Below are 57,671 nucleotides of genomic sequence, written 5' to 3' on the forward strand. Positions count from 1 at the left end.
TTTTTTTATAATATGAAAAAAATCTAAATAGTCTTGCTTATGTTCTCATTCTTTAATTGCAATAAAAAATCAAAGAAAACGTCTAATGCAATAGTAGAAAGTGAAACTTTACGTTTCTTTGGTGCGATTACATTATCAAATGCTCGTGATTACGAAGTAGATAATATTAAAATAAACGATAATATTGTTTCTATAGATATTAATTTTGAAGAGGATAAAATACATCCAAAAACGATAAAGAGTATTCGTAATATTTTAAATAATATTGAAGCAATAGAAAAGGCAATAAAAGAAGAAATACATGCCAAAGTTAACCAAGACGGAATGGTTAAAGAATATTTTGAATTTCATGCTGAAGAAATTGATGCTCAAGACTTAAAAATGTATTTAAAAGATACAGATCAAAATCTAACTACAGAATTACAGTTATTATCAAAACTAAAATTAAAGCGACTTGGCTTTTTTCCTGACGCGACAAATTTTTTTGCGATTTTCGACTATAGAGTTGTGAGTGAATTATCTGATGATATTTTAGTTGTTTGTCTAAACAATAAAGGTGAAATTATAAAATTCACAGTAGAGAGCTAATACTAATCTTGGGATTTAGTTTTTTGGTTATTTAGAATTTAAACCTCGTTTATAGACATTTTTCGCTATCTCTCGTCTGTAACGATTGACCATAAAAGAAGTAATTTAGCTAAATTTTAGTCTGAGCAATTAGTGTTGTAAAACTTGATAATTTCCTCTGTATCTGAATAATTATAAACTTTACTTTTTATTTTTTTAGATAGAGTAGGACAGTCTGAAAAGTATTTTGATAAACGTTTATGAAAAGGAGTAGTTAGACTGTTAGGTAAGTCTTTAAATGCTTTTTTGTCACCTTCTTTATAAATATAGTAAAACGACAAATAACCTTGTCCTCCAGCAACATGCTTATGTATTCTATAATAGGAGGCTTTACCAGAAACTAATTCTCCTGATAAATAAGAACTTAAACCATCTATATCTCTAACTTTATATTCTATTGTATTCTCGTTAACATTATCTATTAGTTTTTCTATTTTTTTATGCCATTTTCTATCTCCTGTATCTGCATCTTCAAAATAAACTTTAGCCTTATTAATGTATAATACCGAACCATATATTTCTGTACCATTTTTTAAAAACAAATAATCTTGAGAGAAACAAAAACTAGAAAAAGTGACACAAAAGATAAAAAGAATAAGTTTCATAATTAATTACACTTATAGTTTACAAAGCCGTTAAACATATTATTTTTTATTAACCAATTTCCATTAGCATCTTTCCAAGCGTAATCTAGGTTCCTTATGTTTTGTTTAATTTGATCAAAAATTTCTGGACAATTAGAAAAGTATTTTTTTATAATTTTATCTAAAGATTTATAATCATCCTTTTTTTTAAGCGAATGGTGTGTTTTTTTCTTAACGATTTTCATATCATTCTTATTAAAAATATAAAAATAGTTACCTAAGGTTGACGAGTAGTTTGTTAAAATGTATTTATCGTTTTCAATAAAAATTTCATGGAGTCTTTTTTGCCCAATCTTTGTTATTGGAAGATTTTTAAAGGTTCTTCCGTCAAAATTAAGCAACTCTACTTTATGTTGTTTTATTTTTTTTACTTTATTAGAGGCATCAAAATAGATTAGTTTTTCTGATGTTAAAATTACATTGCCTTTAATAATCATTCTAGAGGCTAAATCTAAATCTACAATATTATCTTTATTTTCATAAACATCTATTGTTTCTCCTTTATCGGTTGTAAATGAGCCAATTTTATTTTGGGCGTTTATTGTAAAAATAAATAAAGAGGATATTAGCAAAAAAATGATTTTCATGTTTTTTTTACTAAATATATATATATTTTTCGAATTACAGTTGTTTATTTCTAGACTATCTATTTCTGAATCTATTGATTTTTAGATATTAGAGAGTTGTAAGCTGTTTTTTAAGGGCAAAGGTTTAAGTGAAATTTATAATGTAGTTATTTGTAATTTAAAAAATTACAGCCACTTTTTTCTTTTAAAGTAATACAACATTCCTAAGAAAATAACAATCATTACAATCCATAATACTTGATAACTGTATTTATAATGTAGTTCTGGAATGTTATCAAAATTCATCCCATAAATACCAGCAATAAAGGTGAGTGGTATAAAAATGGTAGCAATAATGGTTAATACTTTCATGACTTCGTTCATGCGATTGCTAATGGTGGTCATGTACATATCCATTAATCCCCAAATCATTTCACGATAGATATCTATAGTATCAGACACTTGAATAATATGGTCGTAAACATCACCAAAATAGTGTAGTGTTTTTTCGTTTATAAGTTTACTATCACTTTTATCAATACGATTTATAATTTCTCGTAATGGAAAAATAGCACGTCTAACTTTTAAAACTTCACGCTTAAGACCTTGAATTTCTAAACTAATTTCATCTTTAGTTAACCCTTCGAATAAATTATCTTCAAGATCTTCAATTTTATTACCCATAGTTTCAATAATCGCGTAATAATGATCGACTACAGAATCTATTAATGCATATAATAAGTAGTCTGAACCTAGACTTCTAATTCTACCTTTTGCTTGTCGAATACGATCTCGAAGAGCGTCGAACACATCACCTTCGGCTTCTTGTAAAGAGAGTACATAATTTTCTCCTAAAATAAAACTGACTTGCTCTGAGACTATTTTTTCATCAGCATCATAATACATCATTTTTAAAACAATAAAGATGTAATCTTCATATTCATCAATTTTAGGACGCTGGTTTGTACTTACAATATCTTCTAAAACTAAGGGATGTAAATTATAATGGGCTCCAAGTTTTTCAATTTCTGCTATTTGGTTTAGTCCATTTAGGTTTATCCAAGTAACAGTATTCGAAGCTTTAAACTGAAATGCTTCTTCTACTGTTTTTAACTCTTTCTCTACGAAAGAATCTGTATTATAATCAAACGACTCTATAAATAAATTGGAATGTTCTTTAGTTCCTGTATATATTAAAGTACCAGGAACTTGTCCTACTTGTTTTTTATAATGTTGCGTACGTTTTCTAGATTTTTTTTTAGTCATAACATGTAATTAGTGGAAATCTCCGAAATCTTCAATAGCGTCTTTTTGTACTAAAGTTACAGCTTTTTGAAGAATTAAATTATTTGGGTAAGTTACCAAATCTCCTGAATCTATCCTTAGATGTAATTGGAAGGCTCTAATATCTTCTATTACGGCTTCTATAGGATAATCTTTATCATGAATTTTTATTTTATCTCCTACTTTGTATGGAAATGAAAAGAACATAATCACACCAGAAGTTACATTACTTAATATGGACCAGATGGCAAATAAACCAACGCCTAAAACGGCAAAAACAGAAGAGAATACTAGTGAGATGTCGTCGGTTTGCACACCAAAAACATAAGCTTCTACAAATAAAAAGATAATTAATAAAGTGAAAGTGAAATATCTTGAAATTAAACGGATGCGTGCTTCGTTAATAGCGCTTTTAATGCCAATTTTTCTAATTGTAATCTTACCAATTACTCTAATAAAGAAAAATACAGCTAACACAATTACTGTGTTAATAAGCTCGGGTTCTAGTTTTTGTAAAAACATTTAATAAGTATTATATAAAAATTGGTAATGCTTTATTGTAATAAAAGAGTCTCTCTTAACACTTCGTCTTTCTTACTTTTTTTACTCCAATAAGCAGATTTGATTGTTTTTAATCTTGTTGCTTTAGTAATATCTCCATTGATGTTTTCTTCCCAATTCAAAATTTCATAAGGAAATTCTGGATTAAAATTAATAGTAAGTTTACGCTTTAAACTAGGATAATTAAGCGTGTAGCTTCCTGTGTCTAAAGTTGCTGAAACCTCGTATGCTTTTAAAGGGTCGTGTTTTAAACGAATAAACTCTAAAGATGGAATAATATTAATTTTGCCTGTAGGAAGGCTTTTAGGGTCAATACGTAATTGTGTCCACAACTCATTCTCTAAAATGTTTTTATCAAGTTTGAAATTATTATCTGCCTGATTTTCAAAATAGGAGTGAGAGTCTATTTCAAACTGTTCACGGTTATTTAATTGTGTATAAACATGTCCACACCATTCTTGAATAGAACAACTTACTTTTATTGCATGTTGGTTATTTGCAATTGGATAAAAAGTACTTTGCATAATAGAATAAGGATAAATACCAGTGGTAAAATTCTTGGTTCTATTTAGCTTTAAAACATTAATATTGGTAGGGTTATTATTGTCTGCTTTTACTTGTTTGTTTTCTAAAAAAGGTTCTGTTACATAAATTAAAACAGCAGTTCCGTTCCTTGTTTCTCCGTAACGTGATTGTTCTAAATTATAAGATGAAATTTCTGCTTCACCAGCATACCAATAATCATTAAATTTTTTATTAGGCTGAAAGGCTTGAGTTGTGGAAGCTGTTTTGTTTTCAGTTTTAACAGATGAAATTGCAATATTTTTCGAGTCTTTATTGGAACACGAAGTAAGAATAGAAAAGAAACTAATAATTAAGCAAGCAAGGAGTTTATCTTTTGTTTTCATAAGATTTTATTACAAAATTACAATTCTAATAATCGTCGGCAATAATATTTAACGTTTCGTAAAGTAAGTGTGTTGGTAATCCCATAACATTAAAATAGGAACCTTCAATACTAATAACTCCTATTTGACCAATCCATTCTTGAATACCATATGCACCAGCTTTATCTAAAGGTGAGCAGGTTTTAATGTAATGCCAAAGTTCATCGTCTGTAAATGCTTTAAAAGTAACTTTTGTAACCGCATTTACTGTTCTTTGAAATGCTTTTGTACGTACACAAATAGATGTAATCACTTCGTGGGTATCGTCGCTTAAAGATTTTAACATGGCAAATGCTTCATCGTTATTTCTAGGTTTGCCTAAGGCATTACTTTTATGCCATACAATAGTATCACTTGTTACAAGAATATCTTCTTCTTTTAATTCCTCGACAAACGGTAAAGATTTTAGTTGCGCTAAGTAGTCGCTAATTTCAAAATGCAACAGTTTAGGCGGATATATTTCTTCAATATCTTTCAATCTTATCTCAAAATCTAAACCTAGATTCCTGAAAAATTCCTGACGTCTAGGCGATCCTGAAGCTAGAATGATATGTCGGTTCTTAAGTTTTTCGTTTAACATAATTAAAAAATTAATCGATATAACAACATCGAGAGCATGCCGAAAATCATTACTATTTTAAGCATAAAACTAATGTGTTTAAATTGTGCATTACTCTCTGCAGTAAACATTTTAATAGCAATATATATTAATGGTCCAACAACAGCAATTAAATAATAAGCTATAGCTTCAACATGCATGTATAAAAATGTTGTAACATAGTACACAATTATTATAATGGTGATTAAAGTTAAAGCCATTGTTACTTTAGAAGTTCTTGCTTTTCCAAATAAAATGGGTAAGGTTTGCATGCCTACCTTATGGTCTCCATCTACATCTTGAATATCTTTTACTATTTCTCTGATAAAGTTGATTAGAAAGGCGAAAATGGCATAATCTGTTAATACCTCTAGCATTGTAGATTGTACAGTTTCGTTTTGAATAGTTATAGCTGGAATAAGTTCGAAAATTCCAACAATTAATAAACTGAGTGCTACAAGTATTGAAACTACAATATTACCAGCAACGGCAATTTGTTTTAAATATGAAGCATAGACATATAATGATGCAGCAATAATTACAAATAGACCAAAAAACGGTGGTCTGCCTACTTTGTGTGATAAATAAAAACCTAGGCAAACACCAATAAAAGTGAATAGGATATATAATTTATTTGCAATGCTTTCAGATATTTTTGTGCCAATCGTTACTTTGTTTGGTTTATTTATCGCGTCGGTTTCAATATCATATATGTCATTAATTATATAACCACCTGCAGCAATAGAGAGTGTTGCAAGTATTAATAAAAAGAAATTTAAAGGATTTAGAGTCGTGTCAATTGTAAAAGCAGGAAACAAGGCATATTTAACTAATAGTTGCACAACAGCAATCATTAATAAGTTTTTCCAGCGGATGAGATTTAGTAAATTCAAAGTTTATCTATATTTTGTTAACACACCTTCAATTAAACCTATAATTGCAACAATTATAGGAATTACTATTAAAATTGAAAGTAATAATGTTAGTCTATTTTTTCGTCTGCTTTTTGAACGAATATTGTTTTTAATGTGCTCTCTTTCAGCTTCAGTTAATTTACAATTTGTAAACTCTAATTTGTAATCTTTAAGACTAGAACTATTTAGTTGATCTTTAGCTTTAGAAAACACTTTATTTGGTTTTCTATTAAAAACCGATTTATTATTCCCGGCTCCAATGTAGCTAAATCCTGTTTTATGTCTTCTTTTAGGTCTACTCAAAATGAATACTAGATAGAAGCATCAAAATAGGAATTCCAATCGTTTTTAACTTTTAAAACTTGTTCAATAACATCGCGAACAGAACCTTTTCCACCTTTTTTATGCGAAATGTATTTTGATATTTGTTTCACTTCTTGTACCGCATCTTGTGGACAAGTAGGTAGTCCTACTAATTTCATGACAGGAATATCCGGAATATCGTCTCCCATATATAAAACGTTTTTGGGGTCTATGTTTTTGTCTAAAATGTACTTATTATAGTGTTCTATCTTATTGTGTGCACCTAAAAATACATCTGAAATACCTAAGTTTTCTAAACGCGTTTTAACACCTTCGTTAGTGCCGCCTGAAATAATACAAACGTTATATCCTTTGTTTAAAGCCTGTTTAAGTGCGTAACCATCTTTTACGTTCATGGTTCTTAACATGTCTCCAGTTGCTGTTATTGTTAGAGAACCATCTGTTAATACGCCATCAACATCAAATATAAAGGTGTTAATATTTGCTAAATACTCTTTGTAACTTTTATCGTCTGCCATGTGTCTTTTTTATAGATTTTGTTAACAACTCGTAAACCGCTTTATGCTGGTCGCTTTCCAGTTGTTTTAAATGTCTTTTTATTGTTTTTTTATCGTCTCGCAGTGCTGGTCCAGTTTGTGCGAGGTAAGGAGAAAGAGATTCTATTTTATTAGCAGTCTCTTTTATTAAGGGTTTTAAAATGTCGAATTCTGCACCATTTTGTTCTGTAATTTCATGTGCCATTCTATATAATTGATTCGTGAAATTATTTACAAACACAGCAGCTAAGTGTAAAGCTTGACGTTGGTCGCTATTTACTTTATGGCTTTTACTGCCGATAGCGTTTGCTAATTTTTTAAGAATTGGTAAATCTACCTTTTTTAAGGCTTCAATACATATAGGAACATCTGTAAAATCGAGATCTGCAGCTTTAGAAAACGTTTGTAGCGGGTAAAAAACACCTCGCTTTTGTTTCATATCTACGGCATACAAACTCGTACTGCCAGAAGTATGCACAACCAATCTGTTTTCAAAAGGCAGTTGCTTCGATAGATCTTCTATGGCGTCATCGCTAACGGCTAGAATATAAATATCGGCTTCAACTAACGCTGTTAAATCATCGGTTACCTTAACCTTGTTTTTATATTTGTCAATCGTCTTTAAACTACGATTATACCATTGTTTTATTTCAACTTCTTCCGAAGCATAAAAAGCTTTAAATAGGTGAGTGGCTACATTTCCTGCGCCTAAGAGTACAACTGAAATCATTTGGCTAAAATAAGTAACCAAATGCTTAAAAAAAAGATGATAATAGTATCTTTGTAAACAATGGAGAAAAAAGATATAAATACACGGAAAGATTTAGCTTTATTGGTCGATTCATTTTATATAAAAGTGAGAAATGATGAGACTTTAGGTCCTATTTTTAATAATGCAATTACAGATTGGGATAAACATCTAAATCATTTAACTACTTTTTGGGAATCAAGTTTGTTTTTTTCTAGAAAATTAGATGAGAAATATATAGGTAATCCATTAGAGGTGCATGCAAAAGTAGATGAAGAAAATAACAACACTATTACAGAGCTTCATTTTGGCATTTGGTTGAATTATTGGGCACAAACTTTAGACGAATTGTTTGAAGGCGAAGTAGCAGATAATGCAAAACGTCGAGCACGCAAAATGGGTTCTTTTTTGTACTTAAAAATATTTGAAGCGCGCTCAAAAAAATAAACATAATTTTAACAGTAATTCCTCATTTTTCAGATAACAAAAACAAACAAAAAGGATTATATTTGCACGAGCTAAACAGAGCCTTGATATGATGCAAAATAAACTCGCAAAAATCCTCTTTTCTACACGTTTAACAGCTGTTTTATTTATCCTTTTTGCTGCTGCCATGATAACTGGCACATTTATGGATGCTGGACAAGAAACGTCACCAACACCGTATTCCCGATCTTTAATTTATAATACCTGGTGGTTTGAAGGGATTATGGTATTTTTTGTTATTAATTTTGTAGGGAATATATTTAGATTCCGCTTATACAAAAAAGCAAAATGGGCAACATTAACGCTACATTTAGCATTTATTTTTATTCTTTTAGGTGCATTTATAACACGTTATATTGGATATGAAGGGATGATGCCTATACAAGAAGGAGAAACAGAAAACACGTTTCTTTCTCAAAAAACATTCGTTCAAGTTTTAGTCAATGGAGATTATAAAATTGATAATGTAGCACAACGTTTGCGTATTGAAAAGGAAGTCGATTTTTCTGAAAGGCTAAATAACTCCTTAGATTTTAGTACAACTTATGACACGACACAAGTTTCGGTATCACTAGATAAATTTGTTTCTAATGCTGAAAAAGATATCATTCCAAATGAAAATGGAGAAGAGTATCTAAAAATAGTTGAAGCAGGAGATGGTGCACCTCACAATCACTATTTAAAATCTGGTGAAGATCAACTTATTCATAACATTATTTTTACTTTAAATAATCCTAAAAAAGGAGCGATTAATATTGTTGACGATGAAAACGGAATAACTATAGATTCTCCTTTTGAAGGTGAATATCTGCAAATGGCAACAATGTCTGAAGGCAAATTAATAAAGGATAGTATTCAGCCGTTAATGCTGCGTTCAAGATATGTTATTGGTAAAATGCAAATGGTATTTCCAAAGCCGGTAATAAAAGGAACTTTCGATATTGTAAAAAAATCGAAATTATTAAAAAGTGATGAAGATGGTTTAGTTTTAAACGTCTCTGCAAATGGTGAAACAAAACAAGTGAGATTACTTGGAGGAATGGGTACTACCAACCAATGGGAAAGGCTAGAAATTGGAGGTTTAGATTTAGATTTTAGATTTGGAGCAAAGCTTATAGAGTTGCCTTTTAGTATTAAATTGAATGATTTTGTTGCAGAAAAATATCCTGGAACTAAAAATAGTTATTCGGCTTTTTCGAGTGCTATTACAGTAAATGATACTGAAGAAGGCGATTTTGATTATAAAATTTTCATGAACAACGTTCTCGATCACAGAGGATACCGTTTCTTTCAAGCTGGTTTCGATAATAATGAGACGCTAACGAGGCTCTCTGTAAATCATGACCGTTGGGGTACTTGGGTTACTTATTTTGGCTATATGTTACTCTATTTTGGTATGATGGCTATTCTGTTTGATAGAAAAACACGTTTTGCCGATTTAAAACGCGCACTTGATAAAGTAAAGGATAAAAAATCAGAGCTTATTTCTATTTTATTAATATGCTTTACATTTTCTGGTTTTGCACAAGAACAACATTCTGAACATGACGGGCACGACCACTCTCAAAAGGTTGTAAACGAAGCAGTAGAATCTAAAGTTACCGTACAACAACACGATGATTATACTTACGAAGAAAACAAAGCGGCGGTAGATTCTATTTTGCATGCTAATATGTTGCCAAAAGAACAAGCCGATAAGTTTGGACGTCTGGTAATACAAGACGTTGGAGGGCGTATGATGCCTGTTAATACTTATGCATCAGAGTTTTTAAGAAAATTAAGTAAAAGTGATACTTACGAAGGTTTTACTGCAGATCAAATTTTTCTTTCGGTACAAGAAAGTCCTGCATTTTGGTACAATGTGCCAATTATTTACTTAAAAGCTAAAAAAGACGATTCGTTAAGAAGTATTATTGGAGTAGAAAAGTCTGTTAATTATGCAACTTTAGGTCACTTTTTCACTAGTAACGGAGATTACAAATTAGCACCTTATTTGGAAAATGCATACAAAGCATTAGCTCCAAACGGTTTTCAGAAAGAGTTTATAGAAGCAGATCAGCGCGTTAATTTACTTCATAATACAGTACAAGGTAATTCTCTTAAAATATTTCCTATTCCTGAAGATGAAAATAATAAGTGGATTTCTGCAAATGAATACAGAAAAGAGCATTACAAAGAAAAAATTAAGGACACTATTTATCAAAGTTTCGTAAACCAAAGCTTTAATCTCTATTTATATCGTTTAAATAATGCAAAACAGTCTGGTGATTATTCTGAAGCTGATAAGATTTTAGAGGCTTTTAAAAGAAACCAATTAAAACTAGGTAGCGAAGTCATGCTTAGTGAGGATAAAATTAATACAGAAATTCTATATAACAAATACGATATTTTTAAGAACCTACATTATGCTTACTTGTTATTTGGAGCGATACTGTTTGTATTATTGATTGTTCAAATTTTTAAGGACAAGAGTAAGTTTATAAAAATAGCAATAGTAATATTTAAGTTACTAATATTATTGTCCTTTGTAGCACATACAATCGGTTTAATTTTAAGATGGTACATTTCGGGCCATGCACCTTGGAGTGATGGTTACGAATCGATGATTTATGTAGCTTGGGCAACAATGTTATTTGGTTTAATGCTTTCGAGCACATCTAATAGAAGTTTACTTACAGTCTTTAATAGTCTATTAGCAGGGAAACATAGTTCAAATTTAACAACAGCAGCTGGTGCTTTTGTAACATCAATGCTATTAATGGTTGCGCATTTAAGTTGGATGGATCCGGCAATTGCAAACTTACCACCAGTTCTAGATAGTTATTGGTTAATGATTCATGTTGCAGTAATTGTAGCAAGTTATGGGCCTTTTACTTTATCAATGATTTTAGGAATAACTGTTTTAATTTTAATGATCTTAACAACAAAAGAGAATAAAGATAAAATGCTTTTAAATATTAAAGAGCTTACTATAATTAACGAAATGTCGTTAACAGTTGGTTTAGTTATGCTAACTATAGGTAACTTTCTTGGAGGTATGTGGGCAAACGAAAGTTGGGGACGTTATTGGGGTTGGGACCCAAAAGAAACATGGGCACTAATTAGTATAATGGTTTATGCCTTTGTAATTCATGCACGTTTAGTACCAGGTTTGCGTGGTAGATGGTTTTTTAACTTGATGTCTATTGTAGCATTTGCATTTATAATTTTTACTTATTTTGGTGTAAATTTCTATTTATCTGGATTACATTCTTACCAATCGGGACAGGATTTAAGTTATAAATATATTGCAGTTGCAGTTGGTATTGTGACGGTATTAGCTATATTTTCTAATAGAATGTATTCAAAATACTATAAAAAATAATAATTAAAAACTAAGAATATTTTTTATGATGGGATTTTTAAAAGAATTCAAAGAATTTGCTGTAAAAGGTAATATGATGGATATGGCAATAGGTATTATTATTGGTGCATCATTTAATAAAGTTATTGATGTTCTTGTAAAAAAAGTATTAATGCCGCCTTTGTCTTTAATGACAGACGGTATTAATCTTCAGGATAAAAAAATAATTCTTCGTGAAGGGACTTTTGATGAAGCCGGAAAAGTAATTGCCGATGAAGTAGTTATGCAATATGGTGCTTTAGCTGAAGCTTTTATGGATTTTATAATTATAGGTATTACGGTGTTTCTTGTTGTAAAAGCAATGAATAGGCTGCGTGATAAATCTCATGATGCTAAAGATAAAACGGTAAAAACGCCAAAGGATATTCAATTGCTCACAGATTTAAATGAATTAATGGTAGAGCAAAATAAACTTCTAAAAGCGCAATCTAAAGACGCATAAAAAAACAGGAAGTGATATTTAATATCATTTCCTGTTTCAATTTAATCAATAGTATAGTAATTATAATTTGATTAATGTTTTATGCAAATTCAAGTCGTTTAAAACATCATTTGTAAATTTATAGTGTCCTCGTGTTGTAATAATTCGAAATCTATGGTCATTCATTCTGCTTAGCACATCTAAAAAGCGCCATTTAGATTTTAATAAACGTGGTTTATCACTTTTTAAACCAATTTCAAAATAGTACTTTCTGGTGCGTTTGGTGGCAGTTATATCTGGTGTGATTTTAACGTCTCCATCTTGTTTAATATAGGATTTGGGAGTTTCGTAACCTTCTACATCGGCTTTAATATTTTCGAACCCTAAGTTCTCTAAATAATTAACCGATTCTTTAATAAATGCTGCGTTATCTTTTTTTTCTATCTGTATCATAATACTTCTAATATACAAAGAGAGGTTTCCGTTTTGCGTTAATGCCTTGTTAAACCATTGGTTTTTAACAGATTTTAAGAATAATGCTATTGTTTATAGCTAAGAGCTTAAACTTAAAAGTAACAATTACTATCTTTACATTATGAGTAAAAACAATTTGGGATTAAATACCATTTGCGCCCATGTAGGCGAAATTAAAGACGAACAATTTAAAGGAGCAGTATCTCCAATTTATATGGCGAGCTCTTACGAGTATATAGACGTGGATGTAAAGCGTTATCCGCGTAGCTTTAATACGCCAAATCAAGAATATTTATCAAAAAAAATCGCAGCATTAGAACATAAGGAAGCAGCTATGATATTTGGTTCTGGTATGGCAGCTTTAAGCCATATGTTTCTAGCATTTTTGCAATCTGGAGATCATATTGTAGTCCAGAATACACTGTATGGTGGTACCAGTAATTTTATTCGTGAGGAGTTTCCTAAATATAATATAGACTTTACATTTACAGATGGTTATAATGTTGAAGATTTTGAAGCGGCTATAAAACCGAATACAAAATTAATTCATTTAGAAACACCATCTAATCCTTTGCTAACTATCACAGATATTAAAGCTGTAGCCGATTTGGCAAAAGCAAATAATATAGTTACGAGTATTGACAATACATTTGCGAGCCCTATAAATCAAACGCCAGGAGATTTTGGCATTGATTTAATTATGCATTCAGCTACAAAATATTTTGGTGGTCATAGTGATATCTCTGCAGGTGCTGTAACAGGATCTAAAGAGCATATGGATAAGATCTGGAAAGTATCTATAAATCTTGGAGGTAACTTAAGTGATTTTACTGTTTGGATGTTAGAACGTAGCATGAAAACGTTAGCGCTTCGTGTTAAAAGGCAAACTAAAAATGCAGGTAAAATGGCTAAATGGTTGGAGAAAAATGAAGCGGTTAAAAAAGTTTATTATCCAGGTTTAAAAAGCCATCCAGAACACGAACTAGCTAAAGCGCAAATGCATGGTTTTGGAGCGATGTTGTCTTTTGAGTTAGTAGATGGTTTAGATTCAAATAAGTTTCAAAAGGCAGTAAAATTAATTAAAGCTTCTTTAAGTTTAGCAGGAGTAGAAAGTACTATTGTAAGTCCAACACAAACGTCTCATGCATTGTTAAGTCAAGCGGAGCGAGATGCAGTAGGAATAAGCGATGGTTTAATTAGGTTTTCAGTAGGGATTGAATCGGTAAAAGATTTAAAAAATGATATTCAACAAGCATTAAATACATTATAAAGTTTTGCATAAAAAAAACAAACATAAAGAAGATTATAATTTCGAAAAACTAACAACCGTTTTTCCAGAATTAATACCATACGTTTTCGTTAATAAATACGAAAAACAAACCATAGATTTTGCAGATGCTAAAGCTGTAAAAGCTTTAAATACAGCTTTGTTAAAAGAACATTACGGCATAGATTTTTGGCAATTTCCAGACACCAATTTGTGTCCGCCAATTCCTGGTCGAGTGGATTATATACACCATATTGGCGCTCTTTTAAAAGCTTCTAAACTTAAAGAAAACATCACCGTTTTAGACATTGGAACAGGTGCGTCTTGTATTTATCCTTTACTTGGTAATGCAGAGTATAACTGGAAGTTTGTTGGTTCAGATTGTAATAAAAAGTCTATTGCTTGCGCACAGAAAATAATTATTAAGAATGACTTAAAGAAAGAAATTCAATTAAAGCACCAACCAAATGCTGAGAGTGTTTTTCAAGGTATTATAACTCCAGCAGATAAATTTGCTGTATCTATTTGCAACCCGCCATTCTATAAAGACGAAGCTGAGGCTTTTGAAGCAACAACACGAAAATTGAAAGGTCTTGGTAAGCTTACAGATTCAGTAACAAGAAATTTTGCAGGACAAGCACATGAGTTATGTTTTAAAGGCGGAGAGAAAGCCTTTTTGCATACCTACCTTTACGAAAGTTCTTTATTTAAAAAGCAATGCTTTTGGTATACTAGTTTGGTTTCTAATAAAGAGAATATAAAGTCGATGAAGAAGTCTTTAGCTAAATTGGGAGCAACCACAGTTAAGGTAATAGAAATGACTCAAGGTAATAAGAAAAGTAGAGTAGTGGCTTGGACTTTTTTAACTGAAAAAGAACAACACGAATGGGTTAAATAATTAAGACCCGACAGATATAAATATTAACAACAAGATTTCTAGCTTTACTATATGAAGTTCAGTATAAACTTAGAATCAAAAATAATGAGGTTTTCGCTTAAGCGGAAATAAAAAAAATAGAGTTCAATGAAATTAGATATTTTAGCCTTTGGAGCACATCCAGATGATGTAGAATTAGGTGCAGGAGGAACAATAGCCAAAGCTATAGCTGAAGGAAAAAAGGTAGGCGTAATAGATTTAACAAAAGGAGAATTAGGAACTAGAGGTACGGCCGAAACTAGAAAAACAGAAGCTAGTAATGCCGCTGAAATTTTAGGCTTATCGGTTAGAGAGAATTTAGGTTTTGCTGATGGTTTTTTTGTAAATGATAAAGAGCATCAATTAGAAGTAATTAAAATGCTTAGAAAATACCAACCAGATATTGTACTCTGTAATGCTATTGACGATAGACATATTGATCATGGTAAAGGAAGCAAACTAGTAAGTGATGCTTGTTTTTTAAGTGGTTTAATTAAAATTGAAACAGAACAGGAAGGCATTAATCAAGACAAATGGAGACCAAAACACGTTTACCATTACATACAATGGAAGACTATAGAACCGGATTTTGTGGTGGATATATCTAATTTTATGGATGTAAAACAAAAAGCTGTTGATGCATACCAGACACAATTCTTCAATAGTAAAAGTAATGAGCCCGAAACACCAATTACGAGCAAAAGTTTTATTGATAGTGTTAATTATAGAGCACAAGACTTAGGTCGCTTAGTTGGAGTGGGTTACGCCGAAGGTTTTACTGTGGAACGCTATATAACTGTTGATAGCTTGTTTGATATTAAATAAAAAGGTAAAAAAATAATTAAAATTTTAATAAAAGGCTTTGTAGTAAATAGGAATTAATTTACATTTGCACACGCGTTACAAAAATGCGTATAAATGGTGATTGTAGCTCAGTTGGTTAGAGCATCGGTTTGTGGTACCGAGGGTCGCGGGTTCGAATCCCGTCTTTCACCCAAAAGCAAAAAGCTTCTCAGAAATGAGAAGCTTTTTTTGTGGATATTGTTTTGATGTGTATTTTGAAGCTATATGTTATATAGCCGTTTGTGTTTAGGTTGTTTTTTGAGTAGTTACGGATTTATTTAGGATCAATACCAAAAGTTGTGGGATTTAAAAATTAAGCAAAAATAGTTGTTAGTCTAAATAAGAAGAATTCTACGTTTCTAACACCTCTAAATTGTGCTCTAAAGGCTTTTATTTTAGCATTGAAAGATTCAGCAGAAGCGTTAGTACTTCTGTTATCAAAATAGTTGAGTATATTTTTATAGTGTATTGACATTGTTCTAGCAATGGTATTGAAGCTTTTAAATGCTGCTTGTCTTACTTTTTCATCCCATTTAGCTAAACGTATTAAAGCAGAAGTTTTTCCTTTAGTATTATTAAATATCCAAGATAAGTTTTGACACAGCTTATATGCTTTTTCTAAATCTGGATAATGTTCAAAAAGTATTTTTGCTCTTTTTTGCTGATTTTTAGTCCATTTACTATTTGATTTGTATAGCAAGTAGCGGCTTCTAGCCAATAATTGTTTTAGTGTATCTCCATTACTAAACAGTATCGGAGTATATTTTTCATTATTATTTCTTGCCTTTTCTATAGCACTGTTCTCAGCATCAAGTGCATCCCATCTATGCTTAATTCTAATCTGTTGTAATGCATCTAACGCAAGCTTTTGAACATGAAATCTATCAATAACTAATGTTGCTTCTATAAATGATTTTTTAACTATTAATCCCATGTTTCCAGCCATATCTAAGGTCACTTCTTTTACTTTTCGTCTTTGTTTTAATGGAATTTTACTGAGTATTTCTATAACAGTATCAGCTTTAGTTCCTTTAACCATACACACTATAGCTCCTTTTTTACCTTTTGCTTTTTTATTAGTTAGTATAGTGTATAAATCGCCATTTGAAAAAGCTGTTTCATCTAACGAAAGATAGCTTCCTATATTCTTTGGAAATAGTAGCCATTGCTTTGCATGTACTTTTTGATTCCACTGCTTGAAATCACTTAAATAATCTTTGTATTGCCTTTGTAAATTTCTCGAATTTACACCGTAGAATTTAGCTATAACTGTTGTGTTAGAAGCGTTATTACTAATAGAGTTCTTTTAAAAAAGCAGCAAAATCACTAGTTATTCTAGTTCCTTTTGCTACTAATTGCCAATCTCTTGTAACTACTTTTCCTGTAGCTTTGTTCAGCCATCTACGCCTTGTTATGTGTAGAAATACATTCTTTCCACGTATAGGAAAATCTTGAACAGTGGCTTCGGGAAAGAAGCCTTTAGAATGAAGAGTAATACTTTTAAATTCTTCTGGAGTTTTATTTAATTCGGTAAAGTAAAAATGAATATCTTCACCTTTAGTATAATGTTTAGTCATCTCAAAATACTTTACAAGTACTTCTGGAAGTAATAAATTCGCTATAGCTAAGAATCTTTCTGAGGACATCGAAATTTTTAATCCAAAGTTCACTTATTTTTTGCTATCCCACAACTTTTGGTATTGATCCTTTATTTACAAGTATTTTATAAAGAGAAATAAGACTATACAACCATGCAATTACTTATGATTAAGTACTAAACAGTCATTGTTTTTATATGGTTTTGGGCATGGGCTCTTTATTTTATCAAGCTTTTTATTCGTTTCGGATATTTAGTATTCAAGTAAATTCCAATTGCAAAAATGGTCATTGCTATTAAAAAAGGAAAGAGAAATTTCAATTCAGATTTTACGTCATCCATATCATAAAGGACTTCGTTTTCTCCTGTTGCAATTTGGAAAACTTCAGGCTCCATGTCAGATTGTTCACTTTTCTTAATCCAAACAATAGCTTTTCCAGATTTTTTTAATTCTTTCTCAATTAGTTCGTAGTTTTCGTTATTCCAACGCTGTTCAATATTTTTAGCGAGCTTATAATTCCGTGTGTCATTTTCAAGATTTAATATTAATTCCGATTTTACACTTTTATGTCCTTTGGAGCCAACTCGTGTATAAAACGCTTTTACTTTTTCTACTTTTCCACGTTTTTCGATTAGTGATTTTTCTGACGTAAATAGAGTAGGTGCTAAAAAAAATAAAGCAAATATTAAGCACGTAATTCCAACCACAAGTAAATCTCCAGCGTAATAATCTTTCGTCGATTTCTTTTTACTGTTCATGTGGTTTTTTAGCTAGTGCAGAACTACTTTTGTTACTTAAATATCTTAGCATAATAGAAGCTTTATCTTGTTGTTGTATCGTGAATATAATCTTTTATTTTAATAACAAAAACAGCCTTTCAAATAATTGAAAGGCTGTTGATTAGTTTATTTACATTAGCGCCAGAATAAACAGAACAATGGTTTTTTTTCTAATGTACAGATGTGTTTCTACCTTTCGCTCGGGTCTTTTAAATCTTGTTTTTCTTGAGGATTCTTTACAAAAGGATAAACAAATTGCTTAGCGAAACCTTTAGGGTACTTTACATCTCCTAAACCTGTGCTTTCTGGCCAGGCATCTCCTTCATCGTAATACGTGCCAAATATCATGTCTATAAATGGAAAGTGAATGGCAAAGTTTTTATCGTAAGCCTTTGGGTTGTCTGAGTGATGCCAATGGTGATATTGTGGCGTTACAAATAGGTACTTTAAAAAGCCAAAGTTAATTCTTGTATTAGAATGTGCTAATACGGCTTGAAAAGAAACGATTACTATATATGTGAAAAAGACAGAACTGCTAAAGCCACAAATATAAATAGGTATAAAAGCCATGGCTCTTACCACTACTAAGTCAAAGAAATGCGTTCTAGATCCTGCAAGCCAATCTAAATGTTTTGTAGAGTGGTGTACGGCATGGAAACGCCATAAATATGGAATTTTATGAAAGAAATAGTGTGAAGTATATTGAAATAAATCTGATACAAATAACGCCACAAATAATTGTGGTATAAATGGTATTGATTGTATTGTAGCTTGAAAACCTTCTAAACCAATATTTTTGAACATATTTACTACTGGAAATTGTACAATAACACCAATAATTTGAATTAGTAAATGACTTACTATAAAGTAAACCAAGTCTGTTCTCCATTCGTCATGAAATTTGGATTGATTTAAACGTTTTGGTAAAAACAACTCTATAGGTATAAATACAATTGCAGAAACTAATACATCTATTAATAGCCAATCTAAACCTATGGTTACAGATTGATCTTGAATGCCTGAACCTTCTGGTAAGGCTGTACCTAAAAATATTGTGGCTGCTATAAGTACTGTCGATATAAAACCATAATGCTTTTTCTTACTTAGTATAAAACTAATAAAGGCAAATACAAACGAAAGAATTAAAACAGCAAGAATAGACCATTTTACAATTTGTGGATTATAAATGTCTCTAAAATCCTTTGTTGTAAAGGTGTCTGGAAAGTAGGCGCAAATAACAAAACCTAAAGATATTATGGCAAGAAAAACAGAGAGGTAACCACTTATTTTACCTTCTCCAATTTTTAGTCTTTTATTGTCGGTCATATAAATTTAATTTAAAATTGATTGTAAGAAAAAAGGTTCAAGATAATGAAAATTTATCTTGAACCTTTTTTTATTTCCTTTGCGTTAGGGATTGAGGCTTTGTTGGAGCTCCTCGCAGAGAGCGACTGCCGAAAGCGCGACCTTTAGGTAACGCCCAAAAATGTATTTACTCTGCAGTTTTATCTACTGTAATTCTAGCATCTCTATTAGCTAGTTCCCAAGCAGTATAAAATACAAGACGTGTTCTGTTTTCTAATAAATCGTATTCAATTTTATCTGGTGTATCTCCTGGCTGGTGATAATCGTCATGAGTACCATTGAAATAAAATATTACAGGAATATTATTTTTTGCGAAGTTGTAATGATCACTTCTATAGTAATAGCGGTTTGGATCATTCTCATCGTTAAATGTATAATCTAAATCGATATTCATGTACTTTGTGTTCATAGCTTCAGAAATATCATGTAATTCCTTACTTAATTTGTCACTTCCAATTAAGTATACATAATTTCTGTTTTTCTTCTCACGTTTTGGATCTGTACGACCAATCATGTCTATGTTTAAATCGGCAACAGTATCTGCTAATGGAAATATTGGGTCATTATCTGTATAATGTTTAGAACCTAATAAGCCTTTCTCTTCACCTGTTACGTTTAAGAAAACTATTGAACGTTTTGGACCATTACCTTCTCTTTTTGCTTTAGCAAAAGCTTCAGCTATTTCTAATACAGCTACGGTTCCAGAACCGTCATCATCTGCACCATTATATACTTTACCGTCTTTTATACCTTCGTGATCTAAGTGAGCTGAAAGAATAATATATTCATTAGGCTTTTCACTACCTCTTATAATAGCAGCAACGTTTTTAGAATCTACTTTTTCTGAATTGTTTTTATAAGTAATAGCGACATCAGATTTTATAGACATAGATTTTTCGTTAGTTTCGATGTCACTAACAAAGGCTTTAGCTAAATCAGTATTAATTAGCATATAAATCATCTCCTCTGCTCCATCTGCTAGGTTCATTCGTCCTGTTGAACGACCAAAACGATTAGCTGCCATAGCGTAAACTTCTGGATAGTAAAATAAAAGCGCTTTAGCTCCTTTACTTTTAGCCACTTCTTGTTTTGCAGCAAAGGCTTGACGCATATTAGACCATTTAGAGCTTTTATCTGTTCCTGAAATAACAAAATTCCCTTCTGAATCTTTTGGTTCGCCAGAGCGTATAATTACAACTTTTCCTTTTACATCTAAACCTTCATAGTTTGAGTAGTTCTCGTCTTCAATTCCAAAACCAGCAAAAATAATATCTTTTGTATTTAGAGTACCGTCTTTTGCAGAGCTAACTGATACATAGTCATCTATATTTGTAAAAGATTTTCCATTAACATTTAGAGTTATGTCTGGAGTTGCCATAACTACTAATGGTACATCTTGAAAATAGTTACCATCGCTTTTCGCAGCAGGTATTCCATCTTCGATATAATGTGATTTAATAAATTCTATAGCCATTCTTTCTCCTTCCTTACCAGTTTCACGACCTTCAAAATCGTCTCCTGCATATATGTAAAGCGCCGTTTTTAAGTCTTCGGCAGTTATGGTTTCTGCGTATTTAGTTGGATCTGCAGGTGCTTTGGTTTTTGTTGTAGCATCCTTGCTTTTAGAAGAGCCACATGATGCTAAGACTAAGGTAACAGCAAAAAGTGAAAGTAATTTTTTCATTCTTAATTTAATGTTTGGTTAAGCAGTAAAAATACGAGAAAATAGACGTAAATTCTATTTGTTGTATTTTTTTTAACAAGATTAAATATCTTGATTGTGTGTTAAATATGTAGTCCTATTAGCCAATTGCCAGGCGGTTGCAAAGATAAGTTTTGTACGTTTAGCTAATAATGGATAGTTTATTTTGTCCGGGGTATCTGTTGCTTTGTGATAATCTGGATGCTCTCCATTAAAGTAAAAAATTACAGGGATATTTTGCTTTGCAAAGTTGTAGTGATCGCTTCTATAGTAGTATTGATTCCTATCGTTTTCTGCATTGTATTTGTAGTCTAACTCTAAATTTGTAAAGGCTTCATTTGCTTTTACTGAAGTGTATTGTAACTCTTTACTAATTCTATCTGCGCCAATAATGTAGATGTAGTTTGGGTTCTTTTCGTGTCTAGCGTCCACACGACCAATCATGTCTATATTTAGATTGGCAATGGTTTTGTTTATTTTGAAAATTGGGTTTTCTAAATAATATTTTGAGCCCTGTAGCCCAATTTCTTCTGCAGTAAGATGTAAAAATAGAATACTCCTTTTGGGAGCATGGCCTTGTTGTTCTGCAAGCTTAAAAGCTTCAGCAATTTCTGTTATGGCCACTGAGCCAGATCCATTATCGTCTGCTCCAAAATGAATTGCATCATCTTCGATACCTAAATGATCTAAATGCCCGGAAATGATTAATACTTCTTCAGGCTTTTCACTACCTTTTATATAGGCTAATACGTTTTCTGAAGCACCTATTCCTTCAGGTAAGAAATCTGCAGGAATGGTTTGATAGTATGTAGAGTCGTTAATTACAGGCGCAATATTTTTTGTAGTATAGAAATGTCTTAGATAATCTGCTGCTTTTTTTTGTCCTTCTGTACCTGTTCCACGACCTTGAAATTCTTCCGAAGCAAAAACTGTTAATCTACTTTTTAAATCTTCGGAAGTTATGGATTTTGAATACGTTTTAATAAGCGAGCTATCTGTAATTTCAACACTGTTTTCAAGGTTTTCTATCTTGGTACTGTATTTCTTTTCGGAGCACGAACCAACAATAACGAAGGCAGAAGCAATAAGTAGGGATTTCATCTAATATCTATTTGAATTTCAAATATATATAAATTCTTACAAAAACCTTAAAATTACTCAGAGATATCAATATCTTCTAGTTCTTCTATAGAATCTTCAAGAGAGTTTTCTTCGCGTTGCTCTAATTGTTCTGTATCACCAACCTCGGTAGTTGCAGTAACAGATTTATAAGTTGCTAATGCTAAAGAAATGATGGTTAATAAAAATATAAGCTGAATTGTGTGTTTTGGTTTATTTGTACCTCTAGTTTTTACAAGCGCTAAAATGCCAAAAATTAATGAAGCTATCGCTGGAAAAAAAGCGAAGTTAGATAAAGGTAAAACAGCTAAAATAACTGCAAAAATTGCGCTTATTAATCCTAATATAATAAATAATAATCTCATAATTAATTTAGTTTTTTAAACCGGTTGCACTTTTAATTCTTAACTCTCCGCTACCTATCGCAACTTTAAATTTAGCATAAACAGGAATCTTATTTTCGTCTGCTGTTAGCCATATAAAATTACTATTGCCTTTTAAAGCATTGTTATTATCTAGGTTAATACGCAGTTTGTAACATTCTTTTTTGCCTAAAGCTGTACTAATAGTCTCTTTGGCAACATAAGTAAAACGAAATTTAGTTTCTTTATTATCGAATAAAACGGTAAAAGTATCACTATCGCCAATGCCTGCTTTTTTAATATCTAAAGTTCTTAAATGATAAATAGTAGTTACAATGTCTTTAGTATTACCATTAATTTTTACAGTTTTATTGGTGTCCCAAAAGCCCGATTCGAAGTTTTTACTTTTCTTTCTAACTAAGCTTTTTACAGATCTTGTTTTATGATTGAAGTTGTACTTAACAAATTTATAATGTCCTCCTTCATCAATTTCACGCTTGTATAAATAAGGTGTTAATGTTCTTGGGTTTACATAACTCTCATATAGATCTCTAATTTTAAAAAAATTATCCCATTTTGTATACGTTGTAGCGTTACCCTTTAAACGTAATAATGTTCCTGTTTTAGTGTTTACATTACTGGTTTTCATGGTTACTTCTGCAAAATCTGTCATTAAGCCAGACATATTATAACCTGCAGTAAAAGTTAAGTTTTCACCACCTACAAAGGCGTTGTTTTGTGCACTTGTTAATAAAGTAAAACTAAGAGCAAAGAGTATAAAAAAATGTTTCATAAAAATATTTAAAGTTCAAATATAAATAATGTTAACACTAATTGTGCCTAAATTATTGTGTTTGGCTTTTATTTAATATTTAAAACTGAAATAATAAAAAGTATAGACCAAATACCAACCCGCAACCAATTAAGAATAATTAAGTCGTCTAAGGTATTGTTTGTTGTTTTGTTATTTGAAATTCTTTTGTGCAGAGGAACAAAAATAAGCATAGTCGATAACCATGTTAAACACACAAAAGCAAAGTGAAGAATAGAGTAGAGGCCTCCCGTTTTTACTAGTGTAACAAGAGAAATTAATACCTGAATTGCCATAAGTGGCAACACAATTATAGTCATTAATTTTGTATAGCGTTTGTGCCATAAAAAAAGGTTAATCTCTGTGTAGTATTTAAAAGATGGGTAAATTAGAAATTGTACCATCAAGATTAAAACAAGTAAACCAAAATCTATAATTACGCGAGCGATTTCTAAAGTCATTATTATTTATTTAAAAGTACGTTGCGTAAAATACTTTGGACGTCACTATTATCTTTTTGTTTTATTAAAAAAGTTTCTAACTCGTCTTGGTGTGTAATTTGGATATCTCTATCAATAAAACCATAGCCTAAATAAGCACCATTTTTAACCATTACAAAAGCGTCTTCGTTCTCGTTTCTACCTTTTTCTTTTAAAACAACATCTTGGCTATCGTTAACAATTTGGCAAATGGCATTTGTAACACGTTCGTTATAAACTGTAATATCTTCACTGCCTTTACAAATACCTTTACATGTTTTTAAAATATAGTGAGAGCACTCATCGACACCTTCTTGTAAATGACAAAACTTAGGACACAAATTAAATTGTTCGCAAATTCGTTCTAAAAACAAACGCGCATCTCGTAAGCTATAAAAGGTAATTATAGGATTTGGTGTGGCTTTACTATTATTAATAGCAATATGCATAATATCGTTTCTGTCTTGGTAACTAAAGAGTGAAAAACCTTTTGGAGCGCGTTTAGATACTTTATTATATTCCGGAAAGTGATGTTTAATTGCTGCATCTTCCATTAATAACGCAATAAGTTCACTGCCAGATAACTCGAAATCGATATCTGCAGTCTCCCTAACCATATCTAAGGCCTTTTGTGTTTTACTATGAAAGTGACTAAGGACTCTTTTTTTTATGTCTTTAGATTTACCAACATAAATAATTTCACCTTTCTTATTTTTAAGTTTATAAATACCAGTAGCGTTTGGTAAGGCATTAAATATTTCTTTTGGTAGGTTAGGAGGTAAGGTAGCTTCTTTACTTTTACTATTTAAAAACTCGGTAAAAACGGTGTCTGCATTTTCTTGAGATTGTAAAATTTTAAAAAGAATAACTGTCGCTTCAGCATCTCCTCTTGCTCTGTGCCTTCCGTTTATATTAATATCTAAATCTTTACAAATTTTACCTAAACTATAACTGCGATGGCCTGGAAGTAATTTTCGACTAAGGCGCACAGTGCAAAGTTTTTTCCTTGTAAAGTCTATGTTTATAGCTTTAAACTCGTTTCTAATAACGTTGTAGTCGAAGTTTACATTGTGGGCAACAAAAATAGTATCCTCAGTAATATCTAAAACTTGTTGTGCGACTTCATGAAATTCTGGAGCATTGGCAACAGTACCATTATCAATTCCTGTTAATGCAGTAATATGATCTGGGATAAAACAATTTGGATTAACTAACGAGGTAAACTCGTCTACAATAACGTCGCCATCGTATTTAAATACCGAGATTTCGGTAATTTTATTTGTCCTTCCTGAGGTTTCAACGTCTATTATTGTGTATTGCAATGCGTTATTTTTGAGCTGAAAATTAGTAGCTATTATTGTAGTTTATTCGATGTTGTTTCATCAACTTTCTTCCACATGTGTTCCGATGTTAAATAAAAGCTACCTACAAAATCAAAATTACATTCGTTAGGTGCTATAATAGATAAAAACGGTTCTCCTTTTTTGTCTTTGTATAAATGATAAACCTCACCAAGATCTGGCTGAAAACTAAACTTAGCATTATAGACTAAGTTATTGTATTCCAATTCTTCAATCATTTTGTCGTATTCTGCTTTAAGCTCTAAATATTTAGCTTTAAGTTGTTTGTTGGCTTTATTAACGTTTTTATTTTTCCAAGTAATATTTTCTGTTACTTGAATGGCAGGAGCTCCAACATTGGTTCCGTAAGGTTTTAGAGCCGCATCATATTGCTGGCTTTCTTTATTAAATACAACGTTATCTGGTTTTTTTGCGTCAGACATTTTTTTTCTTTTTTAGCTTTGTAAAGATAACAGTTTAAAGTTTTGTATTAAAACATTTTAAGAGTAGTTACGTGTATTTTTAACACTTCAGTTTTTAATAATTAATTTAATGCAGCTGCCTTTATTCAAGGCGTTAAATTTATTAATTCTTTTTTTTGAAAGTGATTTTTATCATCTTTTAAGCTTTTATTTCAATATAAATTTGCTTTAAAATATTTTTTAAAATGAATACACCTTTAATAGCAAAGTACAATGTAGCAGGACCAAGATATACAAGTTATCCTACGGTTCCTTATTGGGATAACGATTCCTTTTCTTTAAAGTTATGGAAAGCATCGCTTAAAAAAAGTTTTGATGAGAGTAATGCTACAGATGGTGTAAGTTTATATATTCATCTTCCATTTTGCGAGAGCATGTGCACCTTTTGTGGTTGCCATAAACGCATAACCAAAAACCATGAAATAGAAGTTCCATATATAGAATCTTTAATCCAAGAATTTAAACTTTACAGAACGTTTTTAGGAAAAATGCCTAACGTTAAAGAGTTGCACATTGGAGGCGGAACACCAACGTTCTTTAAACCTGAAAACATAAAAACGTTATTAAATTCGTTAAATTCCATTGGGAAATTTAGTGAGGATTGCGAGTTAAGTTTCGAAGGACACCCGAATAACACAACCGAAGAACATTTAAAAATGTTTTCAGACTATAATTTTAAACGTGTAAGTTATGGTGTTCAAGATTATAATTTAAAGGTACAAAAAGCTATAAACAGAATTCAACCTTTCGAGAATGTAAAACAAGTTACGGAAGCTTCAAGAGCAGAGGGATTTACATCTGTTGGACATGATATTATTTTTGGTTTACCGTTTCAAACCGTAGAAGATGTCGAGAATACTATTAATAAAACAATTACCTTAAAACCAGAACGTATTGCATTTTACAGTTATGCACATGTGCCATGGATTAAAGGAAACGGACAACGTGGTTATAACGATAAAGATTTGCCTACTGCAACTCAAAAACGTTTACAATACGAAAAAGGAAAGCAAATGTTACTTGAAGCTGGTTATTTTGAAATAGGAATGGATCATTTTTCATTACCAACAGATTCACTTTACAAGGCACACGAAAACCAAAAACTACATCGTAATTTTATGGGATATACTGTAACTAATACTAAAGTAATGATTGGTTTAGGTGCATCTGCAATTAGCGATAGTTGGTATGGTTTTGCGCAAAATGATAAAGGTATTGAAAGTTACAAATCGCTTGTTAATCAAGGTATAATACCTGTGTTTAGAGGACATATTTTAAATGAAGAAGATTTAATAATACGCAAACACATTCTTAACTTAATGTGTAAGTTCGAAACCTCTTGGGAAACCGAAGCATTAATGTTTAATGAACTTCCAGATGTACTTATTAAGTTAAAAGAACTCGAGAACGATGGTTTAATAGAAATCCATTCTAGAACAATACGCGTTACAGAAAAAGGTAGACCGTTTGTAAGAAACGTTTGCTTACCATTCGATAGACGTTTACAGCGTAACAAACCAGAAACACAAGTCTTTTCTATGACCATTTAAAAGCGCGTAGAAGAATGAAACAAAAAAAGAGAAGCTATAATCGCTTTCCTTTTTTTGTTTTAAACGATTTAGTAATTTTTTAAAATTTCTAAAGCTCAGTAGAAGTCTCGTCGTTTGAGGTTTCGCTTTTCTTTTTACCGCTTTTAGACATGTTGTAGACAATAAGAGATAATACAAGGCATACAAGAAGAAAAAACCAATAAAAACAAGTCCCATTGTCCAATTAACTATAAGTATTATTAAACTTTCCATTAGTGTTATATTTTTAAATTATTAATTTTTAATGACAATTATATTGAGAATCCACCTGTTCCACAGTAACCATATTAGATGGTGATAAATAAGGGATCCCTAAGCCTAAACCTCTTACAATAAAAAGTAAACCAACAATAACTACAAAGGCTGGAATTAGTTTTAAAACACGTTGTTTAACCGTTTTGGTAAGAAAATTACCAAGATAAATAGCAGTCGTCATAAGCGGTACAGTTCCTAAACCAAATAAGGCCATATACAAACTACCTTCCCAGTAACTTCCGGTTGCTAAAGCGCCAAAAATGGCCATATAAACAAGTCCGCAAGGCAATAAACCATTCAGGTATCCAATAGTAAAAAAAGTACTAGGTTTCTTCTTCTTTAAATTAGCTCCCATTTTACTTTTTACTTTACCAACAAGCTTATAAATAGGTTTAGAAAAGTTATATCGGTTAAATAATTTGGTAGGTATTAATATAGTAACAATCATTAAAACACCAATACCAATAGAGAGTTGCTGCTGTAAACCAAATAAATTTAAGCTTTTACCAACAGCACCAAAAATAAGACCTAAAACGCTATACGTTAAAATACGACCAGCATGATAGCTTAGTAATTGTAGAATACGTTTGGTTTTGTTTTCACGATCTAAGGGCAATAAAAAGGCAATAGGTCCACACATGCCAACACAGTGAAAACTTCCTAATAAGCCAAATATAATTGCCGAAATTAACATTAATACGTTATTTGTTCTTTGTATAAATATGGTGTGCCTTCGTACATAAAATCGATAGTAATGTTCCAACGACCGCCTAACATCTTATTGTCAGGTATGAGCAAATGTGAAGATGTTAGATTTAACTCAAGGTTAAAATCCAACGTTTCATTAGACGGTCTGTATAGGAACACTTTTCCTTTAATTTTAGATAGTTCAAGTTCTTTTGGAAACACCAATAACCAACCCTTATCAGTTTTTTTACTTACAAACCTCTCTGTTAAATTGTTTGTATTCGTTTCGGCATCAATTTCATTTTGATATAGCATTTCTTTAGCATAATAATCCTCAGTAACTAAATCATGACTAAAAGATTCTGTTGTACTCATTAGATAAACAAAATATAATATAAAGCACATAAATGCAGCCATAACAACAACTATACTTTTTCCCCAATTCCATTTCATAGTACTTATGTTTTAATTATTTTTGGCGTGACCACAAGGGTCAGGCTGTACGTTTCAATTCCTCGTTCTCCCGATAATTATCGGGATCGCTGTGGGATTTCCACTGCCATCCTTCACGCGGGCATTTTTACTAGAGTAAGAACCTCAACATTATATTTGTTTACTTGTAACTTCTTGGTCCTAAAAAGGCTGTAGTAGTCGTTTCAATTAATTGGTCTCCACTATAAATACCAATTTCTACTCTATCTTTATCGCCTTTTAAAGCACTTGCATTTAACTCTATAAACAATGTACCTTCAGCAAGACCTTGTCCATCAACTTTAAAACCATCGTGAGAAACCAAATTAACAGTTCCTTTATGCGATAATAGTTTAAAAGAAATATCTTCAATATCATTTACCGTTTTGTTTACTAATTTAAAGGTGTAAACATTACTAATAATATTATCGGCTTTGTGTTCGTATAACTGCCCTGGTAATCTTAAAATAGTTGCTTCAACATCATTACGTAAAAAAAGCATTCCAATAAGTACAGCTATTAAAATCCCTAAAACAGCAGTATAACCTTTTAAACGTGGTGTAAACTTGAATTTTTCTTCTTTCTCAATTTCATCTTCGCTGGTGTATCTAATAAGTCCTTTTTGTAAGTTTACGCTTTCCATCATGTGGTCGCAAGCATCAATACAAGCAGTACAGTTTACGCATTCTAGTTGCGTTCCATTTCTTATATCAATTCCTGTTGGACAAACATTTACACATTGAAAACAATCTATACAATCTCCTTTGCCAGTAGTTGGCCTGTCTTCATTTTTCTTAAACTTTGCACGACCAGCTTCTTTTTCTCCGCGTTTATGGTCGTAAGCAACAATAATAGATTTATTATCAAGTAATACACCTTGCAACCTTCCGTAAGGACATGCAATGATACATACTTGCTCTCTAAACCAAGCGAAAATAAAATAGAAAACACTAGTAAAAATTAATAAAGAAATTAGTGTGCTTATGTTATTTAAAGGTCCTTCAGAGATGTAACGTATTAATTGATCGCTACCAATTAAGTAGGCTAAAAACACATTGGCTATAATAAAAGAGATGATAAAAAAGATAATCCATTTAAGTACTCTCTTTTTTATTTTCTCGGCATTCCAAGGCATTTTATCTAAACGAATCTGCTTGCCTCGGTCGCCATCAATCCAATACTCTATGCGTCTAAAAACCATTTCAAGGAAAATAGTTTGCGGACAAATCCACCCGCAAAAAATACGTCCAAAAGCAACGGTAAATAAGATGATAAATACCACACCAATAATCATCATTATTACAAATAGATGGAAATCTTGTGGCCAAAACGGAAATCCGAAAATATTAAAACGACGTTCTAATACATTAAACATTAAAAACTGATTGCCATTAACTTTAATAAATGGAGCAGATAGTAAGAAAGCCAATAAAATGTAGCTTACATATTTTCTATAAGTATACCATTTACCATCCGGCTTCTTAGGAAACACCCAAGCACGCTTGCCTTCTTTGTTAAGCGTACCTATTGTGTCTCTAAAATTTTCTTGACCTTGTTCTGCCATTTCAATGTTGTTTTTTGCTTCCGCGAAAGCGCACTATAAATTATTTAATTATAGTATTTTCTACTGCTGTAGAATCCGAACTTACTTCTTGTATCGTTTCAGTTGTTTCTGTTGTTTGTTCTGGTGCGTTTGGATCGTTCCAAATATCACCTTCAGGAGCTTTAGGCTCAGCAGGTGTTGTACCTTGAAATGATAATACATAACTAGCTACTTGCGCCATTTCTGCTGGTTTAAGATCAGATTTCCAAGAAATCATTCCTTTTCCGGCACGTCCACCTTCAGAAATAGTTCTAAAAACATCTTTAATACCACCACCTAAAATCCAGTGTTTATCTGTTAGGTTTGGACCAATACCACCACCACCATCTGCTTTATGACAAGCAATGCAGTTAGTTGAAAATATTTTTCCACCAGCTTGTAAATCTGAAGCTTCTGTAAGTAATTCAACAGAATTTACATCAACTAAGTCTTTAGCAGTTTTTTTCCATTCTGCAATTTCAATCTTAGCTTCGGCTACAGCCATTTCATATTCTTCAGCTTGAGTATAATCACCTACTATTTCAAAACGTACCCAATACACAACTGCGAAAATAATTGAGATATAGAAAAGGTATTTCCACCAAGGTGGTAAATCGTTATCTAGTTCTTTAATACCATCGTAATCATGATCTAAGATAATTTCATGTTCTTCTTCAATGGCTTTAGAACCTAAAGATTTTGTGTAGGCATCTTGTATCCATTTAAATTGGTTCTCTTTTCTTAAGGCTTCTTTAGCTAGATAATTTGCTTGTTGCTCTTCACTTAATGTTTTAAATAAAACATATCTTAAGCCTTCAACACAAATCTCAAACGCCATAGCAAATAACATTGCTGTGCCTATAATTGCCCAAAATATGGGTTGGGTAAACATTGCCCATTCGTCTCCAGTGTAGACCCATTCCATTAATATTATAGCTAGTATAAAAAAGAATAAGAGTCTTAATAATGATGCTGTACTTCTCATAGTTACTCGTTATTGGTATTAATAGTATCGTCTTCTAAAGGTATATTACTAACCTCTGTAATATGCTCTTTTTTGGCAGTAAAAACCCAAAAGAATAAACCTGCGAAAAAGAGGAAGAATATTAAAAGAGATATAATTGGATATATTTCTACGCCTTCTATTTGTTCTAAATTACCTTTTATAAATTTTAACATGGCTTTAGTTTTTATTTAGGGCAGAGTTGTCTGCATTTTTAATTTTTATATCTGTACCTAAACGTTGTAAGTAAGCTATTACCGCAACAACTTCACGATTACGCATTTCTATAAATGCTTCGCCATTTTCCTTAGCATATTTTTTATCTGCTTCGTAAGTTTTGGCAAAATCTGGATCGTTATATAGGTTTTTTTCAATTTTGGTACCTTGCTTATCCATTGCGTCTTGAGCATTGGCTATTTCTTCATCGGTATAAGGCACACCTAAAGTTGCCATAGCTTCCATTTTAGTTTCGGTTAAACCTTTATCAAGTTCATTTTTAATTAACCATTTGTATGATGGCATAATAGAACCTTCAGATACACTTTGTGGATCGTAGAAGTGACTTAAATGCCAATTATCACTATATTTTCCACCTATTCGATGTAAATCTGGACCTGTACGTTTACTTCCCCAAAGGAATGGGTGATCGTAAACATATTCTCCAGCTTTAGAGTATTCTCCATAACGTTCTACCTCGTGTCTAAATGGACGTATCATTTGAGTGTGACACCCAACACAACCTTCTCTTATGTAAATATCTCTACCTTCTAATTCTAAAGCTGTATAAGGTTTTACACTAGAAATTACGGGTATGTAATCGTCTACCAATAGTGATGGTATAATTTGTACTGCTCCACCAATTAAAATTGCTACTGTAGCGAAGATTGTAAGTTTTACTGGTCTTCTTTCTAACCAAGTATGGTAACCCTCTTTACTAGTACGTTTTTTAGTTACTTTTTGTAATGGTGCAGATTCTGCTAATTCATCTGTTACTTTGCTACCAGAACGCGCAGTCATGATAACATTAAATACACCAATTAAAGCACCTGTAATAAATAAGGTTCCTCCAATAGCACGCATCCAATACATTGGCATAATTTGAGTTACAGTTTCTAAGAAGTTACCGTAAGTTAATGTACCATCTGGATTAAATTGTTGCCACATAGACCATTGTACAAATCCTGCTACGTATAGCGGTAATGCATATAATATAATACCTAAAGTACCAACCCAAAAGTGAACGTTAGCTAATGCTGTAGACCATAGTTTTGTTTTAAATAACTTAGGCACCATCCAATAGATCATACCAAAGGTTAAGAATCCATTCCATGCTAAAGCACCAACGTGAACGTGTGCAATAATCCAATCTGTAAAATGCGCTACGGCATTAACATTTTTTAATGAAAGCATTGGACCTTCAAAAGTTGCCATACCATAACCTGTAATGGCTACAACCATAAATTTAAGAACAGGATCAGTACGTACTTTATCCCACGCACCACGTAAGGTTAGTAAACCATTTATCATTCCTCCCCAAGAAGGCGCTAATAGCATAATAGAAAAAGCAACACCTAAGTTTTGTGCCCAATCTGGAAGTGCAGTATATAATAAGTGGTGTGGTCCTGCCCAAATGTAAATAAAGATTAAAGACCAAAAGTGAACAATAGATAATCTATAAGAGTAAACTGGTCTGTTTGCTGCTTTAGGAACAAAATAATACATTAATCCTAAAAATGGAGTTGTAAGGAAAAACGCTACCGCATTATGTCCGTACCACCATTGTACTAAGGCATCTTGAACTCCTGCGTAAGCCGAGTAACTTTTAAAAGCACTAACAGGTAATTCCATACTGTTTACAATATGAAGTACTGCTACTGTAACAAATGTTCCTAAATAGAACCAAATAGCAACATATAAGTGACGCTGTCTTCTTTTTAAAATTGTACCAATTAAGTTTGCTCCAAAAGCAACCCAAATTAATGCAATAGCAATATCGAAAGGCCACTCTAATTCTGCATATTCTTTAGATGTAGAATATCCTAAAGGTAGTGTTATCGCTGCACCAACAATTATGGCTTGCCATCCCCAGAAATTTAGATTACTTAACCAATCTTTCCACATACGTGCTTTTAATAAACGTTGTGAAGAGTAGTAAACACCTGCAAAAATGGCGTTACCAACAAAGGCGAAAATTACCGCATTGGTATGTAATGGACGTAAACGACCAAAACTTAACCAAGAGATGCCATCTGTAAGGTTAGGAAATAGAAACATAAAGGCTAATAGTAAGCCTACACTCATTCCTACAATACCCCAAAGCAGTGTAGCGATGATAAATTTGCTGACGATCTTATTATCGTAATAAAATTTTTGTAATTCCATAGTTACTTTAGTTGATCTTTAAATATGATTGGTTTTTTTGTTGTTTTTATGTTTGGTTTCGTGCTTTTGCTTTTTATAACTTCATCTTCAAAAAGCATACGAACAGATGGCGTATAAGTGTCGTCAAACTGTCCACTTTTAACAGAGAAAATGAAAGCTGCAAAAAAAACGAGCGCAACAATAACGCTTATTGCTAATAACATGTATATAATACTCATACCTACCTGAATTATTTTGTAAAATTACTGTTGTTGGTCCTTTAAAAAGATGACTTTTATCAGTTTTGAAAAAAATGTTAATTTTTTTAAGAAACTATACTAACACGTATAATCCTAAAATTGAAATTGAACGTTTTATCTCTGCTGTATTATACCCTTTTGGTTGTATAAAATTAGATTTTAATAAGGATTCTACAGACTCATATTTAGTGCGTAAATCGTTATATTCTCTAGTTATATAATTACGCTTTAAAGCGCATCCGTTGCATTCTTGACTTAGTGTAGCAGCTTCTAATTGCGCAATTTTATGTGTTAACTGTAATGTTTCTTTTATCATGATACATTGGTTTTGTTATTCAGTTGTTTGCCAGAAAAATATGTGGCGATAGTTGTAAATACGACAATACTTATAGAACTTAAAGGCATTAAAATGGCTGCAACAACAGGTTTTAAATGACCTGTAACAGCGAAACCGAGTCCTATTAAATTATAGACTAATGAAAAAATAAAGGCATATTTTATTATGGTAACGCCTTTCCGCGAAAGCGATAAAAAAGAAGTGATGTCTTTAAATTTTGAAGCATCTAAAATACCATCGCAAGCAGGAGAGAAGATGTTTACGTTTTCGGATATAGAAATACCAACATTACTTTGTGCTAAAGCTCCAGCATCGTTAAGTCCATCGCCAACCATTAAAACGGTTTTTCCATTTTGTTGCTGCTGTTTAATATAATTTAGTTTGTCTTCTGGTTTTTGATTAAAAAGTAAAGTGGCATGCTTTGGGAGTATGGTTTTAAGATGTTCTTTTTCACCTTCATTATCTCCAGATAAAATAACAATATTTGCAGTTTTGCTAAGTGTGTTAAATACGTCTTTTACACCAGCTCTATATTCATTATAAAACACATAACAGCCTTTGTATTTGTTATCTTTACTTATGTGAATTGCTGTACGTTGTTGAATTTGATTATTTTTAATTTTCGCATCTTTTTCTACATAATTAAATGACCCGACTTTAATCTTTTGCTTATTAATGACGCCAGTTATTCCTTGGCCAACATCTTCTTTAAAATCGTCTAAAGTTTGAATATTGTTTTTATCTAAAATGGCATATAACGATCTGCTTAATGGATGGTTGGATGCTCGAAGTGTACTTGTTAGTAAGGATTCTTCTTCTTTAGTAAGTGTAATGCCTTCATAACTAATAGTGTTTTTTGTACTTGTAGTAAGTGTTCCTGTTTTATCGAAAACCACAGTGTCTATATGAGACATTTGTTCTATAACACTACTATTTTTTATATACAGTTTATTACGTCCAAAAATGCGTAGTAAATTTCCTAAAGTAAATGGCGCCGCTAATGCAATTGCGCAAGGACAAGCAACAATTAATACAGCAGTAAAAACATTTAAAGCAATTGAAATATCGATAAATAACCATACGGTGGTTGCTATAATTGCTATTAGTAAAAGGCTTATTGTGAAACGCTTACTAATACTATCGGTTAATGACTGAAAGCTGCTTTGGTTGTTTTTACTAAATATTTCGTTAGACCAAAGTTGGGTAAGATAACTCTGTTCTACAGGTTTTAATACTTCGACTTCAATAGATCCTGCTTGTTGTCTTCCTCCGGCGAATAAATGTTCTCCAGAGTGCTTAATAATAGGTTCTGCTTCTCCTGTTACAAAACTATAATCTATTAATGCGTTTCCTTTAATTAAGATAGCATCTACAGGTAACAATTCTGCATTTCTAATTAATAATCTGTCTCCTTTTTTAAGTTCGTAAACTTGTGCTTGCTCTTCGGTTTTAGAAGCATTGTTTTTTAATAATCGTGTTACTGCTATTGGAAAATAAGATTTATAATCCCGTTCGAAAGACAAGAAAGCATATGTTTTTTGTTGAAAGAATTTTCCAAGAAGTAAGAAAAAAACCAAACCAGACATACTATCGAAAAACCCAGTACCTAAATCGAATAGAATTTCTATTGTAGAACGTATAAATAGTACCGAAATACCTATGGCAATTGGCACGTCGATATTTAATATTTTAGAACGTAAACCTTTGTAAGCAGATACAAAATAGTCGCGACCAGAATAAAAGGCAACTGGTAATGCGAAAGCAAACATTAACCATCTAAAAATAGGTTTAAATTTATCTAACCAAAACTCGTTAACCTCAAAATATTCTGGAAATGAGAGAAACATTATGTTGCCAAAAGCAAAACCTGCTACACCTAATTTATAGATAAGACTTCTATCTACTTTTGAGCTTTTTTTAGTAGCATCGTCTAAAGATATGTAAGGTTCGTAGCCTAGTTTTGATAAAAGGATAACTAGATTTTGAAGTGTTAATTCTTCCGAAGAAAAAGTAATTCTAACCGTTTTTTTAGGAAAATCGACTTGAGATGTCTTTACAGCCGGATTTAACTTGTTGAGGTTCTCTAAAACCCAAATGCAAGAACTACAATGTATAGTTGGTATTAATAATGAAACAACTTGGGTGCCTTGCTCGTTAAACTCTAAAAGTTGAGCGGTTATTTTTTCGTTTTCTAAAAAATCGAATTTCCCTTCTTGAAAAAATGGTGTTGTTCCAGGCGTTTGTTCTAAATCGTAATAATAAGAAAGGTCATTATCGTTTAAAATATCGAACACAGTTTTACAACCGTTACAACAGAAGGATTTATTGTCGTGAGCGATTACAGTTGTTCTGCATTCGTCACCACAATGGAAACAATTTTCCATAATTATTTTATTTGCTCATCCTAATTATTTAGAAAAATAATAAGGATTATTATACCTGTGGCAAAGGTCGTAGAATGGTGTTATTTAAAAGATGATTTTTATCATGTTTCGAAAGGTTTTATGTTGTTTTTACTGATGTAAAACAATTAGATTTTAGTATCTTTATCTCTATAAAATTGAGATAGAATGCATGGTCGTTGCGAGAATTGTATAATACGAGAATTAAACTCACTTAGAGCTTTAAAAAAGGACGAGTTAAAACGAATTTCGGAAAGTAAGGTGTCTAAAACCATTAAAAAAGGTGAAGTTATTTTTGCTGAAGGAGAGAAGTTAAACGGTGTTTTTTGTGTGCGTAATGGTGTTTCTAAATTGTCGAAAATGAGCGACAATGGTAAAGACCAAATAGTAAAAATTGCAGCACGTGGTGAGATTTTGGGTCAGCGTTCTGTAATTACAGACGAGACTACTAATTTAAGTGCCGTTGCCCTTAACGATATGGAAGTTTGTTATATTCCTAAACAGCACCTTCAAGATAGTTTAAACAGTAATGTTGAATTTACTAAGGCTGTTTTATTACACATTGCAGGAGATTTAAAATTTGCAGATAATGTAATTGTGAATATGGCACAGAAAACGGTAAAACAGCGCGTTGCGGAAACTGTAAAATATCTTGAAGATAATTTTGGAACAGACTGCGATGGTTTTATAGCCGTAACACTAAATAGAGAGGATATTGCTAATATTGTAGGTACTGCTAAAGAAGCGTGTATTAGAACATTATCTTTATTTAAAAAAGAGAAAATGATCTTTACAGAAGGGAAACGTATTAAAATTGAAGATAAAAAAGCCCTCTATCGTTTAATAGAAGGCTTCTAATTTTTATAATATTCGTTATTATATTTTTACTGTAAGCACAGGGAGTTTAGAGTGGTTTACAATATCTTCACTTATACTTCCAGAGAAAAAATGTGCTAATCCTTTTCTGCCATGAGTAGGAATACCAATGATATCTGCATTTATTCTTTTTGCATAATTAAAGACTCCTTTTTCTACAGAATAATCTGAATATATTGCAATATCTTCAGGTAGAGTAGTATCGTCGTCACTAAGGTGTACTAAGAAATTAGTAATACGTTCTTCTATTTCTGTAGTACTTAAATAAGCTTCAGTTGGAAGGTTAACATAAAGTAGTTTTACTTCAATACCTAATGACTTAAAGATTGTAGTTACTCTGTTAAAAACGTCTAGACTTTCTAATTTATAATCGGAAGCAAAAACGGCTTTAGAGGCTGTAAATGTATTAGAATCTTTAATTACTAATACAGGAACAGAAGCTGTTCTAACCACTTTTTCTGTATTAGAACCTACAAATACCTCGCTTAAGCCACTACTTCCGTGAGAGCCCATAACAATAAGATCTGCATTGTGTTCTATTGCTACCTCGTCTATTTCACTAAAAACCTTATAGTTTTTTACCGTTTGATGTATGGTTATACCCTCTAAATAATCTTTATCTAAAAATTCAACAAAACGTTTTTGTGTAAGTTTTAATAAGAAGAGACCTTCCATAGAATCTTCTTCTTTAGTTATTACAGCATCACTAAGACCCAACATGTGTACAGCAACAATTTCTGCATCTTGTTTTTTAGCAATTTCTGCCGCAACTTTTAAAGCGTTTTCTGAATATTTTGAGAAATCTACGGGAACTAGTATTTTTTTCATTGTTTTAGTGTTTAAATTAATTATTAGTCAAAGTTAAGCCTAGAATTTATTGTCTAAGATGACAAAAGTCATCGTTTGATATTTATTTTTAATTTACGTTTACGCATTGAAATTAGAATTAAATGAAAGCTATCGTTATATCCAAAAAGTCAAAAGATGATTCTTCTATTAAAAACTGTATTGCCAGTACCAAAGGAGTTTCTAACTTAGTTGTAGATACATTAAACCATAAGTTTACTTTCGAATTTTCTACGCATAATGTAATAGAAGGTTTGCGAGAAAATTTGGTTGCTTTTGGTTTCGCTATTGAGTTTATTTATTAAAAGAAGTATATTTTATATTTTAAAAAAAATAGAATATTCAACCATTACAATGGGTTGTTAAATCTAGTTTTAGCTTCAATGCATAATTCTGCACGACCCTCTATTTTAGTTTTATAATAGTACGATTTTGTTTTAATAAAAGGTGTTAAAACTTTCTCATTCTGCCACTAATTTCTTCAACAGTTATAGTAAAAACACTAGGGATATTATCATTAAATATCTTACTAGAAAACTGACTAATGAAATCTAAATCGCGATTTTCAGTTTTTAGAATAATATCTTTTACTCCTAAAGAAAATTGGTGGAGCATTGCTTTGGCTTCACTACCAAAATGTAAATTAAAAGTACCTCTAACCAATATGGATTTCCAATTGTTAACAGAGTCTATATCTGTAATACAAATAGAAGCAGCATTGTGTTTGCGTAATGCATTTAGTTTATGTCCATCTGAAGAGTAGCAAATAATATTATTACTTTCTTGGTTATAGAAATAGGTGATTGGTACTACAAATGGCTCATTATTGTATATGTATGCTAAATAGCCAATATAATTTCTCTTTAAAATGATTTCTTTTTCTTTTGTATCCAATGTCTTGATCATAATTCTATTTATTAAGATGATTATTTAAAATTAAGAACAATTAGAAAGCTATAAAATGATAAAAATCAGTTGTCTAAATTATTATTTGCCTGACAGTTCTTTGTGAGTCTTTAATTGGTTTTTTAATTGAATATTTTCTAACTGAAGAATTTCGATTTGATTCAATAAATTAAAAATCACATCGATACCTTCAATATTTATTTCTAGATCATAATGCAAACGTATTATTTTTTCAACATCTCGGATTTGCGTTTTTTGTATGTAAATACCGTTATCTAAAGTTTGTATTTCTATAAGCTGATAATCGTATAATGTATCTAAAAAAGATTGCGGTATTTTATAGTAACTACAAAGGTTTTTTATGGAGATTAAATCTTGTGTTTTCATATTTTACGTAGTTTTTGCAATGTTTTAATTAGCTCTTTTTCTTCGTCTGTAAGTTGTTTTGGTATTTTGAGCGTGTACGTAATGTATAAGTCTCCAAAGGCGTTATCCGTTTTGTATTTTGGAAATCCTTTGCCTTTTAGTTTTACTTTTGTTTCGTTTTCAGTTTCGGGTTTTACAGTTAATTTTACTTTACCATTAAAGGTATCTACCATAATCTCACCACCTAAAAGCGCTGTGTATAAATCTAAATCTACTTGCGTGTAAAGGTTGTCTTTATTACGTTTAAATTTAGTATGATTTTGAATATGAAACTTAATATATAAATCACCATTTGGCCCGCCATTTACGCCTTTACTGCCATAACCATTAATTCTAATTTTTTCACCATTTTCTACACCAGCGGGAATAGTAATTCTTATGTTTTTACCATTTACGGTTAAGGTGCGCTTGTGCGTGGTATATACCTCTTTTAGTTCTAATGTTAATTCGGCATTAAAATCTTGACCTCTAAATTGTGCTTGTCTACCTTGAGATTGAAAACCACCGCCTCCAAACATGTTTTCAAAAAAATCTGAATAATCACCTTCAAATTGAGGACCTTGTGTTCTTTGCTGAGACCTATTGTGTTGCTGTTGCTTCTTTGCATTTTCAAAAGCATCTGCATGTTGCCAATCTTTTCCGTGTTCGTCGTATTTCTTACGATTTTCTGGATGGCTTAAAACCTCGTTTGCTTCATTAATTTCTTTAAACTTTTTTTCAGCATCTTTATCATCTGGGTTTAAATCTGGATGGTATTTTCGAGCCAATTTTCTATAGGCTTTTTTTATGTCCTTTTCGTTTGCACTCTTGGTAATGCCTAATATTTTGTAGTAGTCTATAAACTCCATGGAATATTTGTATCTTATTTAATAAATCATGAGATAAACATGTAATTAATGTGTTTACTCTTTTTGTTCTTTATGAGTAGTCTTGTAATGATCGGCTATTTGTTTTAAATTCTCTAAGTAGTCCTGCATTGTTTTTAAATCAATTTCGGGATTATTACCTTCTGGAATCGTCATAGGTAATTCGTCTAAGTTTAAATAAACTTCGGGAAAGTTTATTTCGATATAGGAAGTCTCTTTAGTTATCTCTATAATTATGTCTTCTATAGGTGTATTCATCTTTACTTTTATTTAACTAAATAAAATCAATGCCTTTTTAGGTTTTGATTTTATCTACTCTAATGTGAATAAATGTAATGGCTTCTTTTTTTGTATAATATTAATTGTTGTTTTTATATAGTTTTTTTATTGATTTCGGTAATTACTTATGCGTATTAATAACATTTATAATGTCATTTTTTTGTAACACTCCAGATTCTCTCCATACTTGTTGATTATTCTTAAAAAGCAATAATGTTGGTACACCTCTAACATTATATTTTGAGGCTAATGTTTGGTTTTTATCGACATCAATTTTTACAATTTTAACATCATCTCCTAAGGCTTCTTTTACTTGTTTTAAAATAGGAGCTAAGGTTTTACAAGGCCCACACCATTCGGCAAAAAAATCTACTAAAACTGGTGTATTAGAATCTATAATTGTATTAAAACTATTTTTCATAACTTCTTCGTTGTATTATTTTTCTAATAGCAAGAGTGCTATTATTCCAGGTATAATTTACGAATAATTTTAATTTAAAATACTAATGGATTTAATTCGTATTTCTTTATAACAGCTATTAAGTTTACCAATGGTATTTTTATGGAGTAACTACCTGTGTAAGATGGGCACATAACACAATCGTCGAAATAATATTCTATATAAGTTTCATTTAAAACAAAGTTGTTTTTACTTTTAGAGAAGTCATCAATAGAGAGTTCCCAGCAATCATAATACAGTTCTCCTTTTCCAATTTTATTGTTAATTTCTTCATTTAATAGTGTTGTGAATTCTTCTTCTGTACCTTCTAAAAAAAAGTCTTCATAAGTCATGAAAACACCACGATTTAAATCAAAATTCATGCAGTCAAAAGAATAGCTAGGGTGAAGTGTACCGGAATAAAAATTTTCTTTATAAAAAACGACACTTACTAAAGCGTCGTTAACGTTATAGACTTTGTAGTTTATTAAACGATGTTCTTTAAAAGTCTTTAAAGCTATACTATCACAAAGTAATTTGTTTTCTAAGATATCTGCTTCTGTTCCTGTAATATCCAAGTAATAGTCGTTTATATATTCATTAAAATTTACATATCTGGCATTAAGTTTCTCGTTAAGTTGTGGGTAGGTAAAGTCTATAGTATAATCTGTTTTCTCTTTTAAATATTTTTTTTCAATAATTAACGCTTCAAGTTCTTGTTTTTTATCTTTTTTATTGATGAGTTTTTTCTGTTTTAATTCTATAGAAATCGATTTGTTTTCTTTAATATCGATATCTGTAGTTTCTATAGAATCAATTTTTTCTAGAGGTGATTCTATATTTTCATTAACTCTTTTTATTGGTTCTGCTTTGGTATCCATTTTGCAACTAAAGAGAAGAGTAAATACTAATATAATTGTGAGGTATTTCATGTAAATATGTTTAATTAATTCAATTTATTTTTAAGCTCTATTTCTTTTAAGAGTATTTTGAGCTTGGCAAGCATAATAAGTTCGCTTTTGTTTTTAGATGCGTATGCACTTGCAATAGATTCTGCTGTTTTAAAAATAAGAGTTATTTTTTCGTTTGTAAAAAAATCAGGATTCTTTACAGCATAGTCACAAAAATTTTCAAAACAAGCTTGAGCATCGGTATTTTCATAGTCAAACCAATTAAATACAAATTCCATTTGGTAACCTACCGACTCGTCATAATAATCCTTTACATCTTCATAAACTTTCCACTCATTCATTACCATTTTAAGTAGTGCCTCATACTCATCGGCTTTTACCGTTTTATCCGAAGCAGCTATAGCGTAAAACAATTCACCAAGACTTTGATAAAAGATTATATCTGGTTTTTTTACTTTCGTCATTTTAAAACAATTTAGTTTACTACCGTAAATATAATTGTTGTTTATTGATGTAGAAATGACATTTGTCAGTATTCAACAATTTTCAAATTCATTACCTTTGGATATGGATATTTTTAAAAAGACGAGTAATGTTTTTAAAATACTTTCTGAAGCCATTTCAGAAGGTATTGTTGTAGTAAATAGTAAACAGGTTATTGTTGCTACCAATAGGTTTTCAGATGGTTTGTTTGATTATGAAGAAGATGAACTTATAGGTCAACCATTAGAAGTCTTAATCCCTAAAAAATACCATCATAATCATCCGAAGTACGTAGATTCTTTTATGGAGAATAGTGGGAAACGTAAAATGGGACATGGTAGAGATTTATACGGACTAAGAAAAGATGGCTCTACATTTCCAGTAGAAGTTGGTTTGAATCCTTTCTCTATTTATGATAATGACTACGTAATGGCTCTAGTAATTGATATTACAGTGCGTAAAAAAGCAGAAGAAGAGCTAAAACATTGGGCTAATATTTTTAATGAATCTTTAAATGAAATTTTCATATTCGATGCTGTAACATTAAAGTTTTTAAATGTAAATGCGGGCGCTTTAAGTAATCTAGGATATAGTCTTGAAGAGTTAAGGGAGATGACACCTATAGATATTAAACCAAATTATAATAAAGAACAATTTGTTAGTGCTATTAAGCCTTTGTTGCAAGGTTATAAAAAGAAAATAAAATTTAATACTGTTCATCAAAGAAAGGATGGTAGTGAATATCCTGTAGAGGTACATTTGCAATATTCGCGTTATGGAGGAGGTGATACTTTAGTGGCGATAATAATTGATATTACAGAACGTGCTAATTATACCGAAAAATTAGAAAAAACAGTAGAATTGCGTACGTTGCAATTAAAAGAGGCACTACATAAAGAAAAGGAGCTCAATGAGCTTAAAACTAAGTTTCTATCTTTAGTGTCTCACGAGTTTAAAACACCTTTAAGTGCTATTATGACGTCTTCTGCGTTAATTGGTAAGTATGCCAAAGATGAACAACAAGATAAGCGCCAAAGACATGTAAATACAATTCAAAATAAGGTTAAATATCTTAATAATATTATTAACGATTTTTTATCTATAGAGCGACTTGAAAGTGGTAAAATAAATTATAAATATTCGCAATTCTCATTAAGCAAGGTCGTTAATGAAGTTATTTACGATGCTAATATGTTGTTGAAAGAAGGGCAAATTATAGTTTATCCAGAAGATATCGATGACATTGTTATAGATTTCGATGAGAAAATACTTGAGCTTATGCTCAATAATTTAATAAATAATGCGATTAAATATTCTCCAGAACATTCAAAAATAGAAGTTAAGGCTTGGGTTGATAAAGAAGTGATTAAAATTAAAATTATCGACTCTGGAATTGGTGTTCCAGAAAAAGAACAAAAATATTTATTTAATAGATATTTTAGAGCAGAGAATGCTGTGTTGTTACAAGGCACAGGTATTGGTTTAAATATAGTAAAAAGCCACTTAGAAAATCTTGGAGGTACTATTACCTTTACTAGTAAAGAAAATATAGGAAGTACTTTTACGGTAACCATTCCTGTAAAAATTATAAAGTAAAATTATGCAAACGATATTATTAATTGAGGATGATTTGGCATTACGTGAAAATACAGCAGAGCTTTTAGAGCTCTCAAATTATAACGTTATAATGGCTGCAAATGGTGCAATAGGAATTGAGAAGGCTAAACAACATCTTCCAGATTTAATAGTCTGTGATATTATGATGCCAGAAACAGATGGTTACGGAGTGTTAAATGCTGTATCAACTCACGAGAAAACTATGCACATTCCATTTATATTTTTGTCTGCTATTACAGAGCATAAAGGTATAAGAAAAGGAATGGATTTAGGTGCAGACGATTATCTTACTAAGCCTTTTGAAGAAGAAGAATTGTTAAGTGCTATTGAGAGTCGATTAGCGAAATCGCAAATACTATTTAAAATGGTTTCTGAAAAGCCAGAAATTTCTAAAGTAGATAGTGAAGAGAATTTAATGAGTCTCAACGAGCTCAAGAATTTTTTTGATGATAATGGAACAGTAGAAAGCTATTTAAAAGGAGAAAGTGTTTATAAAGAAGGTGAGCACTCAAACAAGGTCTATTTAATTATAAAAGGAGTTATAAAAAGTCATAGAATAGACGAGAGCGGAAAAGAATTAATTACCGCACTGCATAAGGCAGATGATTTTCTTGGTTTTACATCGTTTTTAGATAATGTGCCATATCAAGAATCGGCTACTGCTGTAGAAGATGTAGCGTTAACAGGTATTTCTAAACTAGTTTTAAAGGACGTTCTTGGTAAAAGTCAAAATGTGTCTATAGAACTTATGAATGTTTTAACCGAAAATATATCGGAAATTAAAGCGCAATTACTGCAAATGGCATACAGTTCTGTTAGAAAAAAAACGGCACAAACAATCCTTCAGTTCGCTAAAGTTTTAAATAAAAAACCAGAAGAGGCTATTAAAATCTCACGATACGATTTAGCAAGTGTTGCCGGAATAGCAACAGAAAGTTTAATACGTACACTTTCAGGATTTAAAAAAGATAAACTCATTGAAATAGAAGGCAGGAATATTAAAATTATTGATCTAGAAGCATTGGAAAATGTAGAGTAATAAGAGGTTTACTGATATTTATCATTATTTGTTTTAAAAGTGAGTAATACTTTTGTTACACCATGTTCCTAAATATGTGGTAAAAGTATTAGTAATGAAGAAAATTTTAATTCCAACAGATTTTTCAGAAAATGCATGGAATGCTACGCAATTTGCGTTAGCTTTTTTTAGAAACTATGACGTTAACTTTGTGTTGGCACATATAGAACACCCGGACATATTACCATCGGCATTCGAGACTTTAAGTAGTTACATAACAGGTGAGATGTTACCAACCAGCCAGGTTTATCAAGCGTTAGAAAATAATAAAAAAAAATGTTAGAGATGTCTTCATTAAAAGACTCTAATATTATAATAGATCATTTAGAAACCAGTTTTAATGAGGGCTTAAAAGAGCTAATAAATACTCATGATATAGATTTAATTATCATGGGAACCCAAGGTTTTTCAGCAGATAAAAGTAAAATTATTGGCACGCATGCGCAGTCTGTAATTACTAAGGTTAAATGCCCTGTTTTAGTAATACCGGAAAATGCTAGATTTTCTGTTCCTGTAAATATTGCATTTCCAACAGATTATAATTCCATTTATAAAAGTAAAGTTTTAGACACGCTAACAGCAATTACCAACCTACATAATTCTAGTATAAAAGTTATTAGAATTGTAAACCCGAAAGTAGCTTTAACACAGACTCAATTTAAGAACAGAAGCTACTTAAAGGACTATTTTAAGGCTACCAATAGTAGTTTTCACAGAGTCAATCATTTAAATTTTCAAGAAGGTTTGCAGGAGTTTATAGATTCTATGCATGTAGATATGGTTGCTATTATAGCCAAGAATCTTAATTTTTTCGAGATGCTTCTCTTTAAGCCATCTGTTGTTAAGATGAGTTATCATACTAAGATTCCATTTTTGGTTCTACATGAATAACACTTTAATTTACTGATATATATCATTTTAATTATCAAGTATCTGTTATAGCTTTGAGTATGTTAATTCTTACTTCTAAACCAATATGAAAAAGATACTTATTTCTACAGACTTTTCGGAAACAGCAACAAATGCAATTAAATATGCTTTAGAGTTATTTAAATACGATAAAAGTGACATTACTATAATCCATGCTTTTGCAGATGAAGTTTATGAGAATACAACTGAAATGTCCAGAGATTATTTTGAAGAATACAAGGATGAAATTCAAGGAAATGTAAACAATAAATTACAAAAAGTAATTTTAGAAATACTTGAAATTTCACCTAATCCACGACATGTGTACAACAGTCAATCAAAATTTGGAAGCATCGTAGATGTTATTAATGATTATGTGGATAGTGAAAACGTGGATGCCGTTGTTATGGGTACAAAAGGCAAAACAGACAATCCTAAAATAACCTTTGGTAGTAATACTGTAAAGGTAATTAAATATGTACAATGTCCTGTATTGGTGGTTCCGGCAACATATCACGATATGCATCCTAAACATATATTATTTCCAACAGATTATATGCTTCCTTTTAAGCGTAGAGAACTTAAACTATTAAGTAGTTTGGCAATGCGTTATGTTTCTACAATACAGATGGTGTATGTGTCTAAAACTAAACATTTATCGCATAGGCAGCTCGATAATCAAATGTTTTTAGATTCTGCTTTCGATAATAATAAGTTTAAATTTTTGCAAATAGAAGCAGACAATATTACAGAAACTATTAATAATACCATTCAAGATCAAAATATAGACTTACTGGTTATGGTAAACCAAAGGCACTCGTACCTTGAAGACTTACTTTACAATTCTACAATAGATAAAATAGGTCTAGAGATTAAAATTCCATTCCTGGTGCTTCAAAATTTACGCAGAGAATAACTTCAAATACTAAAAATATGAAACGTATTTTATTACCAACAGATTTTTCGGATAACGCCTACAATGCTATTTCATACGCAGTACAGTTTTATAAAAATGTAGAATGTAATTTTTTTATTCTTCACACATATACACCATCAATTGTAAGTTCTGGAAATATGTTAGATACTTATACTGCATTGAAAATTTACGAAATTGAAAAAGAAACTGCTAATTTAAAATTAAGAGCATTAGAAGCGTTAATTAATAAAGAATGGCCTAATAAAAAACATACATTTACTTCAATTTCGGCTTTTAACTTACTCATTCTAGAGATGACAGAAATTATAAGCGAGAAGACTATAGACACGGTAATAATGGGAACCAAAGGTGCATCTGGAGTAAAAGAAGTGTTTTTAGGATCGCAAACTATGTATGCTATTAAAAAATTAAAATGTCCAGTAATTGTTGTACCGTCTAATTTTAAGTATCAAACGCCAAAGAATATACTATTTCCAACAGACTATAAAGTAGAGAAATCTAATCGCTACTTAGAGCTTATTCGAGAGTTTTGCAAAGAGCACAATTCCAAATTACATTTTTTAAATGCCTATTATCATCTACCATTAGAAGAAAAGCAGAAACGGACAAAAGTGTTTTTAGATGCTTTTTTTATAGACAATGCTCACGAGTTTTATATAGGAGAAGATCAAGATTTAATTGAAGTAATTGAGGCTTTCGAAACAAATAATAAAATTAATTTTTTAGTCATGATTCACAACAAACATAGCTTTTTTGAGAACTTATTATTTACACCAATCATTAATAAAATGGTATATCATACTAGCGTGCCTTTTTTAGTTATTCCATCCGAAGAAAGAATGGTAAGCCTTTAGTTAATTGATATAATCAAAAATTAGGACGAGCAAATTATCAAAGTTTTTGTAAAAGATGAAGGTTTGTCAATCGAAAATATCATAACCTATTGTAATGCAAAGGAGCAGAGGAGGGCATTACTTCTGATGTTGTTAAGAGTAAAATATATTTATAAGTAATTATTAATTTTAAAAGAACATAAAATTATGAATACAGTACACACACATTTAAAATTCATCAAGTTTCATAGTCCAGAAGATCTCCATAAAGACACGCTTGCCTGTTTATCGCAGCTTCTTTTTAAAAGAGATGAATTAGATTTTTTAAATGAATTAATAAAGGAGTATACCTTAGATTTAATTTCAGAAAAAACTTTTGAAGAAGTTAAAGCTATTGCAACAGAGCTTGTTTTATTAGAGAAAGAATTAAAACCTTTACTTTTTAAAGTAGAGAATCATAAAAATAATCTGCAAACACTTTTAGATGCTGTTATTATGCCTAACGAATTACAAGATTATAAGGATGTGCACTATAAAATAATGTTTGAAACTATTGCTTTTAATACAGAATTTAAAACACTAAAAAAACAAATTTATGCCATAATTAAAAAGGTAATGAAAGCGAATAAAAGTAAACGATTATTAAATTAATATGAAGATGAATAAACTAATTACAACTGCATTTTTAATTATTATGTTTTGCTCTGGCTGCTCATCGAGTAGATTGGAAAATGAATATAAAAACCCAGAAACTTATACTTTTGAAGCTAATAAAGTGCTAGTAATTGGTATGACAGCAGATATTGAATTGCGAAGAGGTTTTGAAAAAAATGTAGCTGAAGCTTTAGAGAAAAATAATATGATAGGAGTTAAAAGTATCGATTTTTTCGAGACATCTTTTACTAATAGAAAGCAAACAATAGAAGAGTTAAATGCTTTAGAATCTCAATTATTAGAAGCTGGTTTCGAAGCGATAATATTAACTAAGGTAACAGGGCAAGAAACTAAAGTGGCTTTAATATCTATTTATGACGCTTTAGGAACAGGGCAACACAAAACATTCGATAATTACTATTATGGAAATCAAAAATTGTTTTACAAAGAGGATCAAGAGCAGTATACAATTTATTTTACAGAAACTACATTGTATTGTATTTGTCCTGGTAAAGCACGAGAATTATTATGGCAAGGTAATATAGAAGTAACCAAATCTCCTAAAAGCAAAAGAAACATAAAAGATTTTACTAAAACTTTAATTAAAAGTTTAAAAGAGAATAATCTACTTATAATGCAATAAATTTACGTTATTATTATTATTATTATCTATTTCAAATAAATAAAGGTAAGGTAGAATTGTAACTAATTTCGTTAGTTATAGAGCTATAAGGAAAGTCACTTTTTCATATCATTAAAAGTGAAATGATGTACTTCAAAAATTGCTTTTAAAAGATTTTTATACACGGTTTTAGTATCTGGATAATTAGGAAAATTAATTTTAAAAACGTTAAGTTTTACTCGAAAAAAACAGAAAGAAAATCTAGTAATTCACCAGATACTTTCATAACAAATATTTTTTATTATTTCATAACTTTTTTAGAAAGGGTGTTGCTAATAACTCTAAAAATAGCTGCATTTTAAAATATGAATTTTTAAGTGTAATAATTTTTATTTACTAATAAATGCTAGTCTTTTTTATGTTACGATAATTGCTATTATCTACTTTTATAGTATTAATATTTAAGAAAATTAGCTGTAATTATATTAGACAAGTAGTGCTTTTGTAGTAAATAACGAGTTGTAAAATTCTTCATGTCCAAAAAAAGCATAATTCTACCTAGACAAAAACCATACATAGTGTTTTATCCGTTTTTTTTTATTTTTTTAAGTCTATATTTAAATTCTAACTAAAAAATTATAAAATGAAAAAAAGTATTTTCTTACTTCTAGTTGCTGCTGTCTCTGCCTTAGGAGGTTTACTCTTTGGCTACGATACAGGCGTTATTAATGGAGCCCAATTCTACCTTACTCAACATTTTGATCTGAGTGATGCATTAAAAGGGTGGGTTGTAGGTAGTGCTCTTTTGGGATGTTTTGTTGGAGCTATTGTAGCAGGACCTTTAAGTATTAAAATAGGAAGAAAATGGTCGTTAATAATTTCTGCTATTCTATTTACATTTTCTGCTTACGGATCAGGGCTACCAGAACTATTCCCTCAATCGGTAAGTATGTTAGTCTTTTTTAGAATTTTGGGAGGATTGGGTATTGGTATAGCTTCAATGAATGCACCTATGTATATTGCCGAAATAGCGCCTTCTAATATTCGAGGTCGTATGGTAACTTACTACCAACTAGCTATTGTTATTGGCTTTTTTATAGTGTTTTTAGCAACGTATTATATTGGTAATAATTTAACTGTAGCGGAGAATATTGAGTTTGGATGGCGTCGTATGTTTTGGTCAGAATTAATACCTAGTGGATTATTTTTAATACTATTATTTTTTGTTCCAAAAAGCCCAAGGTGGCTAGCATTAAAAGGAAAGGATGAAGAGGCTTTAAAAGTCTTAAAACAAATTAATGAAGATGAGGTTGCCGAAAAAGAAATGATTCAAATAAAAAACTCTTTAAATAAAAAGAATGACGGTATTAAGGTTCGTTATTATTCAAAAGCTATTTTAGTTATTATCGCAATAGGCACAGTGCTTTCCATGTTGCAACAGTTTACTGGTATTAACGCCGTATTATACTATGGAGCAGATATCTTTGAGAAGGCATTAGGTTTTGGTAAGGAAGATGTTTTAGCACAGCAAATTCTGTTAGCATTTGTAAACTTAATATTTACTTTTGTAGCAATGTTTACTGTCGATAAATTTGGAAGAAAACCATTATTATATATTGGCTCTATAGGAATGATTGTTGGTTTTTTACTGTTAGGCGTTACATTGCAACAGCAAAACGTTGGCATGTTATCTTTAATAGGCGTACTTATATTTATCGCTTCTTTTGCATTATCAATGGGACCGGTAGTTTGGGTGTTATTATCAGAAATGTTTCCTAACAAAATAAGAAGCGTTGCCATGTCAGTAGCAGTTGCTGCACAATGGGCAGCAAATTATGTTGTTTCTCAATCTTTTCCAATGGTAATGGGAAGTGAGACTAATAATAGTGCTCCTTGGAATGGATCTTTACCTTATTTTATATTCATAACATTTATATTGGTAATCGTTTTTGTTACCTATAAATTTATACCAGAAACAAAAGGAAAATCTCTTGAAGAAATAGAAGGCTTCTGGAAATAAATAGAATACCAGTAAAATTAAAAAAAAATCACAGCGAGAGTTGTGATTTTTTTTGTTTTGCGACGAAGTATAATCGTAATAAATATTTAACCTTTTTATTATAGAATAATTTTTAATTAATTACAGGAATTAATTTTTTTAAGTTGAACTAATTAAAATAGGTTACCACTTTTGTTTAATTAAAGACTTTTAATAAAATTTTTTGTTAAATCATGGTTTTATTTCATAAAATAGCTTTATGGAATTATCATTAAGTGATATCAAAAATGAGTTTCAAATTAGTAAGTAGATTGTTAAAGTGGATCATATAGAAAAGTATTCTTAGGTTCTTAATTTAAGTTTTAGTTGTCATATTTAGAGCAGAGTATGGGTTTGTCGAATACTATGTGTAAAAAAAATTAAATATAGTAATGGAGTTTTTGTTATCTTTTATTGTCTTAAAGAAATATTAAATAGTACTTAACTATTATTATAATAACGGAAACATACTTAAGGGAATGTTGTTTCGTCGGCAAAAAAACACACATAATCGTATAATTTGAACTATTTTGTTTAATTTTGTTTTAAAATTAACATATTTAGTTAAATAAACTATTTTTGTTATATGTTAATATTTTAACATTTCAAGCCAAGCGATTTAATAATAAAATCTATTTTTTTTAACGTGATATCCAACGACTCCTAGGGTTTCGTTTTTATAATTAGAAAATCAATACCAATATGATAAAAAAAACTACTCCTCTAAACCAGTTTTTTAAAGTTAGTTTATATCTAATTTTACTTTTTTTAAGCATTCAAAGTTATGCGCAAAATTGTATCGTTAATGCAGGTGTGCTTAATGAAACAGTTTGCCAAAATGATGTTGTTCTATTGTCAGGTAATAATCCGACACCAAGAATAGGAGACGTGAAATGGGCGCAGATTTCTGGACCTTCAGTAATAATAGATTCGCCAAATAGTTCGGTGTCAACAGTAACAGGAGTTGTTGGTGGTAACACTTATGTGTTTAGGTTTTCTGCTGTTTGTGGTGATGGTATTTCCACTTTTCAAGATAAAACAGTAATAGTAGAACCAATTACAATTTCAGATGCTGGTAGTGATATTATGTTTTGTCCAGACACGACAGGGAGTGTTGTTGTGACAGGTAATACACCTACAAATCCAGGAGAAACAGGAGTTTGGCAAATAACATCGGGATCTAATGATGCAGGTGTTACAATAGATTTTCCAAATTCGGCAACCACAACGCTTACTATGCCATCTACAAGTTGTGGTGTTACTACTATTGCGTGGATAATTAGAGGTGCTCCATATGCACCTGGACAATTTTGTGAATCCATTTCTGAGATAGATATTACCAATTACGGTGGAGTAGATCCTGTAGACGCAGGCTTTGATCAAACACTAGGTAATTGTTATACAACGACCTTGTCAACTAATTTAGATGCAACTTTTGGTGGTTGTCGTCTTAATGGTCAACAAGGAGAATGGAGTTTTGTAAGTGGTCCTTCTTCTCCATCATTTGCGGATATAGAAGATGCAGATACTACAGTTTCAGGTTTGATAGAAGGTGTTTATACCTTAAGATGGTCTGTTGTTGGACCTTGTTCAAATGCTTCAGATACCATGACTATTACCGTTCCTGCTGCTACGCAAGACATAACTCCGGTTGGTACAGGTAACCAAACTATTACGCTTTGTGATAATGGTGTGTCAGAATTAACTTTAGAAGGAGCAGTGCCAACATTTACAGGTGAAACTGTTTCTTGGAGTCAAACAGGTGGTACAGCGTTAGCACCAGGATCTATTCAAAATCCGAGTTCGCCATCAACGTTAGTGTCCAACTTAACTGCCGCTGGTGCACCTTATACATTTAGATATACAATAACAAATGCCAACACGCTTTGTAATTCGTCAAGAAATTATATCGTTAGATTTACGGGAGAGTCTAGAACCATAACCGCTAATGGAGGAGATGACTTAATTGGAGATTGTGGTATTACAAGTTTTTCTATCCCAATAGCAGTAACAGGTTCGGGATTTAATCAATATAAAATTGTTAGTGGTCCTGCAGGTTCAGCATTAGGACCTTTTCCAACGGGAAATAGTGGTGTTTCAGGGCTATTAAATATAGATTTAACGACACCTGGAAATTATGTTTTTGAATTTGTAAGAAGAATAGGAGGAGCACTACCAATAGGATGTACTGATGGTTTCGATACAATTGTTGTAACAAGCTCAGGAGCAGCAATACCTGCTAATAGTGGTACAAGTACTAACTTACCATGTGGTACAACAGAAGCTGACTTGCAAGGGAATCCAATTGTAGGAGGAACATCGGTTTGGAGTCAAATAAGCGGACCTAATACAGCTACAATTGCAAATGCATTCGATAATATAACTGTAGCTTCAGGTTTAATTCCTGGTTCTTATGTGTTTCAATATGAAACCGAAGGAGGAGGAGGTTCTTGTCCTAATTCAACATCAGAAGTAGAAGTAAATGTGTCTTCTAATACATTAACAACTTCTTCGTCTGGAATAGATCAAAATATATGTTATGATGCTCCTGCTTATATGGTAGGGAATACTCCAGCTGATGGAGAATTTGGTACTTGGACATTTGTTTCTGGTCCAGATACTATAACCTTTGTGGATCCAAATGATCCAAATACAATAGCTTCCGGCTTCAATACGCCGAGTCAAACTTATGTATTAGAATGGACTATCGATTATCTTAATCCTGGTCCTTCAGGTTGTGCAATGCCTTCTTCAGATTTGGTTAATGTTTTTACAGGTCCAGATCCAAGTCCAACAATAGCGAAAGCTGGGGCAGATTTATGTGTAACAGGATTGCCAGCGACATTCAATTTAGCAGGAAACATGCCTGTAGCATTAACAGAAACAGGTGCTTGGACAGTGAATCCAACTACTAATGTTACTATCACCAATAGCGCTGACCCAACAACGTCTGTTACAATAACTTCAGGAGATGCATATACATTTACATGGACAATAACGAATACAAGTGGTAGTTCGTGTGCGCCTACTTTTGATGAAGTACTTGTTATTGCTTCAAACGGATTAACCACAAATGCAGGTCCAGATCAATTATCCTTATGTGATACATCCGTAACTATGGATGCGGATGGTGCAAGTGGGTTAACTGGTACATGGACAAGAGCTTCAGGTCCAGGTGGTTTTGCAATTATGGATATTAACGACCCAGATACAGATGTCGACTTTACAATTTCTGGAACCTATGTTTTTAAATGGACTGTAGATGGTGGAGCTTGTCCTTCTACAAGTGATGAGGTTACTATAGAAATAGGCATACCTGTAACTACTGCAACAGCTGGTGCAAATCAAGAAATTTGTAACGATAATACTGTTGTTCTTAACGGAAGTGCTTTTAACTCAAACACCGAAATTGGAACGTGGTCAATATTGGCACCTGCACCAAGTAACCCGAATATATTAAGCCCAAGTAGTGCTACAACAACAGTTAATGGATTGGTTGCTGGTTTATATACTTTTAGATATACTATTACTGGTTTAAATAATCCACTTTGTCCAGCTTCATTTGATGATGTTACAGTAGAAATTTGGCCGGAAGCTTCTGCGAACTCCGGAGTTGATATTGAGCTGTGTGATGCAGAAAATGTACAGTTGATAGGTACAGAAAATACCACGGGTACTTGGACGCTTACTTCTCTTAATCCAGCAGGTGTTAATATTACATATGCAAATAGCCCTACAAATAATAGTGCTGTAGCAAATGCTACAGTAATTCCAGGAAATGTTTATGAATTTACTTATACTACCGATGATTACACATTCGCTTCTAGTAATATTTGTCCTGGTTCATCAGATTCCTTTACCGTAGATATTAGTAAAACACCAGTTGTAAAACCTGATGCAGGACCAGATCAAAAGTTATGTATAACAGAAACCATGGGTAATGCAACTATGGCAGGTAATATAGCTGTAGGAGTAGACGAAGCAAAATGGATTATTTCATTTGCACCTACAGGAAGTTCTGCTGTAGTGGATGCTCCTAATAGTCCAACAAGTAATATTTCTAATTTAACAGTGCCAGGTTTGTATGTATTACAATGGAATTTTGATACAGGTTCTTGTGATGATCTTTCAGATCCAGTACGTATTATTATGTACGAAGAGCCTAGCATGGCTAATGCAGGTCTGGACGATGATACTGCATGTCAATTAGATTATAAAACCAGCGCTGCTAATCCAACTGTAGGATTAGGAACTTGGTCTTTTGAAAATGCAGCAGACGATCCTTCTGGCGGAGCAGTTGTAATAGATAGTCCAAATAACCCAGTAACATCTTTATCTAATATAACCACACTTGGTACTTACGTTTTAACTTGGACGGTCGCTAATGGACCTTTTGTTGATCCATCACAATGTAAGCCTTCTGTGGATAAGGTGTCTGTGACTTTTAATGACGTACCACCATCTGAAGCAGATGCAGGTATCGATCAGGTGCTTTGTGATGTAACTACTACAAACCTTGAAGCAGTACCAACAACTTCTGGTGTTGGTGCATGGACACAAACTTCTGGGAACTCAGCAACAATAACATCTCCTAGTAATCCTAATACATTAATAATAGGTTTAACAGTTGGTGTTCATGAATTTACATGGACAACAACGACAGCTAATAATGATGGTTGTAGTTTTACAGACACAATGACGGTAGAGGTTTTAGCGCAACCTAATGTCGTAAATGCAGGATTAGATCAGTGTATAGAAGATTTTTCACCATTAAGTTTGAGTGCAACACCAGCATCTTCTGGTACAGGTACTTGGAGCCAGGTTTCAGGACCTACAGCTGCCAATATAATTAATGTTAATGATCCTAATACAAGTGTAACTGGAACTTCAGTTGGAGTTTATGTTTTCGAATGGTCAGTATCTAATGGGTTATGTAGAACAGAAGTAGATACGGTATCTATAGAAATTAAATCTATAGCAGATCTAGAATTAACAAAAACAGTTGCGCCTTCTTCAGTTAATGTTGGGGATTTGGTAACATTTACAATTTCAATTTTTAATAATAATGCGGAGGTTACTAATTCAGATGCATCTGGAGTAGATGTAGAAGATGTTTTACCTATCGGTTATACACTTGTTGGAGGAACCGTTTCCAATGGAGGAAGCTACGATTTAGGAACCCAAACTATAACATGGACAGATCTAGGGATTTTAAATGGAGCGACATTAAATTTAACCTTTAATGCAACCGTAAATGCTGCAGGACCTTATATTAATTTTGCTCAAATAACAGGGAGTGATAATTTTGACCCAGATAGTGATCCTACAACGGATGAAACAATAGATGACAACAGTGATGGAGTAGCAGATGATGACGAAGATACTGCTACAATTAGTATTCAATCGGCAGATTTGTCTATTGAAAAAACAGTACTTCCTATAGGAGCTAGTGTTGGAGATTCCGTGACTTTTAAAATAGAAATCACAAATATTGGTCCAGATATAGCTACAAATGTAGAAGTAGTAGATCAGTTACCTAGTGGTTTTACATATCAAAGTGATGATATTCCAGGAGCATATAACCCTACTACAGGAGTTTGGACTGTAGGCAATGTAGGAACCGTTACACCAGTTGCATTAAATATTATGGCGCTAGTAAATACGCCTAATGGTGTCGCTAATGAATATTTAAATACAACTCAAATTACTTCTAGTGATCAATACGATCCAGATAGTGATCCAGCAAATGATGATGGAAATCAAAGTGAAGATGATGAAGATAGAGCAGAATTTGTCCCAGCACAAGCAGATTTAAGTATTGTAAAGAATGTGAATAATAGTGTTCCAGATGAAGGAGAAACTGTAATATTTACATTGACAGTTAGTAATGCGGGACCAGATATAGCAACAAATGTAGGAGTCGAAGACATTTTGCCTTCAGGTTTTACCTTAACAGCTGTAAATAATGGAGGTACGCAAATGGTTAATACTGCAAGTTGGTCAGGCTTAACAATAGCAGCAAATGGGGCACAAATATTAACTTATGAAGCTACGGTGGAAACACCTACAGGAGTCAAGGGAGAGTATACTAATGCAGTCCAGATTATAGCTAGTGATCAGTACGATGGAGATAGCGATCCAGCAACAGATAATACGGTAGATGAGAATGGTGATTTTGATGGGGATGATGATGATGAAGATACTCTAACAATAACACCTGCTCCACCAGCACCAATAAGCTCAGGAGATATCACCGAATGTGCTTTATCTCCAGTGCAAACATTAGATGCTTCAACAGCGATTACACCGTTGTCAGGTATTAATATAAATTGGTATGATGCAGCTACAGTAGGTAATTTAGTTTCAAGCCCTACATTAAATACGGTAGGTACGATTACTTATTATGCA

The 57,671-nt window shown here is 31.6% G+C and carries 59 protein-coding genes and 1 tRNA gene (1 of these 60 running past the window's edge); 21 read left to right on the forward strand and 39 right to left on the reverse strand.

Annotated features, from left to right (window positions below; translation table 11 throughout):
* Positions 1-39 precede the first annotated feature (39 nt).
* Entirely contained in the window at positions 40-588 is a 549-nt protein-coding gene (locus ASC44_RS15675) for a DUF2004 domain-containing protein (RefSeq protein ID WP_055448572.1), read from the forward strand.
* A 116-nt stretch (positions 589-704) separates the two neighbouring features.
* Here the strand turns inward: ASC44_RS15675 and ASC44_RS15680 are convergent, their stop codons facing one another.
* The 10 genes from ASC44_RS15680 to ASC44_RS15725 all read right to left on the reverse strand — a co-directional run bounded on the left by ASC44_RS15680 (position 705) and on the right by ASC44_RS15725 (position 7,731).
* The gene (locus ASC44_RS15680; protein ID WP_055448573.1) at positions 705-1,232 is read right to left on the reverse strand and encodes a hypothetical protein; all 528 of its coding nucleotides are present in this window, start codon (positions 1,230-1,232) and stop codon (positions 705-707) included.
* Positions 1,233-1,234: 2 nt separating this feature from the next.
* On the reverse strand, positions 1,235-1,858 hold the full coding sequence (locus ASC44_RS15685; RefSeq protein WP_055448574.1) for a hypothetical protein: 624 nt from the start codon (positions 1,856-1,858) through the stop codon (positions 1,235-1,237).
* 165 nt (positions 1,859-2,023) lie between these two features.
* Entirely contained in the window at positions 2,024-3,103 is a 1,080-nt protein-coding gene (gene corA, locus ASC44_RS15690; protein ID WP_055448575.1) for a magnesium/cobalt transporter CorA, read from the reverse strand.
* A 9-nt stretch (positions 3,104-3,112) separates the two neighbouring features.
* Positions 3,113-3,643 carry a mechanosensitive ion channel family protein gene (locus tag ASC44_RS15695; RefSeq protein WP_055448576.1) on the reverse strand — a complete coding sequence of 177 codons (531 nt, stop codon included), beginning with the start codon at positions 3,641-3,643 and terminating at the stop codon, positions 3,113-3,115.
* A gap of 32 nt (positions 3,644-3,675) precedes the next feature.
* Positions 3,676-4,590 carry a hypothetical protein gene (locus tag ASC44_RS15700; RefSeq protein WP_055448577.1) on the reverse strand — a complete coding sequence of 305 codons (915 nt, stop codon included), beginning with the start codon at positions 4,588-4,590 and terminating at the stop codon, positions 3,676-3,678.
* A 25-nt stretch (positions 4,591-4,615) separates the two neighbouring features.
* Complete coding sequence (locus tag ASC44_RS15705; RefSeq protein WP_055448578.1) at positions 4,616-5,209, reverse strand: Maf family nucleotide pyrophosphatase; 594 nt, start codon at positions 5,207-5,209, stop codon at positions 4,616-4,618.
* A gap of 2 nt (positions 5,210-5,211) precedes the next feature.
* Positions 5,212-6,120 carry a geranylgeranylglycerol-phosphate geranylgeranyltransferase gene (locus ASC44_RS15710; RefSeq protein WP_083476329.1) on the reverse strand — a complete coding sequence of 303 codons (909 nt, stop codon included), beginning with the start codon at positions 6,118-6,120 and terminating at the stop codon, positions 5,212-5,214.
* A gap of 3 nt (positions 6,121-6,123) precedes the next feature.
* The gene (locus ASC44_RS15715) at positions 6,124-6,444 is read right to left on the reverse strand and encodes a lipase chaperone (protein WP_055448580.1); all 321 of its coding nucleotides are present in this window, start codon (positions 6,442-6,444) and stop codon (positions 6,124-6,126) included.
* Positions 6,445-6,452: 8 nt separating this feature from the next.
* Positions 6,453-6,983 carry a KdsC family phosphatase gene (locus ASC44_RS15720; RefSeq protein ID WP_055448581.1) on the reverse strand — a complete coding sequence of 177 codons (531 nt, stop codon included), beginning with the start codon at positions 6,981-6,983 and terminating at the stop codon, positions 6,453-6,455.
* On the reverse strand, positions 6,970-7,731 hold the full coding sequence (locus ASC44_RS15725; RefSeq protein ID WP_055448582.1) for a Rossmann-like and DUF2520 domain-containing protein: 762 nt from the start codon (positions 7,729-7,731) through the stop codon (positions 6,970-6,972). Before ASC44_RS15725 ends, ASC44_RS15720 begins: the two co-directional genes overlap by 14 nt.
* Before the next feature lie 60 nt (positions 7,732-7,791).
* Here ASC44_RS15725 and ASC44_RS15730 point away from each other — a divergent pair, with 60 nt between their 5' ends.
* The 3 genes from ASC44_RS15730 to mscL all read left to right on the forward strand — a co-directional run bounded on the left by ASC44_RS15730 (position 7,792) and on the right by mscL (position 12,080).
* A complete protein-coding gene (locus tag ASC44_RS15730) occupies positions 7,792-8,196 on the forward strand; it encodes a group III truncated hemoglobin (protein WP_055448583.1) in 405 nt (134 codons plus the stop codon).
* 91 nt (positions 8,197-8,287) lie between these two features.
* Entirely contained in the window at positions 8,288-11,599 is a 3,312-nt protein-coding gene (locus ASC44_RS15735; protein WP_055448584.1) for a cytochrome c biogenesis protein CcsA, read from the forward strand.
* A gap of 28 nt (positions 11,600-11,627) precedes the next feature.
* Positions 11,628-12,080 carry a large conductance mechanosensitive channel protein MscL gene (mscL, locus tag ASC44_RS15740; RefSeq protein ID WP_055448585.1) on the forward strand — a complete coding sequence of 151 codons (453 nt, stop codon included), beginning with the start codon at positions 11,628-11,630 and terminating at the stop codon, positions 12,078-12,080.
* Positions 12,081-12,140: 60 nt separating this feature from the next.
* On the opposite strand, the gene ASC44_RS15745 is transcribed toward mscL, so the two are convergent.
* Complete coding sequence (locus ASC44_RS15745; protein WP_055448586.1) at positions 12,141-12,512, reverse strand: hypothetical protein; 372 nt, start codon at positions 12,510-12,512, stop codon at positions 12,141-12,143.
* A 142-nt stretch (positions 12,513-12,654) separates the two neighbouring features.
* Here ASC44_RS15745 and ASC44_RS15750 point away from each other — a divergent pair, with 142 nt between their 5' ends.
* The 4 genes from ASC44_RS15750 to ASC44_RS15765 all read left to right on the forward strand — a co-directional run bounded on the left by ASC44_RS15750 (position 12,655) and on the right by ASC44_RS15765 (position 15,712).
* Positions 12,655-13,803, forward strand: a complete 1,149-nt coding sequence (locus ASC44_RS15750) for a trans-sulfuration enzyme family protein (protein WP_055448587.1) — start codon at positions 12,655-12,657, stop codon at positions 13,801-13,803.
* A gap of 4 nt (positions 13,804-13,807) precedes the next feature.
* Positions 13,808-14,698: a 23S rRNA (adenine(1618)-N(6))-methyltransferase RlmF gene (gene rlmF, locus ASC44_RS15755; protein WP_055448588.1), complete on the forward strand. Its 891-nt coding sequence runs from the start codon at positions 13,808-13,810 to the stop codon at positions 14,696-14,698.
* Between the two features lie 126 nt (positions 14,699-14,824).
* Entirely contained in the window at positions 14,825-15,541 is a 717-nt protein-coding gene (gene bshB1 / locus ASC44_RS15760) for a bacillithiol biosynthesis deacetylase BshB1 (protein ID WP_055448589.1), read from the forward strand.
* 95 nt (positions 15,542-15,636) lie between these two features.
* A tRNA-His gene (locus ASC44_RS15765) sits at positions 15,637-15,712 on the forward strand.
* Between the two features lie 160 nt (positions 15,713-15,872).
* On the opposite strand, the gene ASC44_RS15770 is transcribed toward ASC44_RS15765, so the two are convergent.
* From ASC44_RS15770 to ASC44_RS15820, 11 genes are all read right to left on the reverse strand, one after another.
* A complete protein-coding gene (locus ASC44_RS15770) occupies positions 15,873-16,856 on the reverse strand; it encodes an ISAon1 family transposase (protein WP_083476243.1) in 984 nt (327 codons plus the stop codon).
* Entirely contained in the window at positions 16,852-17,205 is a 354-nt protein-coding gene (locus ASC44_RS15775) for an ISAon1 family transposase N-terminal region protein (protein ID WP_055446579.1), read from the reverse strand. Before ASC44_RS15775 ends, ASC44_RS15770 begins: the two co-directional genes overlap by 5 nt.
* Positions 17,206-17,375: 170 nt before the next feature.
* Positions 17,376-17,915 (reverse strand): hypothetical protein, encoded by a 540-nt coding sequence (locus ASC44_RS15780; protein ID WP_055448590.1) that lies wholly within the window; start codon positions 17,913-17,915, stop codon positions 17,376-17,378.
* A 210-nt stretch (positions 17,916-18,125) separates the two neighbouring features.
* Positions 18,126-19,262, reverse strand: coding sequence for a sterol desaturase family protein (locus ASC44_RS15785; protein WP_055448591.1), 1,137 nt, complete (start codon positions 19,260-19,262; stop codon positions 18,126-18,128).
* Between the two features lie 166 nt (positions 19,263-19,428).
* A complete protein-coding gene (locus tag ASC44_RS15790; protein WP_055448592.1) occupies positions 19,429-20,985 on the reverse strand; it encodes a M28 family peptidase in 1,557 nt (518 codons plus the stop codon).
* Between the two features lie 81 nt (positions 20,986-21,066).
* A complete protein-coding gene (locus ASC44_RS15795; protein WP_055448593.1) occupies positions 21,067-22,104 on the reverse strand; it encodes a M28 family peptidase in 1,038 nt (345 codons plus the stop codon).
* 53 nt (positions 22,105-22,157) lie between these two features.
* Positions 22,158-22,487, reverse strand: coding sequence for a hypothetical protein (locus tag ASC44_RS15800; RefSeq protein WP_055448594.1), 330 nt, complete (start codon positions 22,485-22,487; stop codon positions 22,158-22,160).
* Positions 22,488-22,494: 7 nt separating this feature from the next.
* The gene (locus ASC44_RS15805; protein WP_055448595.1) at positions 22,495-23,277 is read right to left on the reverse strand and encodes a DUF3108 domain-containing protein; all 783 of its coding nucleotides are present in this window, start codon (positions 23,275-23,277) and stop codon (positions 22,495-22,497) included.
* 68 nt (positions 23,278-23,345) lie between these two features.
* Positions 23,346-23,756 (reverse strand): hypothetical protein, encoded by a 411-nt coding sequence (locus ASC44_RS15810; RefSeq protein ID WP_055448596.1) that lies wholly within the window; start codon positions 23,754-23,756, stop codon positions 23,346-23,348.
* A gap of 2 nt (positions 23,757-23,758) precedes the next feature.
* A complete protein-coding gene (locus ASC44_RS15815) occupies positions 23,759-25,096 on the reverse strand; it encodes an exonuclease domain-containing protein (protein ID WP_055448597.1) in 1,338 nt (445 codons plus the stop codon).
* Positions 25,097-25,128: 32 nt separating this feature from the next.
* Positions 25,129-25,557, reverse strand: a complete 429-nt coding sequence (locus ASC44_RS15820) for a DUF2452 domain-containing protein (RefSeq protein ID WP_055448598.1) — start codon at positions 25,555-25,557, stop codon at positions 25,129-25,131.
* Positions 25,558-25,781: 224 nt separating this feature from the next.
* Between ASC44_RS15820 and hemN the strand changes: the two genes are divergently transcribed.
* On the forward strand, positions 25,782-27,146 hold the full coding sequence (gene hemN, locus ASC44_RS15825; protein ID WP_055448599.1) for an oxygen-independent coproporphyrinogen III oxidase: 1,365 nt from the start codon (positions 25,782-25,784) through the stop codon (positions 27,144-27,146).
* A gap of 280 nt (positions 27,147-27,426) precedes the next feature.
* On the opposite strand, the gene ASC44_RS15830 is transcribed toward hemN, so the two are convergent.
* The 9 genes from ASC44_RS15830 to ASC44_RS15870 all read right to left on the reverse strand — a co-directional run bounded on the left by ASC44_RS15830 (position 27,427) and on the right by ASC44_RS15870 (position 36,525).
* The gene (locus ASC44_RS15830) at positions 27,427-28,134 is read right to left on the reverse strand and encodes a sulfite exporter TauE/SafE family protein (protein ID WP_055448600.1); all 708 of its coding nucleotides are present in this window, start codon (positions 28,132-28,134) and stop codon (positions 27,427-27,429) included.
* Positions 28,134-28,580, reverse strand: a complete 447-nt coding sequence (locus ASC44_RS15835) for a FixH family protein (protein WP_055448601.1) — start codon at positions 28,578-28,580, stop codon at positions 28,134-28,136. The genes ASC44_RS15830 and ASC44_RS15835 overlap by 1 nt, the downstream gene beginning before the upstream one ends.
* A 160-nt stretch (positions 28,581-28,740) precedes the next feature.
* Complete coding sequence (gene ccoG / locus ASC44_RS15840) at positions 28,741-30,162, reverse strand: cytochrome c oxidase accessory protein CcoG (RefSeq protein WP_055448602.1); 1,422 nt, start codon at positions 30,160-30,162, stop codon at positions 28,741-28,743.
* 40 nt (positions 30,163-30,202) lie between these two features.
* A complete protein-coding gene (locus ASC44_RS15845; RefSeq protein ID WP_055448603.1) occupies positions 30,203-31,165 on the reverse strand; it encodes a cbb3-type cytochrome c oxidase N-terminal domain-containing protein in 963 nt (320 codons plus the stop codon).
* A gap of 2 nt (positions 31,166-31,167) precedes the next feature.
* The gene (locus ASC44_RS15850; RefSeq protein WP_055448604.1) at positions 31,168-31,359 is read right to left on the reverse strand and encodes a CcoQ/FixQ family Cbb3-type cytochrome c oxidase assembly chaperone; all 192 of its coding nucleotides are present in this window, start codon (positions 31,357-31,359) and stop codon (positions 31,168-31,170) included.
* A 4-nt stretch (positions 31,360-31,363) separates the two neighbouring features.
* On the reverse strand, positions 31,364-33,565 hold the full coding sequence (gene ccoN, locus ASC44_RS15855; RefSeq protein WP_055448605.1) for a cytochrome-c oxidase, cbb3-type subunit I: 2,202 nt from the start codon (positions 33,563-33,565) through the stop codon (positions 31,364-31,366).
* A 2-nt stretch (positions 33,566-33,567) separates the two neighbouring features.
* On the reverse strand, positions 33,568-33,783 hold the full coding sequence (gene ccoS / locus ASC44_RS15860) for a cbb3-type cytochrome oxidase assembly protein CcoS (RefSeq protein ID WP_055448606.1): 216 nt from the start codon (positions 33,781-33,783) through the stop codon (positions 33,568-33,570).
* Between the two features lie 94 nt (positions 33,784-33,877).
* Positions 33,878-34,120 carry a hypothetical protein gene (locus ASC44_RS15865; RefSeq protein WP_055448607.1) on the reverse strand — a complete coding sequence of 81 codons (243 nt, stop codon included), beginning with the start codon at positions 34,118-34,120 and terminating at the stop codon, positions 33,878-33,880.
* Entirely contained in the window at positions 34,117-36,525 is a 2,409-nt protein-coding gene (locus ASC44_RS15870; RefSeq protein ID WP_055448608.1) for a heavy metal translocating P-type ATPase, read from the reverse strand. Before ASC44_RS15870 ends, ASC44_RS15865 begins: the two co-directional genes overlap by 4 nt.
* A gap of 186 nt (positions 36,526-36,711) precedes the next feature.
* Between ASC44_RS15870 and ASC44_RS15875 the strand changes: the two genes are divergently transcribed.
* A complete protein-coding gene (locus ASC44_RS15875) occupies positions 36,712-37,401 on the forward strand; it encodes a Crp/Fnr family transcriptional regulator (protein ID WP_055448609.1) in 690 nt (229 codons plus the stop codon).
* Between the two features lie 18 nt (positions 37,402-37,419).
* Here the strand turns inward: ASC44_RS15875 and ASC44_RS15880 are convergent, their stop codons facing one another.
* Positions 37,420-38,247 (reverse strand): universal stress protein, encoded by an 828-nt coding sequence (locus ASC44_RS15880; protein WP_055448610.1) that lies wholly within the window; start codon positions 38,245-38,247, stop codon positions 37,420-37,422.
* A gap of 122 nt (positions 38,248-38,369) precedes the next feature.
* Here ASC44_RS15880 and ASC44_RS15885 point away from each other — a divergent pair, with 122 nt between their 5' ends.
* Positions 38,370-38,570 carry a hypothetical protein gene (locus ASC44_RS15885; protein WP_055448611.1) on the forward strand — a complete coding sequence of 67 codons (201 nt, stop codon included), beginning with the start codon at positions 38,370-38,372 and terminating at the stop codon, positions 38,568-38,570.
* A 145-nt stretch (positions 38,571-38,715) separates the two neighbouring features.
* Here the strand turns inward: ASC44_RS15885 and ASC44_RS15890 are convergent, their stop codons facing one another.
* The 7 genes from ASC44_RS15890 to ASC44_RS15920 all read right to left on the reverse strand — a co-directional run bounded on the left by ASC44_RS15890 (position 38,716) and on the right by ASC44_RS15920 (position 42,556).
* Positions 38,716-39,171, reverse strand: coding sequence for a pyridoxamine 5'-phosphate oxidase family protein (locus tag ASC44_RS15890; RefSeq protein WP_055448612.1), 456 nt, complete (start codon positions 39,169-39,171; stop codon positions 38,716-38,718).
* Between the two features lie 81 nt (positions 39,172-39,252).
* On the reverse strand, positions 39,253-39,558 hold the full coding sequence (locus tag ASC44_RS15895) for a chaperone modulator CbpM (protein WP_055448613.1): 306 nt from the start codon (positions 39,556-39,558) through the stop codon (positions 39,253-39,255).
* The gene (locus ASC44_RS15900; RefSeq protein ID WP_055448614.1) at positions 39,555-40,445 is read right to left on the reverse strand and encodes a DnaJ C-terminal domain-containing protein; all 891 of its coding nucleotides are present in this window, start codon (positions 40,443-40,445) and stop codon (positions 39,555-39,557) included. Before ASC44_RS15900 ends, ASC44_RS15895 begins: the two co-directional genes overlap by 4 nt.
* A 54-nt stretch (positions 40,446-40,499) precedes the next feature.
* The gene (locus ASC44_RS15905; protein ID WP_055448615.1) at positions 40,500-40,721 is read right to left on the reverse strand and encodes a hypothetical protein; all 222 of its coding nucleotides are present in this window, start codon (positions 40,719-40,721) and stop codon (positions 40,500-40,502) included.
* A gap of 142 nt (positions 40,722-40,863) precedes the next feature.
* Positions 40,864-41,163 (reverse strand): thioredoxin, encoded by a 300-nt coding sequence (gene trxA, locus ASC44_RS15910; RefSeq protein ID WP_055448616.1) that lies wholly within the window; start codon positions 41,161-41,163, stop codon positions 40,864-40,866.
* Positions 41,164-41,237: 74 nt separating this feature from the next.
* Positions 41,238-42,113 (reverse strand): DUF3298 domain-containing protein, encoded by an 876-nt coding sequence (locus ASC44_RS15915; RefSeq protein ID WP_152973355.1) that lies wholly within the window; start codon positions 42,111-42,113, stop codon positions 41,238-41,240.
* 14 nt (positions 42,114-42,127) lie between these two features.
* Complete coding sequence (locus ASC44_RS15920) at positions 42,128-42,556, reverse strand: hypothetical protein (protein ID WP_055448618.1); 429 nt, start codon at positions 42,554-42,556, stop codon at positions 42,128-42,130.
* Positions 42,557-42,659: 103 nt separating this feature from the next.
* Here ASC44_RS15920 and ASC44_RS15925 point away from each other — a divergent pair, with 103 nt between their 5' ends.
* From ASC44_RS15925 to ASC44_RS15970, 10 genes are all read left to right on the forward strand, one after another.
* On the forward strand, positions 42,660-44,171 hold the full coding sequence (locus ASC44_RS15925; protein ID WP_055448619.1) for a sensor histidine kinase: 1,512 nt from the start codon (positions 42,660-42,662) through the stop codon (positions 44,169-44,171).
* A 4-nt stretch (positions 44,172-44,175) separates the two neighbouring features.
* Positions 44,176-45,231, forward strand: coding sequence for a response regulator (locus ASC44_RS15930; RefSeq protein ID WP_055448620.1), 1,056 nt, complete (start codon positions 44,176-44,178; stop codon positions 45,229-45,231).
* A gap of 94 nt (positions 45,232-45,325) precedes the next feature.
* Positions 45,326-45,553, forward strand: a complete 228-nt coding sequence (locus ASC44_RS15935; RefSeq protein WP_152973356.1) for a universal stress protein — start codon at positions 45,326-45,328, stop codon at positions 45,551-45,553.
* Positions 45,554-45,555: 2 nt separating this feature from the next.
* Positions 45,556-46,161 (forward strand): universal stress protein, encoded by a 606-nt coding sequence (locus ASC44_RS15940; RefSeq protein WP_161805032.1) that lies wholly within the window; start codon positions 45,556-45,558, stop codon positions 46,159-46,161.
* Positions 46,162-46,246: 85 nt separating this feature from the next.
* Positions 46,247-47,095 carry a universal stress protein gene (locus ASC44_RS15945; protein WP_055448623.1) on the forward strand — a complete coding sequence of 283 codons (849 nt, stop codon included), beginning with the start codon at positions 46,247-46,249 and terminating at the stop codon, positions 47,093-47,095.
* Between the two features lie 17 nt (positions 47,096-47,112).
* Positions 47,113-47,970 carry a universal stress protein gene (locus ASC44_RS15950; RefSeq protein ID WP_055448624.1) on the forward strand — a complete coding sequence of 286 codons (858 nt, stop codon included), beginning with the start codon at positions 47,113-47,115 and terminating at the stop codon, positions 47,968-47,970.
* 186 nt (positions 47,971-48,156) lie between these two features.
* Positions 48,157-48,600: a hypothetical protein gene (locus ASC44_RS15955; RefSeq protein WP_055448625.1), complete on the forward strand. Its 444-nt coding sequence runs from the start codon at positions 48,157-48,159 to the stop codon at positions 48,598-48,600.
* A gap of 7 nt (positions 48,601-48,607) precedes the next feature.
* Positions 48,608-49,246 (forward strand): hypothetical protein, encoded by a 639-nt coding sequence (locus tag ASC44_RS15960; RefSeq protein ID WP_152973357.1) that lies wholly within the window; start codon positions 48,608-48,610, stop codon positions 49,244-49,246.
* A gap of 622 nt (positions 49,247-49,868) precedes the next feature.
* Positions 49,869-51,245 (forward strand): sugar porter family MFS transporter, encoded by a 1,377-nt coding sequence (locus tag ASC44_RS15965; RefSeq protein ID WP_055448627.1) that lies wholly within the window; start codon positions 49,869-49,871, stop codon positions 51,243-51,245.
* Positions 51,246-51,965: 720 nt separating this feature from the next.
* Positions 51,966-57,671, forward strand: partial view of a DUF7507 domain-containing protein gene (locus ASC44_RS15970; RefSeq protein ID WP_055448628.1) — the 5' portion only. Its footprint extends 2,310 nt past the window's final position; 5,706 of the gene's 8,016 nt are visible here — the first part of the coding sequence; the start codon lies at positions 51,966-51,968; the stop codon falls past the right edge of the window.

It is taken from the genome of Lacinutrix mariniflava, from assembly GCF_001418015.1.
In the GTDB taxonomy this organism is placed as follows: domain Bacteria; phylum Bacteroidota; class Bacteroidia; order Flavobacteriales; family Flavobacteriaceae; genus Lacinutrix; species Lacinutrix mariniflava.

Bases quoted from the DNA above. Each gene is read 5' to 3' on its own strand.
- ASC44_RS15810 (WP_055448596.1), bottom strand. From the start codon at position 23,756: ATGACTTTAGAAATCGCTCGCGTAATTATAGATTTTGGTTTACTTGTT.
- ASC44_RS15875 (WP_055448609.1), top strand. From the start codon at position 36,712: ATGCATGGTCGTTGCGAGAATTGTATAATACGAGAATTAAACTCACTT.
- ASC44_RS15850 (WP_055448604.1), bottom strand. From the start codon at position 31,359: ATGTTAAAATTTATAAAAGGTAATTTAGAACAAATAGAAGGCGTAGAA.
- ASC44_RS15915 (WP_152973355.1), bottom strand. From the start codon at position 42,113: ATGAAATACCTCACAATTATATTAGTATTTACTCTTCTCTTTAGTTGC.
- ASC44_RS15685 (WP_055448574.1), bottom strand. From the start codon at position 1,858: ATGAAAATCATTTTTTTGCTAATATCCTCTTTATTTATTTTTACAATA.
- ASC44_RS15700 (WP_055448577.1), bottom strand. From the start codon at position 4,590: ATGAAAACAAAAGATAAACTCCTTGCTTGCTTAATTATTAGTTTCTTT.
- bshB1 (WP_055448589.1), top strand. From the start codon at position 14,825: ATGAAATTAGATATTTTAGCCTTTGGAGCACATCCAGATGATGTAGAA.
- ccoS (WP_055448606.1), bottom strand. From the start codon at position 33,783: ATGAGTATTATATACATGTTATTAGCAATAAGCGTTATTGTTGCGCTC.
- trxA (WP_055448616.1), bottom strand. From the start codon at position 41,163: ATGAAAAATAGTTTTAATACAATTATAGATTCTAATACACCAGTTTTA.
- ASC44_RS15720 (WP_055448581.1), bottom strand. From the start codon at position 6,983: ATGGCAGACGATAAAAGTTACAAAGAGTATTTAGCAAATATTAACACC.
- ASC44_RS15905 (WP_055448615.1), bottom strand. From the start codon at position 40,721: ATGAATACACCTATAGAAGACATAATTATAGAGATAACTAAAGAGACT.
- ASC44_RS15845 (WP_055448603.1), bottom strand. From the start codon at position 31,165: ATGAGAAGTACAGCATCATTATTAAGACTCTTATTCTTTTTTATACTA.
- ASC44_RS15885 (WP_055448611.1), top strand. From the start codon at position 38,370: ATGAAAGCTATCGTTATATCCAAAAAGTCAAAAGATGATTCTTCTATT.
- ASC44_RS15865 (WP_055448607.1), bottom strand. From the start codon at position 34,120: ATGATAAAAGAAACATTACAGTTAACACATAAAATTGCGCAATTAGAA.
- ASC44_RS15960 (WP_152973357.1), top strand. From the start codon at position 48,608: ATGAATAAACTAATTACAACTGCATTTTTAATTATTATGTTTTGCTCT.
- ASC44_RS15955 (WP_055448625.1), top strand. From the start codon at position 48,157: ATGAATACAGTACACACACATTTAAAATTCATCAAGTTTCATAGTCCA.
- ccoG (WP_055448602.1), bottom strand. From the start codon at position 30,162: ATGGCAGAACAAGGTCAAGAAAATTTTAGAGACACAATAGGTACGCTT.
- ASC44_RS15935 (WP_152973356.1), top strand. From the start codon at position 45,326: ATGAAGAAAATTTTAATTCCAACAGATTTTTCAGAAAATGCATGGAAT.
- ASC44_RS15780 (WP_055448590.1), bottom strand. From the start codon at position 17,915: ATGAACAGTAAAAAGAAATCGACGAAAGATTATTACGCTGGAGATTTA.
- ASC44_RS15675 (WP_055448572.1), top strand. From the start codon at position 40: ATGTTCTCATTCTTTAATTGCAATAAAAAATCAAAGAAAACGTCTAAT.
- ASC44_RS15750 (WP_055448587.1), top strand. From the start codon at position 12,655: ATGAGTAAAAACAATTTGGGATTAAATACCATTTGCGCCCATGTAGGC.
- ASC44_RS15805 (WP_055448595.1), bottom strand. From the start codon at position 23,277: ATGAAACATTTTTTTATACTCTTTGCTCTTAGTTTTACTTTATTAACA.
- ASC44_RS15695 (WP_055448576.1), bottom strand. From the start codon at position 3,643: ATGTTTTTACAAAAACTAGAACCCGAGCTTATTAACACAGTAATTGTG.
- ASC44_RS15725 (WP_055448582.1), bottom strand. From the start codon at position 7,731: ATGATTTCAGTTGTACTCTTAGGCGCAGGAAATGTAGCCACTCACCTA.
- ASC44_RS15745 (WP_055448586.1), bottom strand. From the start codon at position 12,512: ATGATACAGATAGAAAAAAAAGATAACGCAGCATTTATTAAAGAATCG.
- hemN (WP_055448599.1), top strand. From the start codon at position 25,782: ATGAATACACCTTTAATAGCAAAGTACAATGTAGCAGGACCAAGATAT.
- ASC44_RS15830 (WP_055448600.1), bottom strand. From the start codon at position 28,134: ATGTTAATTTCGGCAATTATATTTGGCTTATTAGGAAGTTTTCACTGT.
- ccoN (WP_055448605.1), bottom strand. From the start codon at position 33,565: ATGGAATTACAAAAATTTTATTACGATAATAAGATCGTCAGCAAATTT.
- ASC44_RS15870 (WP_055448608.1), bottom strand. From the start codon at position 36,525: ATGGAAAATTGTTTCCATTGTGGTGACGAATGCAGAACAACTGTAATC.
- ASC44_RS15705 (WP_055448578.1), bottom strand. From the start codon at position 5,209: ATGTTAAACGAAAAACTTAAGAACCGACATATCATTCTAGCTTCAGGA.
- ASC44_RS15785 (WP_055448591.1), bottom strand. From the start codon at position 19,262: ATGACCGACAATAAAAGACTAAAAATTGGAGAAGGTAAAATAAGTGGT.
- ASC44_RS15800 (WP_055448594.1), bottom strand. From the start codon at position 22,487: ATGAGATTATTATTTATTATATTAGGATTAATAAGCGCAATTTTTGCA.
- ASC44_RS15730 (WP_055448583.1), top strand. From the start codon at position 7,792: ATGGAGAAAAAAGATATAAATACACGGAAAGATTTAGCTTTATTGGTC.
- ASC44_RS15945 (WP_055448623.1), top strand. From the start codon at position 46,247: ATGAAAAAGATACTTATTTCTACAGACTTTTCGGAAACAGCAACAAAT.
- ASC44_RS15835 (WP_055448601.1), bottom strand. From the start codon at position 28,580: ATGAAATGGAATTGGGGAAAAAGTATAGTTGTTGTTATGGCTGCATTT.
- ASC44_RS15920 (WP_055448618.1), bottom strand. From the start codon at position 42,556: ATGACGAAAGTAAAAAAACCAGATATAATCTTTTATCAAAGTCTTGGT.
- corA (WP_055448575.1), bottom strand. From the start codon at position 3,103: ATGACTAAAAAAAAATCTAGAAAACGTACGCAACATTATAAAAAACAA.
- ASC44_RS15775 (WP_055446579.1), bottom strand. From the start codon at position 17,205: ATGTCCTCAGAAAGATTCTTAGCTATAGCGAATTTATTACTTCCAGAA.
- ASC44_RS15790 (WP_055448592.1), bottom strand. From the start codon at position 20,985: ATGAAAAAATTACTTTCACTTTTTGCTGTTACCTTAGTCTTAGCATCA.
- ASC44_RS15880 (WP_055448610.1), bottom strand. From the start codon at position 38,247: ATGAAAAAAATACTAGTTCCCGTAGATTTCTCAAAATATTCAGAAAAC.
- ASC44_RS15890 (WP_055448612.1), bottom strand. From the start codon at position 39,171: ATGATCAAGACATTGGATACAAAAGAAAAAGAAATCATTTTAAAGAGA.
- ASC44_RS15735 (WP_055448584.1), top strand. From the start codon at position 8,288: ATGCAAAATAAACTCGCAAAAATCCTCTTTTCTACACGTTTAACAGCT.
- ASC44_RS15965 (WP_055448627.1), top strand. From the start codon at position 49,869: ATGAAAAAAAGTATTTTCTTACTTCTAGTTGCTGCTGTCTCTGCCTTA.
- ASC44_RS15900 (WP_055448614.1), bottom strand. From the start codon at position 40,445: ATGGAGTTTATAGACTACTACAAAATATTAGGCATTACCAAGAGTGCA.
- ASC44_RS15930 (WP_055448620.1), top strand. From the start codon at position 44,176: ATGCAAACGATATTATTAATTGAGGATGATTTGGCATTACGTGAAAAT.
- ASC44_RS15680 (WP_055448573.1), bottom strand. From the start codon at position 1,232: ATGAAACTTATTCTTTTTATCTTTTGTGTCACTTTTTCTAGTTTTTGT.
- ASC44_RS15925 (WP_055448619.1), top strand. From the start codon at position 42,660: ATGGATATTTTTAAAAAGACGAGTAATGTTTTTAAAATACTTTCTGAA.
- ASC44_RS15820 (WP_055448598.1), bottom strand. From the start codon at position 25,557: ATGTCTGACGCAAAAAAACCAGATAACGTTGTATTTAATAAAGAAAGC.
- ASC44_RS15895 (WP_055448613.1), bottom strand. From the start codon at position 39,558: ATGAAAACACAAGATTTAATCTCCATAAAAAACCTTTGTAGTTACTAT.
- mscL (WP_055448585.1), top strand. From the start codon at position 11,628: ATGGGATTTTTAAAAGAATTCAAAGAATTTGCTGTAAAAGGTAATATG.
- ASC44_RS15795 (WP_055448593.1), bottom strand. From the start codon at position 22,104: ATGAAATCCCTACTTATTGCTTCTGCCTTCGTTATTGTTGGTTCGTGC.
- ASC44_RS15950 (WP_055448624.1), top strand. From the start codon at position 47,113: ATGAAACGTATTTTATTACCAACAGATTTTTCGGATAACGCCTACAAT.
- ASC44_RS15940 (WP_161805032.1), top strand. From the start codon at position 45,556: ATGTCTTCATTAAAAGACTCTAATATTATAATAGATCATTTAGAAACC.